This is a genomic window from Campylobacter concisus (assembly GCF_902460675.1).
Classification (GTDB): domain Bacteria; phylum Campylobacterota; class Campylobacteria; order Campylobacterales; family Campylobacteraceae; genus Campylobacter_A; species Campylobacter_A concisus_AJ.
In genome coordinates, this window is sequence record NZ_CABPUQ010000001.1 from 1207904 (window position 1) to 1265574 (window position 57671).

The window sequence follows — 57671 nt, forward strand, 5'->3', positions numbered from 1 at the left end:
GTCCTGCGTGCTTGATCTTTACAAATTTTCTAGCTATAAAAACATCTATCGTTTTTGCCTTGTATGCTAGCACAAATGGCGTGCCAATGAGCGCTGCTTCAAGCGTAGCCGTGCCAGAGCATACAAAGGCAAAGTCGCTCTCATACAAGGCTTCAGGCGTGTTTGAGACGATATCAAAATCGCTCACATCGCCATAAATTTCACCCACTTTATCAAGCAAAAATGGCGGCACAACAAGCAGCCTCTTAGCATCTATTTTTTTAGCAAGCTCTCTATAAACTGGCATCAGCCTTGAAATCTCTGACCTTCTTGATCCTGGTAGAAAAGCCACTTTGCCACTGCTACTTAGGCTAGTTTTTTTAAGCTTTATCTCATCCATCAAAGGATGACCCACGTAGGTCGATCGGCTATAAAATTTCGCATCAAATGGCAGGATCGAAGCAAGGTTGTCACAATACCTCTCCACAACGCTCACTCTTTTTGGCTTCCACGCCCAAACTTGGGGCAAGATGTAGTATGTCACGGCTGCTTTTACGCCGGCCTCTTTTATCGCCTTTGCAAGCGGTAGGTTAAAGGCTGGACTATCTATTAGCAGCACCGCATCAGCCTCTTTTGCCATCTGGCTCATCACTTTCATCGCCTTTTTTGCTTTAAAAATGAGTGGCAAAACCTCGACAAAGCCCATCGCTGAAAACTCACTGCTTTTCATATATGGCGTGCCAAGCTCTTCGCTAAAAATTCCCATTAGCTCAAATTCGCCCTCAAAATTTTTCAAAATTTCTTTTAAATGCAAATTTGCCGATGGCTCAAGAGCGGAGACTAAAATTTTCATTTACACACTTTCATCAGGTCTTTTTTTGGGGGGCATTATACGCAAAAATTCTTTAAAATTTTAAGAAAGCTGTGATAAAATCCAACCCTTTAAAGGATAAAATTTGAAAGAAATTTTGATAACAAATGACGATGGATTTGAGGCGACTGGCCTGCTTGCCTTAAAAGAAGCTTTAAGCGAGCTAGATGGCGTAAATGTCACGATCGTAGCTCCAAGCTCTGAAAAATCAGCCTGCGCTCACTCTTTGACGCTCACAAGACCACTTAGGTTTATAAAACTTGATGATGGATTTTTTAAACTTGACGACGCAACGCCCAGCGACTGCGTCTATCTCGCACTTCACGCACTTTATAACAAAAAACCAGACCTAGTGATAAGCGGCATAAATCACGGGGCAAATTTAGGCGAGGACATCACCTACTCTGGCACGTGTGGAGCAGCGATGGAGGGCGTTTTACAAGGCATTAAAAGCATCGCTTTTTCGCAGTTTTATGAAAACAACTCACTAAACGAACTTGGCTTTGAGCTGGCAAAAGAGATCGTTAAATTTATCGTACCAAAGGTGCTAAATGATGAAATTTCGCTAAATCAAAGAGAATTTCTAAATGTAAATATCCCAGCCGTAACAAGCAAAAATTTCAAAGGTTATGCCGTCGTGCCAGCTGGCAGACGCACCTACGCCACGCATGCCACGCTTAATCGCAACCCAAGAGGCATCGAGTACTACTGGCTTGGAAACGCCGCACTTGAATACGAAAAAGGCGAGCCAAGCGACATCAGCAAGGTAAATGAAGGCTTTGCAACGATAACGCCCATAAAACTAAATATGACATCATACGAGAGTTTGGAGAGCTTAAAAGGGAAATTTGATGCAAAATGATAGATTTACAAGGATAAGGTGGCTCTTTGGTGAGGATGGTTTTAGCAAGCTTCAAAGCGCAAAAGTGCTAGTTTGCGGAGCTGGTGGTGTGGGCGGAATGTGCGTGGATGCGCTTGCTAGAAGCGGGGTCGGAAGCATCACGCTGATCGATAAAGACATCTTTGACGTGACAAATCAAAACCGCCAAATTTACAGCGAAAATGTAGGCGGCGTAAAGGTGGAGGAGTTTGCCAAAATTTATCCTTGCATCACGCCTATGCAAACGCTGATCACGCCTGAGTTTGTCGCTGGATTTGACTTTAGTAAATTTGACGTGGTGATCGATGCTATCGATGATATCGCTGCCAAGATCGCCCTTGCAAACGCAGTAGATCCTAGCAAATTTATAGCCTCGATGGGTGGTGCAAAAAGGGTCGATCCAACCAAGATAAAGGTGGCTTGCGTTTGGAAAACATCAGTCGATCCACTAGCTAGAAAATATAGATATGAGCTCAAAAAATCAGGCTTTAGCGGTAAATTTGATGTTGTCTTTTCGGTTGAAGAGCCACTTTGCAAACCGCTTGGAAGCTTTATGGGTGTGACTGCCTGCTTTGGGCTAAATTTAGCCTCGCTAGCTGTTAAAAAGATAGTAGGGCAGTAGGTCCAAATTTATAACAAATTTTGAAATTAGAACTAGCTATCGCGGTTTTAAATTTAGTGGTCTGCCTACGGAGCAAAAGAGCTAATCCCAACTCAGACGACATTAAAGTGGCACTAAAACACTGCATGCAATTAAAAACTCCTGTCAAATTTTAAAATTAGAGCTAGCATATCACGGCTCTAAATTTAGTGGCGAATGACTATGAGCCCTAAATTTAGTAAGTTGCTAAGGCGAGTGAGTAAAGTTTTAAAATTTGCAAAATAACTTTATCGGTCCAAATAAGTGTCAAGTAAATTTTAAAATTTCATGAACGAGTAATTTCGGCTCTAAAATTTGAGCTAAGCTGCAAGCGAAGCCAAATTTTAGTAGTCAACTCTTGCGAGTGAATGAATTTTTTAAATTTGTAAAAAAGCTTGGTTGAATTTGCAAATTTCTTTTTATTTAAAAGGGAGACAAGGGGACTTGAGCTTTGCTTCAAAGGGTCGCAACTGCACAACATGTTTATAAATTCTATTGTCAAGGGGGAAGAGGCTTGAATTACGAAGTCGCTCCCTTCCCCCTTAACAATCCCCCAACCCCGACAACGTTAGAGGTGCATGCGATAGCGCTTCGCACTGCATGCGTTCTATTCTAAAAAGTCTCCCTCAAATTTTAAAATTTATGGGCGAGCATATCACACTTCCAAATTCAGTGGCAAGTGATAACGAGACCTGAATTTAGTAAGTTGCTAAGGCGAGTGAGTAAGATTTTTAAATTTGCAAAAATAGCTTGATTAAATTTTAAAATTGGTAAAGATTTAGAAATTAAAAAGCCAATAAATTTAGACCTTTATTCAAAGAGAGTTAAATTTAAAGTAGCCAGCTGCAAATTTAGCAGCCAGCTAAAATTTTAGTTTTTATGGATGCGAAGGTAGCTATTTAGTGCGCCGACATAGGCCTTAGCGCTTGCCATCATCGTATCGATATCAAGTCCGTGACCCATTACGGCTGTTTTGCCCTCAAACTCGACTTTTACATCGACCTTTGCAAGAGCATCTTTGCCTTGAGAAACAGCTGTGACCTTGTAATCTTTGAGCGTGCCATTAATGCCACTAATGCGATCAACTACCTTAAATATCGCATCAGCAGTGCCATTGCCAAGGGCTGAGTCGCTAATGATCTCGTCGTTGTGCCTGATGCTCATAGAAGCACTTGCTAAGCTGCCACCGCTACTTTGAAGCAAGTCTGTGATCTCGTAAGCCTGCGGTATTTTCGTGATCTCCTCTGCCACAAGCGCCCTGATATCATCGTCAAATATCTCTTTTTTCTTATCTGCCAAGTCTTTAAATTTCTCAAATGCCTTATTGAGTGCCTCACTATCAAGGTCAAATCCAAGGCTAGCAAGCTTATCTTTAAACGCATGGCGGCCGCTGTGTTTGCCAAGGACGAGCGAGTTTTTCTCCAAGCCGATGCTCTCAGCGCTGATGATCTCGTAGGTCTCTTTGTGTTTTAGCACGCCATCTTGGTGGATGCCACTCTCGTGCGCGAAGGCGTTTTTGCCAACGATTGCTTTGTTTGGCTGTGGCTCGATGCCTGTGATGCTAGCGATCAGCCTTGAAGTTGGATAAATTTCTTTTGAGATGATGCCTGTGTAAAGTGGTGCAAAGACGTCCTGGCGAGTTTTTATAGCCATCACGATCTCTTCAAGCGCAGCATTTCCAGCGCGCTCACCTATGCCATTTATCGTGCCTTCAACCTGCCTTGCACCAGCTTTTATAGCAGCTAGCGAATTTGCCGTAGCCATGCCTAGATCGTTGTGGTTATGCACCGAAACTACCGCTCTATCGCCTATAAATTTTACTATTTCACTAATGCGAGCTGTGATCTCCTCTGGATACAAGTAGCCAACCGTATCAGGGATGTTTATGGTTTTTGCCCCTGCATTTATCGCTGCGTCGCAAATTTCTTTTAAAAAGCTCATCTCGCTTCTGCATGCATCCTCGCAGCTAAATTCAACGTCATCGCAAAATGTTTTTGAGTATTGTACCGCCTCAACCGCATGCCTAATCACCTCGTCTGGTCTCATTTTTAGCTTGTACTGCATGTGGATCGGGCTTGTTGCTATGAAGGTGTGAATTCTTTTGTTTTTTGCTGGAGCTAGTGCCTCGCCAGCTGCCTTAATATCACGCTCAACTGCACGTGCAAGCGAGCAGACAGTGATGTTTGAAGCTTGCTTTGCGATCTGATTTACCGCGTCAAAATCCCCTGGGCTAGCCGCTGCAAATCCAGCCTCCATCACATCAACACCAAGCCTTTCAAGCTGAAGTGCGATCTGAAGCTTTTCAGCTGTGTTCATAGAAGCTCCTGGGCTTTGTTCGCCATCTCTTAAAGTCGTATCAAAGATTATAATTTTATTTTTATCCATTTTTTGTCCTTTTAATATTTTTATATTTAAATTTAATGAGTTAAGTAAAGAAGAATTTGCTACCTAAGTAGCAGCAGTAGAGAGTTTTTGATTTCGATTTTTGGTAAAAATTTACGCGATTTTATTATGCCGTTTTCGCTCATTCGCTCTCCTTTTTTTTGTGATTTTTGCTAAACATTATAGCCGCTCTAATAATACCATAAAGCATATAAACACTCATCAAAAATGTCGCACTCTCGTAAGGATATAGATAAAGCATAGAAAATACAACCACGAGCGCTACTAAAATTCTTATAACATGAGTTTGCTTTAAATTCATCTTTTTAAAGCTTGGATAGCGGATGTTACTAACCATCAAGATAGCTAAAACCGCTTCAAGTAGCATCAAACACCACTCAAAGCCATATAAAAAATCATGCTTTAGATAAATACCAACCCAAAGCACTCCGATGATAGCTGCTGATGGTATAGGAAGTCCGATGAAAACATTTGGTTCGTATGTGCCGGTGGTGACGTTAAAACGAGCAAGTCTAATAGCTCCAAAGACTACAAACATGGCTGCTATTAACGCACCAAATCTGCCAAATTTTGCACCAACTGTTAGATAAAACAAGATCGCTGGAGCAACGCCAAATGCTACAAGGTCTGCAAGACTATCAAACTCCACACCAAATTTACTTGTAGTCTTTGTAAGTCTTGCCACACGTCCATCAAGTCCGTCTAAAATCAGTGAAAGAATGATGTAAATAATAGCTTTAAAATAGTTTCCCTGAATAGATGAAATAATGCTTATAACGCCCAAAAAAGCGCTTGCTGCGGTAAATAAATTTGGCAAGATATACATTAACTGCATTTTTTGTATGCTATTCATTTTATTTTTCCTCTTCAAAGTATCCAAGAAGTGAAGCAGCTTTAACGGTCTCGCCAACACTTACACAAATTTTAGTATCTCTTGGCAAGTATAAAATCACTTCGCCGCTTCCTAAAAAGCCAAATTTTCTAGAGGCTTTTAGACTGGTAATGTTATAAATTTCTAAACTTCTACTAAAAACTCCAGCTATGATCTTTATAGCAAATTTGATATTTCCTTTTTCAAAACGAATTATCGCTCTTTCATTTAGCATCTCTGAAATTTTCATAGCCTGACACAAAAATAGTCCATGCCTTCTTTTGATATCAACGACATTAGCGTCACTAACTGCCCTTAGCGTGCCAACGCCAAAAAAGGGCTTTGAGATAACTATCTTAGCCACCTCTTTATCATCAAAATTTGAAACGCTGATCTCTTTTATCTTGCCATCTATAGGCGAAAGCAAGGCTAGTTTGTCATCAGTAAAAGGCTCTCTTTCAGGATCTCTAAAAAAATAAAGAGTTAAAAGAAGCAACGCTATAAAAAGTAGCGGCGCAATACCAAATAAAACAGATATAACAAATAAAATCAAAAAGAATAATATAAATTTATACCCTACTTTAGCGATGTAGCCACTCATTTTATTCCTCTTTTTTGCCTTTTTCCTCTTCTTCAAGCTCTACAAGCCTGCTTTCAAGACCATTTTCTTCTTCGTAGTTTTTGATGATCTCTCTAACTCTTTTTCCCTCGATAGTCTCTTCTTCATAAAGCGCTGAGACCATGTTTTCAATGGCACCTTTATAAATTTCAAGAAGACCAAGCACAGCTGTATATCTCTCATGAAGAAGTGCTTTTACGAACTCATCAACCTTTTCAGCCATCTTGTCGCTATAGTCTTTTATGCTCTGTCCGCCATTTAAAAATGTCGCGCGTTGCTTCTCAAGCACCATAAGACCGGCAACATCACTCATACCATACATACTAACCATAGCTTTTATGATATCAGTTGCACGCTCTAGGTCATTACTAGCTCCAGTTGATATCTCTTTTATAAAGACCTCTTCAGCAGCCCTACCAGCCAAAAGCACATCCACTTCTGCAAGTAACTCATGCTTTTGCATCATAAATTTATTCTCTTCAGGTGTATTTAGCGTATAGCCAAGCGCTGCAAGACCGCGTGGCACGACTGAGACTTTTGTCACTCTTTTTGCACCTTTTGTTAGCTCAGCTACCAAGGCATGGCCGCTTTCATGGTAAGTGACTATCTTCTTCTCTTTTGGATTTACGCGGCGTGATTTTTTCTCTAAACCAGCTATCGATCTCTCGACAGCCTCCACTAGATCAGCCTGCTCAACAAAAGTCTTTGACTTACGTCCTGCAAGAAGAGCTGCCTCATTTATGATATTTTCAAGATCAGCCCCTGCTAAACCTGTAGTAAGTCTTGCTATATCTTCGATATTAACGTCTTTGCCGATCTTTACATCTTTCATATGAACTTTTAAAATATCGCAACGTCCCTTAAAATCAGGCTTATCAACAAGCACTTGCCTATCAAATCTACCTGGTCTTAAAAGCGCAGCATCCAAAACCTCAGGTCTGTTTGTAGCTGCTATAACGATGACCGGTGACTTATCCGCATCAAAGCCGTCCATCTCAGAAAGAAGCTGATTTAGCGTCTGCTCTCTCTCATCATTTCCCCCCATTGGACCAGAATTTCTGCTCTTACCGATCGCATCGATCTCATCTATAAAAACAATCGCTGGAGCCTCTTTTTTTGCATTTTCAAAAAGATCTCTAACTCTACTTGCACCAACGCCAACAAACATCTCAATGAAGCTTGATGCCGACATAGAGAAAAATGGCACACTAGCCTCGCCCGCAACTGCTCTTGCAAGAAGCGTTTTACCAGTGCCTGGAGGGCCAACTAGTAAAATACCTTTTGGAATTTTAGCTCCAAGTCTTAGGTATTTATCTGGGCTTTTTAGATAATCAACTATCTCTTGAACCTCTTCTTTTGCCTCTTCAACGCCTGCGACGTCATCAAATTTAACTTTTGGCTTTTCAGAATTTATAAGCTTTTTCGCACTTCCTATGCCAAGTATGCCACCGCCGATATTCTTTTGCATACGACTAGCGATAAACATCCAAATAGCAAAAAATATAAACACCGGTATGATCCATGAAAATATAAGATCTCCAAACCAGTTATTTTCGCTATAAACGCTGTAAGTTATACCGTTTTGCTCAAGTATGCCAATGAGCGTTGGATCGTTTATGCGCTTTGCGAGGTAGATGGTTTTGTCATTACCAACACCTTTTATCGTAGTTTCAGATATCGCAACCTCATTTAGCTGCTTATTTTTTAGCATATCCTTAAATTCAGAATAAGCTATCATCTTGCTTTGAGCGTTGCTGCCAAGTCCAAAAGTACCGCCTAGTCCGTCGCCACTAAAGCTTCTAAAAGCTAGAACTATAACTATCGCAAAAATAGCAAAGATAAAGATGGGATTTTTGTTGAAAAATCCGTTATTATCGCCATTATTTTGGTTATTATTTTGATTATTCATCCATTTCCTTATAAACAAAGCTAACCCAATCATTAGCCTGTTTTATCTCAACTAGCTCCAAATCCTTAAACGTATCTTTAATCCTATCTTCGTATTTGTTCAAAATTCCTGACAATACTAAATAGCCACCTTTTTTAAGCGATTTTTTCAAGTCATTTGAGAGCATAAAAATGACATCAGCAATGATATTTGCTACGACGATATCATATTTTTGCTCTAAATTTGCAATAGAACCTGTCCAAATTTTATTAAATTTAACCTCATTTAGCTGGGCATTGCTAAGCGAGCTTTGCGTGGCTTGCTCGTCTGTATCGCAGGCATCGACCTTGCAGCCAAGCTTTGCTAAAGCTATGCTTAATATCCCACTTCCGCATCCCACATCTAAAGCAGTATCACCACTTTTTGCATATTTTTGTAAAAGTTGCAAGCAAGAATTTGTGCTTTCATGGTGCCCTGAGCCAAAGGCTAGAGCTGGGTCGATTATGATATTTGTTACGCCTCTAAGTGGCTCTTCCCAGCTAGGTCTAATATAAATTTTATCAACCAAAATAGGCTTAACTGCCCTTTTATATTCGCCTAGCCAGTCCTTATTTTCTTTTAAATTAAGAGAAATTTTTAAATCATTTGAAATTTTACGAACGCTAGAGAGCCCTTTTGCATACTCTTCGACACCCCAAGCTATATCTTTTAGATCATACTCTTCCCTGATGATGATCTCATGATCTAGCTCTTCTACACAGGTGACCCCAAAAGAAAAAACTAACTCTAAAATTTCATCATAAAAATTTGATGTTTTGATGCTTAATTCGTAAAATTTATCTTTCATTAACCAAGAACGTCTTCAAGCTTCTCTTTTAAAACTTGTGGCGTAAAAGGTTTAACGATGTAGTTATTAACACCTGCTTTTAAAGCTGTTATAACCTCGGCTTTTCCGCCCTCAGTTGTTACCATTATGATAGGCATATCAACATATTTTTGCTCAGCTCTTACTTTTTTAACAAGCTCAAGACCGTTCATCTCAGGCATGTTCCAGTCAGTAATAAGAACCTCAATACCCTCGTTTTGTGTCAAGATATTCCAAGCTTCAAGCCCGTGCTCAGCCTCGAGAATTTCTTGATGTCCTAACCTTTGCAAAGTATTTTTTATGATCCTTCTCATTGTTGAGCTGTCATCTACAACCAAAATCTTCACATAATATCCTTTTAGTAAAAATTGCCCTATTCTAGCTAATTAAAATTTATAAAAGCTTTAACGCTAGCCAACTTGTTTGAAAGCATCTTTTAAATCAAGTCGTCCCTCATAGTAAGCTTTACCAACGATCACACCAGAGATCTCATTTGTCTCTTTAAGTGCTAAAATGTCGTTCATATCGCTCACACCGCCACTTGCTATGGTTTCAAGCTTGCTATTTCTAGCTATTTGCAAGCTAAAATCAACATTAACTCCGCCAAGCATTCCATCTTTGTTAATATCGGTGCAAATCACAGCTTCTACACCCACATCTGCAAATTTTTTTGCAAGATCGACCGCTTTTATACTTGAAACCTCGCCCCAGCCTTGCACCGCCACATAGCCATCTTTGGCATCAATGCCAACTACGACCCTGTAAATTCCAGCCATTTTTGCTGTAAATTCTGGGTCTTTTAGAGCAACTGAGCCAAGGATCACCCTGCTAACTCCAAGGTCCAAATAGCGCTTTATACGCTCTTCATCCCTTATGCCACCGCCAACTTGCACCTTTAAATTTGTAGCTTTTACTATCTTTTCGATCGTGTTAAAATTTATAGTTTCTCCTGCAAATGCTCCGTCAAGATCGACCACATGTAGCCATTTTGCGCCGTAGCCTTCAAACCTCTTAGCAAGCTCACTTGGCTCGTTGCTGTAAATTTTAGCACTTTGCATGAGCCCTTTACTAAGCCTAACAGCCTGCCCCTCTTTTAGATCTATCGCTGGGAAAATTTCCATCACAACCTCGCAAAATTTTCTAAAATTTTAAGCCCGACCTCATGGCTTTTTTCTGGATGAGGCTGAAAGCCAAAGAGATTTTCATGCTGCACCGCGCTTGTAAATTCATATCCATAAGTGGTCTTTGCAAGCGCAAATTTATCATCGCAAACCACGTGGTAGCTATGCACAAAGTATAAATACTCAAGCTCTTTAAGCCCTAAATTTAAATGACCATTTTGTTTAAAGCTAAGCGTGTTCCAGCCAACGTGTGGGATCTTTAGCGGCTTATCAAATTTAGCTTCATCAAATTTAACGACCTCTCCTGGCAAAAGAGAAAGCCCCTCGTGCTCGCCAAATTCATAGCTTTTTTCAAACAAAAGCTGCATACCAAGGCAAATTCCTATAAAGGCTTTTCCACTTTTTACAGCCTCTTTTATCGCCTCGTCCATGCCATTAATCTTAAGCTTTTTTATCGCCTCGCCAAATGCTCCAACGCCTGGTAAAACGATGTGAGAGTGCTCTTTTAAACTCTCGGGCTCACTTAGCAAAACGCACTCATGCCCAAGAAATTTAAAAGCATTTATCACGCTTTTGATGTTGCCAGCACCGTAGTCAATAATAGCGATCATCTGTTCTCTTGTCTTTTTACGCTAAAAAGATAAAAGCTAAGTGCTGCCATCAGCATCGCCACACCGCCTATTAGATAGATAGCATTTATGATATTTTCAGGTGCGGTGATAGCAAATTTAAATACAAGCATAAGCGCCTCGATCGCAAGTGCGATGATGATAGAGCCGATAAATCTAACCATCGTCTTATAAATAACGCTATTTTCTTCGTGATTTTTGCCTAACACCTCTTCTTCAAATATCGTCTTAACAAGGTCAAAAATGGCAAGAGCTAGCGTTAAAATAATGGTTGATTCAAAAATTTCTTCGACATTTATATGCTCGATACTCTTTGAGATAAAGCTCTTTACGCCATGCCAAAACAAAAACGCACAGATCATAAAAAGCGATGCACAAAAGAGCGCATATACTGTCTTTAAAAATCTACCAAAATGCTCCTCGACAAAGCCACTATCAACCATATTTAGGATATTTTCTAGGCTTATGTCGATGCAAGCGATAAATTTAAGCTCATTTTTTTCATTATAGATAGGCACGCTTGCTGTGACGCATAAACCTCCATTTAGACTTGATGGATATGGATCGCTTAAAACGCACCTTTTCTCGCGCACAGCGGTGTAGTAGTAGGCTTTGTTTGCGCGGTTTTCGCCTTTTGGAATTTTATACTTTTCATTTAGGCTGATCGAGTCTTCGATCTGTATGCCATTTTCATCTAAGATGTATAGTGCATCAAAATTTTCTATCTCGTGGCTGATCTTATCAAAGCCAGCTTTTATGTTTTCTAAGCACACTCCAGGCAGTCTGTTTGGTAAATTTCTACTAAATAAATAGCAGATATACGCCCTTGCCTTGTATCTCGTGTCACTAAATCTCTTAATATCTTTTATAACCAAAATTAGCCTTTTAAATTTAATGCATGGTTAAACTCTGGCACGATCACCTTAAGAGCAGGTGCTACCTCGTCATCTTCAAGCTGCAAAAGCCCATTTATCTGTGAATTTAAAAGGGTCAGATCATAAGGCTGCGAATGTGTCACAAAGATCGACTCATACTTAGTTTGAACGTCATCTTTGTTGATAAGTAGCTCCTCATAAAGCTTCTCGCCAGGTCTAAGCCCTACAAATTCGATACCCAAATGCTCTTTATTTGAAAGCAGAAGCATCTTTTTAGCAAGATCTACGATCTTAACTGGCTCGCCCATATCAAGCACGAAAAGCTCTCCACCTTTTGCGATAGAGGCTGCTTGAAGGACTAGCTGGCACGCTTCAGATGTAAGCATAAAGTATCTTGTAATCTCTGGATGAGTGACGCTTAAAGGCTTATTTGCAGCGATCTGCGCCTTAAATTTAGGTATGACTGAGCCACTTGAGCCAAGGACGTTACCAAAGCGCACGCAAACTATCTCGCACACACCTGCTTCGTTTGAATTTAGTGCGTAAAGCTCGCAAACACGCTTAGTTGTACCCATTATGTTTGTTGGGCGCACAGCCTTGTCTGATGAGATCATGACAAATTTCTTAGCACCATATTTTTTAGAAAGATCGACTGCATTTTTTGTGCCAAGGATGTTGTTTTCAACTGCTGAGCGAGGATTTAGCTCGCAAAGTGGCACGTGTTTGTAGGCTGCAGCGTGGATGACGATCTCTGGTCTAAATTCTTCAAAAACCTCTTCAAAGTCTTTTAAATTTGTGATATTTACAAGCTTGCTAACAGTTCTTTTATCTCTTGTATCTTCGCCTATTTTATAAAGGTTAAACTCACTGTGCTCGACCATTATAAGCTCACTGACGCCGTATTTCAAGCACTGCTTACAAATTTCGCTTCCTATACTACCGCCAGCTCCAGTGACAAGCACTTTTTTATCTTTTAAGAAATTTGAAATGGCTTCTGGATTAAGGTCTTTTGGCTTTCTAGCGAGCAAATCTTCGATCGAGATATCTTTGATCGGCTCATTTTCGATAAGCGAAAAGAGCTTCATATCTCTTATACCATATCCAGTTAGCTCATCAACTAAAGCTTGAAGCTCGTCTTGATCGAGCGCAAGTGCGATGATAGCAGTCTTTGCGTCATAGTCTTTTATAAGGCTTGGTATATCTTTTTTATCTTGAACTAAAAATCCATCACAATATGTGCCAACAAGATCGCTTCTACCATCTACCACGCCAACTGCATAGTAGTCAAGATAGCCCTGTTTTAAGCCACGTAAGACGTGAAGCGCCTTTGAGGTAGCGCCGATAACCACGCATGGCTCGCCTTTGTGAGGTCTGTTTGAAAAGTCAAGCACCATTCGTTTTGAAATTCTCAAAAGCCCGATAAGTAGGCATGAGATGAGAAGATCGATAAAGATGACACTTCTTGGGTAAGGATTTAAAAAATCTTGTATGATGAAAAATACGATCGTAAACAAGATCGCCGCGCAAACGTGAGCTAGGAAAATTTTACGAGCCTCATTTAAGCCAAAAAATCTCCATGGCACCTTGTAAATTTTAAACATCCACATAAAAAAGAGCTTAAATACGATCAAAAATCCAGCCGTTACAAAAAGTCCTTGCACGTAGATATCTGGGATGTCGGCGTTAAATCTTAAAAGATATGCTACATATATCGAAAAAATAAATATAAAAACATCACCAAGAAGGAAAAATACGAGCCTTTTTAACTTCGTTGCATGAAACATTTACGCATTTTCCTTGACTATTTTTATCACTCTTTCTTGTGTCTGCTCGCTCATATCGCTGCCACTTGGCAAGCAAATTCCTCTTGAAAATAGATCTTCGCTATATCCATCAACAAAGCTTAACGCACCTTTAAAGACAGGCTGTAAGTGCATAGGCTTCCAAAGTGGGCGGCTCTCGATGTTTGCATCAGCTAGTGCTTTTATAACTTTTAAATGTGTATCTTTTTTAGCAAAAACGCCAGTTGTGAGCCATCTGTTGCCACGAGAATTTGGTAGCTCTGGCATAAATTCTAAAATGTTGCCAAGCTCTTTTTCATAAATTTCAAAAACTTTTCTCTTTTGTTCAACTCTTTTTTCTAAAACCTCCATCTGAGCCACGCCAATAGCGCCTAGGACGTTGCTTAAGCGGTAGTTGTAGCCGTAGTCTTTATGCTCATAGTGAAGCAAAGGCTCTCTTGCTTGCGTGCTGTAAAATCTAGCTTTTTCTACAAATTCGCTATCTCCAACTAGCATGCCGCCGCCTGAAGTAGTGATGATCTTGTTGCCATTAAAGCTATATCCGCCCATCACGCCAAATGTGCCAAGTGCCTTGCCGCCGTAAAATCCACCAAGCGCTTCAGCTGCGTCCTCGACCAAAGCGATGCCCTCGTTTTGGCAAATTTCACAAATTTCTTTCATCTTTGAAGCTTGTCCGTAAAGATGAGTGACGACTAGCGCTTTTGGCTTTTTAGGTAAATTTGAGATCGCTTTTTTAAGTAGCTCTGGGCTTAAATTCCAGCTCTCGTCGCTATCTATAAAGACTGGAGTTGCCTTTTCATAAAGTATCGGCGAGACTGAAGCCATAAAAGTAAAGCTAGAAGCTAGCACAAAATCGCCCTCTTTTACGCCAAGGACGCGAAGTGCTAGGTGAAGTGCCGCAGTTCCAGCGCATAGTGCAAGCGCATCTTTGGCGCCAGTATAAGCCTTTATGCTATCTTCAAATTTATTGACATATTCGCCAAGTGGCGCTATGTAGTTGCTTTCAAAAACTTTTTTTATATATTCCTGCTCTTTTCCACTCATATTTGGTGGAGATAAAAAAACCCTATCCATTTTCATACCTTTCGTGATTTTTTGGCGATTTTAGCACTTATTTTTAAATTTATATCTTAGCGCGTTCGCATGCAGGCACGCCATACGCCTTTATGCCGTCATTTATATCTCTAACAACCACGCTTCCAGCGCCTATGATGCAGTTTTTGCCGATGCTTATGCCTTGAATGACGCTTGAGCCAATGCCAACGTGCGTAAATTCACCCACGCTCACATTACCAGCAAGGGCTGCATTTGGGCTGATGTGAGCAAATTTGCCTATCACGCACTCATGCTCTATCACCGCACCAGAGTTTATGATAGCGCCCTCTTTTATGCAAGCTTTTGCGTTTATCACAGTATTTGGCATGACCACTGCGCCTTTTTCTATCACAGCACTCTCGCTCACAACCGCACTTTTATGGATCAAATTTACTATCTCAAAGCCAGCGGCCTCTACTTTTTGGCTGATCTTTTGCCTTGTTTTATTATCACCTATGGCTATTATGATGTCGGCTTTTTCAAGCTCTGGGCTAAATTTACGCTCACTAGCATCATCTAAAAAAACTATCTCATCATAGCCATTATCTCTAGCGATATCAGCGATCACAAGCCCATGCCCACTCGCTCCGTAGATGTAAATTTTCTTAGTTTTTGCCATTAAATTTCTCCGTCGTAGCCTGCCCTTCTTTGCTGACGCCACTTCTTTTTAGCACCTTTTCGATGGTCATTAAAGCGATCTTTACATCAAGCATAAAACTTAAATTTTTAGCGTAATATACGTCGTATTCAAATTTTTTCTCCCAGCTTATGGCGTTTCTGCCATTTACCTGCGCTAGGCCTGTGATACCAGGGCGCACGTCGTGGCGGTGCTTTTGCGTTTCGTTATAGATGGGTAGATACTCAACTAAAAGCGGCCTTGGTCCGATAAAACTCATATCGCCCTTTAGCACGTTAAAAAGCTGTGGCAGCTCATCGAGGCTAAGTGAGCGGATAAGTTTGCCAAATTTACCAAGACGCTGATCATCTGGCAAAAGCTCGCCATTTGCGTCACGCTCATCGCTCATCGTCTTAAATTTATAAATTTTAAAAATTTTCTCATTTAGACCTGGTCTTGCCTGCGTAAAAATGACGTCACGGCTTACCTTAAAACAGATAAAGATCGCCGTTGCTATGATGATAGGTGATGTTAAAATAAGCAAAAACAAAGCTCCCAAAATATCAATCACCCTCTTTAAAAAATTTCTATACATCTATAAATTTCCTATAAATTTCTATATATCTTTTTGCGATTTGTTTCTCGTCAAACTCACTAACTGCCCAGTCCCTGCCATTTGCTCCAAGCTTAGCGCAAAGCGCTTCGTCATCAAGCAAAATTTTTATCTTACCAGCAAGATCGCTTGCGTCTTTTACCTTGCATAAAAGTCCGTTGTAGCCCTCTCTTACAGCTTCATTGCAGCCTGTCACGTCGCTTGCAACGACTGCTTTAGCCATGCTCATCGCCTCTAAAACCGTTCTTGGAAAACCCTCTTTGTAGCTTGGCAAAGCCAGCAAGTAAGAAGCTTTTAAAAGCTGTGGTATATCGTTTCTAGCGCCAAGATATCGCACCTTGCCACCTTTTAAAAAGCTCTCGTTGGCGGTTGATTTATTACCAGCAAAGCCCTCGCCCACAAAGACAAATTCGCAGTTTTTATAACCATTTAAAATTTCTGCTGCCTCATAAAATTCACGAACGCCCTTGTGCCACATGGCTCTGGCGATCATGAGAATCACCTTTTTTTCACCCAAGTCCGCTGCCTGCGTGATAGCTGGGTCAAATTTAGCAGTATCGACGCCGACACTTTTTATGCGGTACACTTTGCTTTTATCTATCAAATTTCTAGAGATCAGATAGTCTGGATCCGCGTCATTTACGAAGATGCAAGCATCAGCTTTTGCAAAAGATAGCTTATAAAGGCTTTCCATGACGAAACGCACGGCCTTTGTCTTAATATCATCATCGATATAAAAGCTACCAAGGCCTTCAACCAAATTTATCACGTGCTTTATGCCAGCGTTTTTAGCAGCAAACGTGCCAAAGACATTTGACTTGTGAGCGCCAGTTTGCAGCAGGTCTAAATTTAGCTCGCCCAAAATTTGAGATAGTTTTTTTGAGTTATTTATCACGGTTAGTGGATTTAGGCTCGCCTTATCAAGCTCGTAGGTGACGGTGTGAAAGCTTTTAGCAAGATCATTAGTAAAATTTCCTTTTGGAGCGATAGCAAAAACTTCATGCCCCATATCTTTTAAAGCCTGCATTATAGGGCGTCTAAAAAAGTGTATGCTCATATCAGCATGGCTTAAAAATCCTATCCTTGCCATCTCTACCTCTTTAGCCTATAAACTTTTGCCGCCCCATCAAGTATGACTGGCTCAAAGACCTTAGGATCGTATCTTTCAAGCACGAAAAGCTGGATGTAGGCGCTATTTAAAATGCTCTCATCAAGGATGATAAATCTACCATAATCCCTCATAAAAATGACAGAAATGTTTGAGCTTTCATTATTTTTATACTCTTTTACATTTAGCTTGCCAGCCTCGTTGTAGTCGGTCTCTATGAAAGATCTTAGTGGTAAGACATTGCCATCATAGATCAAATTTGTGACATCACTTGTTAGAGTAAATCCACCACTTAGCCTGATGCCTTTTTCGCTTTGCGAGATCGCTCTTGTGGTCATAAAAAGTCCGTTGTTTAAATTTTTACCGCTTTTTAGATCGATCTTGCTAAACTGCAAAATGGTCGGGAAAATGCTAAGCATCCTATCTGGCAAATAATAATATATCTCTCTGCTCTTTGCTGGCAGGCTAAAATTTGCCTCTTTTATCTCGCTAAAAAACTGATCAACGCTTAAATTTCTATCTTTTAAAATTTGAGCCAAGTTACCATTAAAGTGCTCTTTGAAATTTCGCTCAGTGTATTCGACATCTAGCCTTGCCATATTTGCCGAGCTCATCTCGTCGCTTCCAAGCGCAAAGCTCACAGCAAAATTTTCACGCCCAAGGTGCTTTCCGCCGTCAATTAGCGTCTTAACATCGCTGTAATATCTAATCGGATATCCATAGTCCCACCACGCAACCACGTAATCCTCGCGTCCTGCGATGCTTTTTAGCTTATTTAAAATTTCAACCTCTTTATTTACAAAGACTGGCTCAGCCTTGTAACCATAGATGTGAATGAGCGCTGGAGCAAGCACCAGAGCTGCTATGAAGGCTCTTATGAGATTTAGCACGGCTCCTTTTAGCTTTAAATTTGCAAGCACAAACTCTACTAAGTAGCCAAAGCCAAGCGCCATGATAGGCACAGCATAAATGGTAAATCTAAGGCCACTTTTAAAGGCTAAAAAGCCAAGTGCAAGCATGCCAAGTGATACGGCAAATGAGCGGTGTTTGTAGCAAAATAGCGCAACACCTGCAAGCGAGATCAAAAATGTGATGACATTTGCGCTGATCCTCTCGCAAAATAGCGTAAAATCAACGACGCTTGATTCTTGGATAGTTTGATTGACATTAAAAAAGTGAAAGCTCATGCCGCCAACTTCAGGCGCATCTCTAAAGACGTAAAATTTAAGCTGAAAGATTATCGGATTTAGCCCGCCACGGATGACAAAAATGACAAAGATAACCGCCAAAATGCCAAGAGCAATTTTTAAATTTATCACCTCTTTTTTAAATAGGCAAAGTGCATAAATAACAATGACAGCGATAAATTTAAGAGTTAGATCAAGGTTTGAGATAGCGAGTAAAAGCAGCGAAATTTCAAGGTAAAAAAGTGGATTTTTCCTATCAAAAATGAGCGTGTAAAGTAAAAATAGCCCAGTTAAAATGCTAATAAGCGAAAACGCACTCATATACCACCACATATAGATAAGCACACTTAAAGGTGCGATTATTAGGCTCTTTGCGTCCTTTTTTTCAAGCACTCTAACAAGCCCCCAAACGACAAAGACGCTAAGCGGGATGATAAGCATGTCGGTGTCGTAGTAACCCGCCATTGTGCGGTTGTAGTAGCTATTTGCGATCACTGCAAGAAGTGCAGCGATAAAGCCAGCCATTTTTGCTTTGTATTCATTTGCGATCAAGATAACAGGCACAGCCACAAGTGACGAGAAAAATACACTCATATAAATCATCGCTGTCTCAAGCTTGACGCCTAGAAATTTCACGATCCAGTAAGTAAGTGTCGAGAGTGGATAGCCGTAGTAGCTAAGGTCGTTTTCTTGGTGAAAGCTAGCCAGCATATCCCTTGCTCCCTCGGCAAATGCGTAGCCATCGTTTGTGCTGATCATCAGCTCGTTGTTCCAGAAAAAGACTGGATACTCACTCGCCCAAAAGACCCAGTAAAGCCTGCAAACCATGCCAAAAAGGATCGCGACAAATATCATAAGGTATAAAGAGTAATTTTTAAAAAATAAATTTCTATTCATTAAGATTTTCCAAAAAATTTATAAGCTTGCTCGCTATATTTTCACTATCAAAAAATTTAGCCCGATTATACGCAACATTTTCAAAATTTTGCCTTATTTCACGCTCATTAAGCACTTTTATCATCGCCTCTTTCATCGCATTTTCGTCATCAACAGGCACTAAGATGCCAAACTCGCTATCGCCCAAAAGCTCCTTTGCGCCGCTCTTGTGCTCGGTTGAGATGATGGTTTTCTCGCACGCTAGTGCCTCCAAAAGCACATTTGAAAAGCCCTCAAAACGTGAAGCACAAAGCAAACAAGAGGCGTTTTTTATATGCCTAAAAGGATTTTTATCAGTGCCAAGAAGCTTTACTCGATCACCCACACCAAATTTGTCTATCAAATTTTGTAGCTCATCTTTTAAAGGTCCTTTGCCAAGGATGCCAAGCGTGGCACGAGGGTCGCTAATGGAGGCAATTATTTTTATTAACATGGCTTGATTTTTACCGCTATCAAGGCGGCCTATGTTTATGAAAAATGGCTTAAAGCCATCCTCAAGTGGCTCATCTTTTAGCAAATTTATAGTTTTTAGATCAAGGGCGTTATAAAGCACCTTTGTCTTTGCCTCACTCATGCCAAAATTTCGCACCAGATCCTCTTTATTGCCAGCTGCATTTGCAAGTATTAGATCAGCCTTTTTATAAAGATGAGTGAGTAAAAATTTATTAACTCGCCCGCTTAGATCGTTTTTATATAAGATCGACGGACAGCTTCGCTCGCTGATAACTAGCCTAGCCTTTAGCCCTAAAATCCTAGCAACCCCAGCGATATAGCAAGGGCGGTTCATCAGCACAAACTGCGTGTCGATGCCTAAATTTTGACAGAGCTTTTTATACTTAAAGGCAAGCATTGGCATCGCTAAAAAGAGCCTTGCAAGCTTCTTTAGCCCACTCTCGTAAGGATCGCTATTTTCTATAAAGTGGATCTGCACCTCGCTTGGGATCTCGTAAGCGATAACATTACTCATCAAGATGAGATGAACTTCATAACGTTTGACCAAAAATGGCAGTAAATTTGCCACATTTCGCTCAGCCCCGCCAGGTCCCATCGAGTATAAAAAAACGGCTAATTTTTTCACTTGCTAACAACCTTTTTTATAAATTCTCGCCACTGTTTGATGATATTTTCTTTGCTAAATAAATTTGCACTTTCGCTGGCGTTTTTTGCTAGTTTTTGCCTTAAAATTTCATCTTTTAAAAGCATCTCAAGCTTCTCTTTTAGATCATTTGCGTCGCCATTTTTAAAGATAAGCCCATCTATGCCGTCATTTATAAGCTCTCTTGCGCCCACAGTGTCGCTACTTAGCCTAGCGCAGCCAAATGCACCTGACTCGATTAACACGTTTGAAAGCCCCTCGCTTCTTGAACAAAGAGTGAAAATTTTTGCCTCGCTGTAAAGTTTTGTAACATCACTCATGTGACCTAAGAATTTGACGCTAAGCCCTAAATTTGAGGCCATCTCTTTTAGCTGCACTTCCTGTCTGCCACTGCCTGCGATCTTTATCTCCCAGCCATCAAGCAAGCTCTTATCTACCTTGCTAAGCGCCTCAAAATAGACATCATAGCCCTTTACCGCCTCCAGCCTTGCCACGCTTAAGATGACATTTTGCTTCTCGCAAATTTCAGGCACGTCGATAAAAAGTGGATTATGTATGACCTCGCGATTTTTGGCAAATTTATAGTAGTCGTAGTCGCTTTTACTTAGCACGCTTAAACCATCTACAAAGCGGTAGCTAATATCACGCATAGCGCTTGCTACTTTACTTTTTAAGTAGCTATGCTCGTGGTGCTCGGTTGCTATTAGTTTGCTCTTTAGCCCAGCATTTGCGATCACGCAAGCGACGTTTGTCCAGTCGATAAAGCTAATTATAAGATCAGCCCTTTGCTCTTTAAAAAGCGCTCTAAGGGCTAAAATTTTCTTAAATTTTAAAGCGAGCCCAGAGCCACTCACGTTAAGATTTATGATATTTATTTTTTCGCTAAATTTATAAAGCCCAAGATCCTCTTCAAGCAGGGCGATAGTGATCTCATTGTCTTTGCAAAGCTCATTTGCAAGCACGTTTAGCACACGTTCAGCTCCGCCGTTTCTAAGTGCGGCGATGACAAAAAGAATTTTCATTTCACACCTCCAAGCTTTAAAAGCTCCAGCCATTTTTTATAAATTTGCTCCACGCTAAACTCATCAAGTCTAGCCCTTGCGTTTTTAGCAAATTCGCCCATTTTTGCCTCATCTTGCAGCATTTTTGCAAGCTTTTCGCTCATCTGCCCAGCATCATTTATCTCACAAAGCAAGCCATCAAAATCATCTCTTATAAGCTCTTTTGCCCCGCTAGTCCTTGTCGCAACCCGCACACAGTCATAGTTTATCGCCTCTATCAATGTGTTTCCAAGACCCTCGAAATTTGAGCAAGAGAGTAGCACCTTTGCCCTTTTATAAAGCGAGGCAATGTCGCTAACGTTGCCTAAAAACTCTACATCAGCGCCCAAATTTTTAGCTAAATTTTCTAAATTTACCCTCTCGCCGCCATCTCCAGCGACAACAAATTTATAGCCGCTTTGCTTTAAGCTTGCAGCCACTCTTACAAACATTTCGCAGTTTTTTATCTTATTTAGCCTGCCAACAAAGATGGCTAAATTTTCTTTATCAAAGCTCTCACTGCGTATCTCTTCAAAAAGAGGGTTATAAATTTTCATCACATTTTTGCAAAATTTCGAGTAGTAGCCAAGATCCTCGTCGCTTAAAACGCTAAGTGCGTTTGCAAATGGATAGCTAAGGCGTCTTAGCACCTTAAAAATGGCTCTTTTTGGCGCAAGGTAGTTTGTGTGCTCGCTTATGATAATAGGCGTTTTTAGCCCAGCTGAGCTAAAGAGTACCAAGGTATTTACGGCGTCTAAAAAAGATATCACAGCGTCAAATTTGCCCTCTTTGATGAGCGCTCTTAAAGCAAGCACCTTTGAAACTCTCTTTTTTAAATTTCCAACCAAGCCAAGCTCATCAGCCCCAACGCCCAAATTTATGAGCTTCACGCCACTTGCCAGCTCGTAAAATGGCTCGTCCTTGTCAAATTTAACAAGGCTTACCTCGTGATCCATGCTAAATCTTGATGCGATCACCGCGCAAACTCGCTCCGCACCGCCACTTCTAAGCGTTGATGTGACAAATAATATCTTCATACGCCAAACCTTTGTTTTATCTTCACTCTAAGCTTTGAAAGTGCCGGTAAAATGCCACTTGGTAGCGGGCTAAGTAGCAAAAATATAAGCGCCTCTTTGCTAAATTTAATACTAAGACTTTTTAAGATACACCTTAGCATTAGCCCATATTCACCTGCTATTTTGGCGTAGTAAGCGGCGTTTTTATACTGCAAAGCTAGAAATTTTGGCTCATGCTTGATAGCTATTTCGTAGTGCATTTTTGCCGTTTTGATGTAGGCGTTTGCGACGCTTAAAGCATGCTTGCCTGCATTTAGCGTCGCACTATCGCTTCTTGCGATGCGGTAGATGTAAAGTGGCTTTTTAAGATAGAAGACATTTTTTTCAAAAAAGCGGATGTAAAGCTCATTTTCGCCGCCAAAACTGCTCTCATCAAATCTAAAGCCGTCTATAAATTCACGCGAAAAAAGCTTAAAATACTCCCCATTTATCCGCCCGCAGTGATAATCAACCTTACTCATCGCCCCGCTTTGCTTATACGGGCTTCTACCAGCTATCATCTCGGTCATCACGCCATCTTTTTCGCAGATCGCGTCAGCAAAGACGCACGAATACTCGCCACTTTTTAAAATTTCATAACACTGGGCAATCGCCTCAGGCAAAAGCTCATCGTCATCGTCAAGCAAGCAGACAAACTCGCCCGTTGCGTTATCAAAGCCGTTATTTTTGTTGCCATTTGGGCTCTTTTTGTGGGCTGTGTTTTTTACAAATTTGATCCTTGCGTCGTTAAAACTCTTGCAAATTTCTCTCGCACTCTCGTCATCGCCGTCGTCAGTGACTATAATCTCTAGGTTTTTATAGCTTTGAGCTAGAGCGCTTTTTATGGCCTTTTGCAAAAGCTCTGGACGCTTATAAGTCGCGGTTACTATACTGATTAACGGCCCCATTATCTAGCCCCTTTTAAAAATTCTCTCATAGCCTTGAAGCTTTTCAAGCCGTGAGAAAAGTATAAATTTAAATGTTTTTATGTAGGCCTTTAAATTTGCATTGTATCCTCTCTCGAGGCGCTCGCCCTCGATATTTGAGCCACTTAGATCAGTTGGATGCGCAAAAAGGTCGCAAAAATACATCTGCATATCATTAACTCCAAGCAAATAGTCCCAAACATCGGTCGTACAAAGCGCATTTTTATGAATTTCAAGCAAATTTTTGGCACTTTTTTTAGTTAGCACGTAAGCCCCTGCTCTATAAATACTTGAAAATGAGTGCTTTGAGACCTGCCAAAGTGGCTTACTTAGGCTAGCATCCACCTTTTTGCCAAAGGCGCTAAACCTGCCCTCTAGCCCATCTTGCATGCCACATATCAGCACGCTGTTTTCAGGCATCTTGCTAGCTGCTAAAAACGCCTCTTTTATCGCCTCATCATCTCCGATCACGTCATCCTCAAAGATGAGGGCAAATTTGGCTTCACTTGCCAAAAATGCCTCGTAAGCTTTTACGTGCGAGAGCGAGCAGCCAACCTCAGCAGGGCTTAAAATCTTGCCGTAAGCTTTAAATGATGGCGAAATGATCTTGTAGTACTCCCTTGCGTTTAGCTCCCTGCCGTCTATTGCGTCTATTAGATTAAAGCTATTATAAGAGCTAAATTTTTGCTGCAAAAGCTCACGCCTTTTGGTGTCTTTTGCCAAAGAGATCAGGTAAATTTCATTCATTTAAGACCTTTTAAATTTTTTTAAAATTTTACGCCAGACTACGCCTCGCTCGAAGGCATTAAAAAACAAAAAATATCCCAAAATATAAGCTGCGCCGGCGTAGATCGCAGCAAAGATAGCAAATTTTAGCCAGTTATCTAGGCTCACAAAGTCCTTGCAGGCAAACATCGCAAGTACACAGAGCGTAAAAACGGCTAAATTTTTAAAATAAACCCCGTAAAACGTGGTGAGCTTCACCTCTAAATTTAAGGCGGCATTTATAAGGTCAAAGCCGAGAATTCTTATGCTATAAAAAATGGCTGCGACGATGACGATGCCATAAACGCCGTAGCCACTAAATTTAAGCAGTGTGATCTGCGCTATGATCGTGCTAACGCCAAGGATAGTGTTGGCAATGGCTGGGCGGCGAAGCTTGTTTGTCGCGCTATCAAGGTTAAAAAGTGAAAAAACAAAGCTTATAAATACAATCGGCACTAGCGTGATCATCGAGACGTTGTAAATAAATTTGACCTCATCTGCACTTTTAAAAGGCAGCCAAAGCGTGTAAAAATCCAGCCCAAAAACGATGAAAAATGCGGCTGGAGCGCTCATCACAAAGGCGATCACCTTCATCGAAAATTTAGCCTCGTTTATGAGGTCTGTGATCAAATTTTTAGAGTAAAGCTCGACAAATTTTGGCGCAAAGATACCGCTAAGCTGTGCTACAAAGCTCTCAAGTATGATAGGAGCAGCCTTGGCGACTGAAAGAAGGCCAGTGGCGTTTGCACTTACGAAAATATTGCAGATAAATAGGTCCATACCTGTTAAAAGTATGCGATTTAGGGCGTTAAAGCTGTTCCAAACGCCAGAGTTTAAAAGCTCTTTGATCTTAGAAAAGTCAAATTTATTAAAGCTAAATTTTAGCTCCGGCATGATGCGAGCCGACATAAAAATGGTGCTAAAAAAGACAAAAAGGCTCGCAACTAGCGCTGAAATGGCGATATAAGAAATAAATGGCTTAAAAAAGAAAAAGAGTACAACGATAAGGGCTGCCAGGATCGCGCTTGAGATGGCGTTTCTGATGGAGAGCAGATAGAGCTTGTTTGTCACGAAGGCGCAGACCGTCAAAACGCCGTTAAATAGCCCAACGCAGAAATTTATAAAGTAAAAAACAAGGGTCATTCTCACGTCAAAGAGTAAATTTTCAGGGACGTTTAAAAAGCTTTGCAAATTTAGTATAAAAACAGAGCTAAGCACCACGACAACGGCGCAAAAGAAGATATTTACAACAAGCACTGATGAATAATAGGTGTTTGTAAGGCTTAGATCTTTTTTGTGCCACGCATGAGCGACAAAGCGCCCACTGACCGAGTTTATGGCTACACTTACGACTGCTGCGTAGCTAACGATGGCGTTGCTAAGGCCTACAAAGCCAAATGCCTCGTTGCCAAGGCTTTTTAAGATAAATGGCGTAAGAAAGAAATTTATGCCCATTGATACGACAAAAACGACGATCGAGCTTATTAGATTGATTAGCATTAGACTTTTAACCTGTAAATTTTTACGCCACTTGAGATGACAAATGGCTCAAAGTATCGCTCATCGGCTCGCTCAAATATAAAAAGCTGCACAAGGGCTGAATTTAAGGCATTTTCATCAACTAAAACCACGCGCGCATAGTCCTCCAAAAACAAAACAGAGATTTTTGCCTTTTCGTCGACAGTTTTCTCGTCTATTTGTAGCTCTTTGCCAGAGCCTTTTATCTTATAAAAGGACTTTACCGCCACTTTTTCGCCGTTTTGAGTGATAAATTTTGGCTCTTTTAGTGGCAAGATATAGCCATTTCCAAGATCTATGCCCGCTTCACTAACGCTATTTATAGGGCTAATGTAGTAAAAAAACTCCTCTTTTGGCCGCTCGCCACTCATAACATCGATGTAGCTATATCTAAATATGTTTGGGGCGATATCTATCATATCTGGCACAAGATAGTAAAAAACCTCTTTTTTTGCAGCTGGCAGAGTAAAATTTGCGCTTTCAAGCTGTCTTAAAAATAGGTTTAGGTCGCTTGTGTTGTGATCTTTTAAAATCTCTTCAGCAAGTCTAGTATTTTTATCAAGCGAGATGTCGTTGTACTCACTCACTACTCTAGCTAGCTTAGCTGAGGTTGCCTCATCTTTTCTTAAAGCAAGGCTAACAAAGTAGTTATTCTCGCCACCTTGCCTGCCAGGATCATTTAGCGTCTTAACATCAGCAAAGTATCTTACCGCATATCCATAATCCCACCACGAAAGCACGTAGTCATCGCGCTTAGCAGCTTTTTTTAACTGATCAAGTGCCATTGCCTCATCGTGCGTGATCAAAGTATGAGGTCTATAAGAGTAGGCGATCTCTAAATTTGGATCAAGCGCAGCAGCTGCAAAGATAAAAAAGGATAAATTCTTAAGAGAATTTCTAAGGTCAAATAAATTTAAAAAAAAGTGTAAAAAATACCCAAAACCAAGTGCAACAAGTGGCGTTATATACATAGCAAATCTAACTCCGCCAAAGAGCGATAAAGCACCAAGTCCAAGCAGTGGCAAGCTAAGTAAAAATGGGCGAAATTTAAAGCAAAGCGCCAGATATCCAACCGCTGCAGCTAGCAAAATAAGGATGTTTCCAGCCATGAAATAGACAAAATATAAAAGGCTAGCGCTTTTTACCTCGTCAATTAGCGTGTATTCGCTTATAAAGTGAAATTTACTTGCGACCTCTATGCTGCTTTTTAAAACGTAACTGCCAATCTTTGAGATGATAAGATCAAAACCACCAAAATAGACAAAAATAGCTAGCATAATAGCTAGAAAAATGCTTAAAATTTTGGGTGAAAGTAGTTTTTTATATTTGCAAAACATGGCGTAAAATAAAGCAATGACCGCTAAATTTAAAATCAAAATTTTATTTGCGATGAGTGGATCTTTTGAAAAAATATTGAAGCTAACGATGCTTATAAACATAAAAAATATCGCTTGGTAGTTTTCTATCCTGCTTCGCATAAAAGCAAGCGTGTAGATAAAAAAGATAAAAATGATGCTTAAAATAAGAGCATAAGAGCTTTGATACCACCAAAGATAAAGCGATACAAAAAGGCTGGGCAAAACGATAAATTTTTGTTCATTTGCATTTAAAAGCCTGATCAAAAGATAGATGATGAAAAGCGCAAACGTAACATTTAGCATATCGCTATCAAAGTAACCAAGCGACGTTCTTACAAGATAGCCTGGCAAGATAACGCTCATAAATGCCGCCACAGCTCCAGCTTTTAGAGCTTTAAACTCATTTGAAATCAAGACAACTGGTAACGCGATAAGGGGTGCTAAAAGCGCGCTCATATAAAACATCACGCTTTCGATCTTGAAAGGTAAAATTTTGCAAATATAAAAAACTATTGTTGAGATTGGGTGATTAAGGGGGCTAAAGTCATTTTGCTGATGAAAGCCAGCCAGCATATCTCTAGCGCCCTCTGCGTAATAGTATGCGTCATTTGTCGTAAGCATAAATTCGCCATTAAAGTAAAACTCTGGCATATCCTTTGCCCACAATACCCAAAGCATCCTAGCTGCAAATCCAAACAGATAAGCAGCCAGAAAGATAAGTAAAATTTTACAATTTACGCTTACTTTGTGCACTAAATTCCTTACAGTCTAGCGTCAGCCTCTGGGTAGATATTTTTTATATCATAAACCAAGTGGCCTTTTAGGTTGAGCTTTTTAAATTCATTGTGAGCTACGGCGATCACGATGCAGTCGTAGTCGTCCAGGTTATACTCTTTTACTAGATCAAAGCCGTACTCGTGTTTTACCTCAGCGCTATCAGCCCAAGGATCAGTCACATCGACCTTGCAGCCAAAGTCTTTTAGCTCATCAACCACGTCTATAACGCGAGAATTTCTTATATCTGGGCAGTTCTCTTTAAATGTCATACCAAGAACAAGCACGCGCGCTTTGTTGATAAGCACACCTTTTCTTATCATTAGTTTAATCACTTGATCGGCTGCGTATCTGCCCATATCATCGTTGATGCGGCGACCTGCTAGGATCATTTCAGGGTTGTAGCCTACCTCTTGAGCTTTGTGAGTTAGATAGTATGGATCTACGCCGATGCAGTGACCACCGACTAGACCTGGGCGGAAATTTAAGAAATTCCACTTCGTACCTGCAGCCTCAAGCACGTCTATGGTGTTGATGTGAAGCTTTTCAAACAGCATCGCAAGCTCGTTTATAAAGGCGATGTTGATGTCGCGCTGAGTGTTTTCGATGACCTTTGCGGCCTCTGCCACTTTGATGCTTGAAGCTTTGTGAGTGCCAGCTGTGATGATAGAACGATAAATTTCATCGACCTTGTCAGCAATCTCTGGGGTTGAGCCACTTGTGATCTTTTTGATCTTTGTAACAGTGTGCTCTTTATCGCCTGGGTTTATGCGCTCTGGAGAGTAGCCGCAGAAGAAGTCTTTGTTAAATTTAAGCCCACTCTTTTCAAGAAGTGGCACGCAAATTTCTTCTGTAACGCCTGGATAAACGGTGCTTTCATAGACAACGATGTCGCCTTTTTTAAGCACTTTTGCCACGCTCTCAGTCGCTTTTACCACTGGAGTTAGATCAGGGCGTTTGTTCTTATCTATCGGAGTTGGAACGGTTACGATGAAGAAGTTGCAACTTCTGATGTCATCTAAATTTAGGCTAAATTTCATGCCATTATCGATCGCTTTTTTCATCTGCTCGTTGCTAAGCTCAAGCGTTCTATCATAGCCACTTTTAAGCTCTTCTATACGTTTTGCATTTACATCAAAGCCGACTACTTCGTACTTTTCACTAAAAGCTGCTGCTAGTGGAAGTCCCACATATCCAAGTCCTACTACTGCTATTTTCATTTCTCTTTCCTTTTTAAAATTTTTGGTTTTATTATTTCTACACGTTCATAAATTCTTATCTCTGCGCCCACGCTTTGTGGGGTTACGATCTTAATGGGGCTAATGCCAGGCAAAATTTGAGTAAATTCATAATAAATTTGCCTCTTTTTATTTTTGCCATTGCAAGGCTTAAGCGGCACATCTTCTGCGCTAAATTCATAATAAACCCCGCTTTTATCCTCTTTTTTATCTAAATGTCCGCCCTCTAGCATAGCAAATTCACAATCCGTTTGCACCTCTTTAAAAAATGCAACTTCATATTTAAAATAATCATGTGGCATCTTTGAGATGGGCAGCTCAAAAACCTGCTCTTGCGTCTTTGCTTCGCTTTTACCTGAAGCCTCGCTAGCAAAAAGCACAAAAGGCAATAAACAAGCTATGAGAGATAAAATTTGCTTCACGCTTTGACGCCTATCTGAAAATACTTAAATCCATGCTCAGCTAAAGCTTTAGCGTTATACTGGTTGCGTCCGTCAAATATGACAGCGTTTTTTAGCCTCTCTTTGATCTCCATAAAATCAGGCGATCTAAACTCGCTCCACTCTGTCACAAGCACCATTGCATCGGCGTTATCAAGAGCGTCATATTTATTTTTAGCATATTTCACATCTAAATTTGGCATATATTTTTTAGCTTCTTCGCTCGCTTTTGGATCGTAAGCGACCACTTTTGCGCCAGCCTCGTCTAAAAGCTTTATCAAAGTTAGCGAGCTAGCCTCTCTCATATCATCGGTATTTGGCTTAAACGCAAGTCCCCAAAGTGCGATCGTCTTGCCCTTTAGATCGCCGCCAAAGAAGTTATAAATTTTATCAAATAGCACTCTTTTTTGAGCCTTATTTCTTGACTCGACCGCGTTTAAAAGCTCTGGTTCAAAGCCATTTTGCCTAGCTGTGTAGATGAGCGCCTCGACGTCTTTTGGAAAGCAGCTACCGCCGTATCCGCAGCCTGGATAGATGAAGCTATATCCGATCCTTGAGTCGCTGCCGATGCCTTTTCTTACTAAATTTACATCAGCGCCCACGCGTTCGCAGATATTTGCTATCTCGTTTATAAAGCTTATTTTGGTTGCTAGCATCGAATTTGCAGCGTATTTTGTCATCTCGGCTGATTTTACGTCCATACAAATGAGCCTATCGTGATTTTTCATAAATGGCTCATAAAGCTCTCTCATCACGCTAAAGCCCCACTCACTGCTAGCTCCGATAACAACGCGATCTGGCTTTAAAAAGTCCTCAACTGCCGCGCCCTCTTTTAAAAACTCTGGATTTGAGACGACTTCAAATTTAACATCTACATTTCTCTTTTTAAGCTCAGCCTCGATCACCTCGTGCACCTTGGCTCCAGTGCCCACTGGAACGGTTGATTTATCGACAACTATTAGCGGTTTGCTTAAATTTTCTCCGATAGATTTCGCAACTGAAAGCACATATTTTAAATCCGCCTGTCCGTCAGCGCCCATAGGCGTGCCAACTGCGATAAATAGCACATCTGCATGCTCTAGCGCCTCAGTTATCTGCGTGCTAAATTTAAGCGAGCCATTTTTATAGCACTCGCTCACGATATCAGCAAGCCCTGGCTCATATATAGGCACGACGCCGTTTTTTAGCGCTTCGATCTTTTTGTTATCGACATCGACACAGATCACGCTGTTGCCCATCTTAGCAAAGCATGCACCACTTACTAATCCAACGTATCCAGTTCCGATTACTGCTATTTTCATGCTTATCCTTAAATTCTCTTTTCCCACTCAAGGGCAGTTTTTATGATGAGCGCCAGATCGTCTCTTTTTGGCTTCCAGCTTGTTAGCGAGCGTAGTTTGCTTGCATTTGAGATGAGGATAGCTGGATCGCCGTCCCTTCTTGGCGCATTTAACACCTTAAAATTTACCCCACTTACTTTTTTTGCGGTCTCGATGACCTCTTTTACGCTAAATCCCCTACCATATCCCACGTTAAAAGTTTCGCTGCCATTTTGACTGATATACTCCAGTGCGCTTATATGAGCGTCCGCTAGGTCGCTAACGTGGATGTAGTCTCTTACGCATGTGCCATCTTTTGTCGCGTAGTCATCGCCAAAGATGCCCATGCTCTCGCGCTTGCCAAGGGCAGTTTGCACGGCCACCTTGATAAGGTGCGTGGCGTTTGGATAGTTTTGACCGATAAGCCCCTCTTCGTCTGCGCCTGCTACGTTAAAGTAGCGCAAAATCGCAAATTTGAAATTTTCATTTGAAGCGGCGTAATCTTTGATGATCTGCTCGCTCATGAGCTTGCTTCTGCCGTATGGATTTATCGGGTTTGTAGGCGTTGTTTCGCTAACTTCTGCCACGTCTGGCTCGCCATAAACTGCGGCAGTTGAGCTAAATATAAATTTATTTACGTTGTAAGTTTTTGCGTATTTTAGCACCCTTGCGACGTTTGCGGTGTTGTTTAGATAGTATTTTAGCGGTTCGCTCATACTCTCAAAGACCTCGATAAACGCTGCAAAATGGATGATCGCATCAAATTTGCCATTTGCAAAAATTTCGCTTAGATCATCCTCTAAATTTGCGTTTATAAATTTGAAATTTCCTATCTTTTGAAGTGCCTCAAGTGCTTTTTGTGAGCCCTTGCAGAGATTGTCGATGATAGTTATCTCATCTTTACCTTGCTTTAAAAGTGCTTTTACTACGTGGCTGCCGATGTATCCAGCTCCACCTGTTACTAAAATTTTCATCATCTATCCTTATTTTCTAAATAATCCTTTATATCTTCTATGTCTTTTATAGCATTAGAAAAATCATTCTGAAATTGTGGAGAAATTGTAGCATGAGAAGATTCATTACCAACAATGTCTTTATACCATATCAAATTACGCAGTAGTTTATTGATTCCTTGTAAATTTTTCTCTTGTTGGCATATTATATCATTAATCTTGCTTTCATTGGGATTATTTACATTCAATTCATTTTTAATATCTAATATCAATTTATGTGGTTTAAGAAAAATACTTTTATATTGCAATTCTAAAAAATTATTCATCATATTATGTAGTTTCCCATCGCGTCCAATACAAAAATCAATCTGCATTTTACAAACCATACTCTCTAGCTCTTTACGCAAGTTATTGCCACATTCATCCAGTTTGCCCTCATTTAACTGTTTTTTTGCTTCCATTAAAAAGCTATTATCTGAATAATTAAACAATACGTTATTATCATTATTCACAGCATACATAAAAATCAAATTCCAATCAGTTTGACATATCTGGTCTTTTTTGCAATGATGTTTGATACGCTTTTGTAAGTGATTTAGAAAGAATATGTCGTGAGTAAATATAAAAACCTGATAATCACTAAAATTATCTAATATATAATCAATAATCTTTGTTCTATTTGACATATCCATACTAAGCAAAATATCATCTAATACTATTAGTTTTAGTATATTTGGATTGTCCTGAGGTAACTTCTCTTCTTTAATTGACACAAAAAACATCATTATAGAAATTAGCTTTAATCTAGCCTCATTTATTCTAAATTTAAAGTCCTTAAATTCATTTATTTCAATATTAATCTTGGGCTCATTTAATATTGCTCTTCCATCAGCAAGTAACTCTGCGAGAAACCCCTCTTCTATCTTAAACGATATTTTTAAATCGCCTTGAATTTTATTTAGACCATCATTGATTAAATTTTCGAATTTATTTAAGTTATCCCTCAACTTATCATTAATATCTTTTGTACTTGTTTTTGATTTTTCATTTTCTTTTTCATTTTTATTAACTTCTATATATTCATTAACTTCCATATTAAGTTCACTAAATAAATCAAATTTTTCTACAAAGTATTTCTTTAAAATATCATAAAAATTACCCTCTAATATTTTTAGCAATTTATTATGATTGATAAAATGCATAAATTTAGCAGATGTTACATCTATTATGCTCAAATTATCTATGCCATCCTTTGAAATTTCTATAGAACCGCCATTATCAAAAGTTAAATTTAATACAGCATCTTTTTCATTGTGGTTACATAAATTTTCATTTGGATGATTATGGTCAAGTTTTTTACAAAAATCGCAATCATTGCCCTGAATAAGAATTTTATGTATAGTATGTAAAGCATAATACAACGAGCTTTTTCCGCTTCCATTTTCTCCAAAAAGAATTATATTTTTACTATTCGCATTAAAACAACTTTTTTTATGAAATTTAAAATTATTAATCTCTAATTCTTTTATTTTCACTCTTTATTCCTTAAAAAATTATCTATGGTTGCTTTTATCTCTTTTTCCCTATTTATCATTAAACTTTCATCCCAATTCTCTATCTCATCTGCTATATATTCTTTTAATTCTATAATTGAGGATTTTCTAAAAACTTGTTGCCTAGAATGAATGCTTTTTTTTCTACTAAGATATGATAAACGATCAACAACTAAGTAATTGCCGATATTTCTTGGATCATCACCAATACTATCAATAAAATATTCAGAAATCAATCCCTGCCCCCATCTTTCATATAAATATATAAGTAAAAATCCCTTTTTTAACTTACCATAAAATTCCAATTCTTTATTTGGCATTTCATATTCATGCGAATAACCATCCATAGTATCTTTTATTACTTTATATATCTCAAATTTTACGGTAGTTGTTGCGCCCATTTTATATACATATCTAATTAAATTTTTAATATATAATATAAAATCATCTATGTTTTTATTAGGCAAGTTATCTTCTTGTATATTTTTAAACAGATATATAAAGATTGCTATTTTTGGGATATTATTTGAATATACATTAATAATTTCAAGCCACTTAGAAATTTCTTTGTCCGTATCACTACTTGGCTTTTTCAATAAAATACAATAATACTCTACACATAAAACTATTTTCTCTAAATCGCTCATAATTTCACTATAATTTTGCTTTTTCAATGCCTTTGTATATTCACCATCAGTTGTAAAAAAGACCCTTAAACTCTTTTCAACCTTTATATCCGCATTTTTTCCACGAATTATATGCATATAAACACGAAATACATCATCTATTTTATAATTTATAGCATCACATCTTTTTGCCATCTCATTCCATCGCTCTATAAAATCATCTTGCTTGGATATGTTAATAGCGGCACTATAAATTTGTGCTTTAAATATATCGGCATCAGATAGATCAAGTCCCCTATTGTTAATGGTTTCAAATATCGTTAATGCGCTATTTCTAGCTTTATCTTGAGTGCTTTCCTTTGTCTCTATTGGCAAAAGAAATACTTTATCTAGTAAAAAATCTATAAACTGTTGCAAATCAAATTTATCACGTTGTTTTTTAAGCTCAGATAGAAAATATGTAATATTTGCATGAAATTTTGATTTTTTATTATCAAAATTTATATCTTCTATTTCTAAACATTCTTTAAGATTATCATTATCAGACTCCTCAAAAACAGCCGTCTTTACTCGTTGTTTCTTATCACTTTCGTCTCTTCTATTTTTAGCCCATAAAATATTCTCTAATGCTGTATTTTTATCATCATATAAGGATAATGCCTTCGCTAACAACACAATAGTAATAAGACGCTGTTGCCCATCTATAACCTCACAATATCCTTTGTTGTCATTGCCTCTGGCTAAAACTATATTTCCTAAAAAGTATCCATCATCCTTTTCGTTACCCATAGAACTATCTTCAAAAACATTAAACAAATCATCCCATAAAATTTGACAATTTTGCTCATCCCAAGAATATGGACGTTGATAGTTAGGAATTAAATATTCCACATTAGCAAAAATATTTAAAATAGATTTCTGCTCTGCATTTAGATTAAGTGCCATTTTGTCTCCTTTAAGTTTGTCTAGTCCTCCCTGACCCGCAAAAATACGGGAAATCTCGGAAGTCCTTTTGCCGTTAAATTTTGATATTTATATGTTATGACCGAGCCGATCTTTGGTGGGTTTGCGCGCTCTTTGTCACTAAAACCAGAGCCTATTTTAAAGCGTTTTTTATCGCTTAAATTTTCGCAAACGACCGAGCCAAGAAGCCCGCTAAATTTGCCCTGCCCTACCTTATGTGCGACCACCACGCACTCGGCGTCGTTAAATTTTTTATATTTTAGCACGTTTTGACTGCGACCTCGCTCATACGCAGCGTTTGGTTCGCGCACGACCGCGCCCTCTCCGCTTTTTGCGATGACAGCCTCCGCAAACGCCTCAAATTCGGCGTTATCTTTTACTTTTACCTGCTTGATTATCTTTAAATTTTGCCCTGCCTGCGGATTTTGCAAGATAAATTTTTCAAGCTCGCTAAGCCGCTCTAAAAGCCCACCGCTCGCCTCTGGCACGTCAAAAACGTGAAATTTAAGCCTGCTCCACGCCTTTTCATCTGGCAGCTTATCCATCACGCTTGCTTGGATCTCTTCAAATTTAAGCTCTTTTGCGTAGAGCTCTCCATCAAGTGCAAATTTAGGGAAATTTTTAGTAAAACTTAGCGGTGCATTTAGCTTTTTGCCCTGCCTTGAGAGTAAAATTTCTCCATCCCAGTAGGCACGCACGCCATCAAGCTTCTCGCTAGCTAGCCAGCCACTGACGTTTTGGTCTTTGTACTCGCTAAGGCGTAATAGTTCAAGAGAAAATGCAAAATTTAAAAGCACCAAAAGTGCAAAAACTATCCTAATCAAGCCTTGCACTTGCAAAAACAATAGTTCATATGATCATCCACCACGCCCACGCTTTGCAAAAAGGCATAGGTGCTAACAGAGCCTAGAAACTTAAACCCTCGCTTTTTTAGCTCCTTTGCCACAAAATGAGACATAGGCGTAGTTGCCGGCACCTGCTTGATATTTTGGTAGTGATTGATGATCTGTTTGCCGTCAAATTTGGGGTCAAATTTCTTTAGCAAATGCCCCCACAAATAGTCATAAAAGCTGCCAAATTCTTGCGTTACTGATAAAAATGCAAGGGCATTTGTGGCAAGCGATTTTAGTTTTAATTTGTTGCGTATGAGCCCTTCGTTTTGCATAAATTTAGCTATCTCAGCCTCGCCATAAAGCTTGATCTTTTCAGGGTCAAAGCCGTCAAACGCCGCTCTCATGGCCTCTCTTTTTTGAAGCACTCCGTGCCACGAAAGTCCCGCTTGAAAGCCCTCCAAAACTATCATCTCAAAAAATTTTCTATCATCTTTTATGACTTTGCCCCACTCATTATCGTGGTAGGCTATGTCAAGCTCGCCCTTGGCCCACTCGCATCGCTTCATTTAGATTTTGATCCCGTAAAACTCGCTATACCACTCGACAAATTTAGCCACGCCGTCGTTTACTTTTGTATTTGGCTTGTAGTCAAAGTCAGTCACAAGGTCGCTCACATCAGCAAATGTCGCTGGCACGTCGCCTGCTTGAAGTGGGAGGAAATTTTTCTTGATCTCACGGCCGATCTTTATCTCAACTGCCTTGATGTAGTCCATGAGCTCGACTGGGCTGTTGTTGCCGATGTTATAGACCTTAAACGGCGCTTTTGAAGTGGCAGGGTCTGGGTGCTTTGCGTCCCAAGCTGGGTTTGGCTTGGCTGGGTTGTCGATGCACTTGATGATGCCCTTTACGATGTCGTCCACGTAGGTAAAGTCGCGCCTCATCTTGCCGTAGTTAAACACATCGATGCTCTTATCTTTAAGCGCAGCATCAACGAACAAAAATAGCGCCATATCAGGGCGTCCCCATGGTCCATAAACCGTAAAAAAGCGAAGTCCAGTCGTTGGCACGTTAAATAGATGGCTATAAGTGTGCGCCATCATCTCGTTGCTCTTTTTGGTCGCTGCGTAGAGGCTTATAGGGTGATTGACCCCCTCGTGCGTAGAAAATGGCATGTTTTCATTTAGTCCATAAACCGAGCTAGAGCTAGCATAGACTAAATTTTTGATCTCATTGTGGCGGCAGCACTCGAGGATGTTCATAAAGCCTGTGATGTTGCTGTCGATGTAGGCTTTTGGATTTATGAGCGAGTAGCGAACGCCAGCTTGTGCGGCTAAATTTACCACTACGTCAAATTTCTCTTTTGCAAAAAGCTCTTTCATCGTCTTTTCATCAGCGAGGTCTGCTTTTATAAATTTTAAATTTGGATGCGTTTTTGATGTGATGAGCTTGCCGTAATCTATCTCGCTCACGTCAAAGCCAGCCGTTTTTAGGCGTGCAAGCTTTAAATTTACGTCGTAATAGTCATTTATCACGTCATATCCAACGACCTCGTCCCCACGTGCCACAAGGGCATTTGCAAGGTGAAATCCTATAAATCCAGCTGTTCCAGTTACTAAAATTTTCATATTTTTCCTTTCAAATTTGACGCTATTTTAGCACACTTTTATTTGTCGTCTTAGAAAAATATAAATAAATTTATCGCACCATTATGAGCAACGCGATAGCTTAAGCACACAAGCAAACCACCATCCAAGTAAAAATGTGGCATAAAATGCAGCGCCTGCTATATACACCATAGGAAAAGCTACGACAGTAGCAACTGTGCCAGCAGCCATTGTTGTACCTACAAGAAAACTTCCTACATCAAGATCACTGCCACTATTATTTTTTGTACAATCATCACTTGCAAAGACTTTTATAGGGTTTTGAAATTTGCCTGATTTTAAAATTTCTTTTCGCTTCTCATTATCTAACCTCACAAGGTTTCCATTCAAATAATTAAAGCTAGTCACATAACCGGCCTTTAAAAGGCTTTTTATAAACTCAGAGCCATCTTTGTTTATAAGAGGGTTGAACATATTAAAAGATTTTTTTAGTTCAATGTATTTTTCATCTGAGATTTTTTCTTTTTCTATTGCAATAACGTAAGATCCTGCGATTTTTTGTTCTTTTTCATATATACAAACGGTTGCAAAATCCTCTTTCACATCTTTTGCAAATTCGCTGGCAAAAAATCGTCTAATCTCATCTATATCGGCAGTTTCTTTTATACTAAAACTATACTTATCACCAATAACGTAATACTCATTGTTGTACTTATAAAGACCCCTTAAGTCATCTATCTTCTTTGAAGTAGCAGTTTTGCTTGCGCATCCAGAAAATATTAAAGAAAAAGCAATCGCGAAAATTATAAATTTCTTAAACATACATACTCCTCAAAAATTAGTTAGAACACTTGCTAAAGACACAAAATGCAGGTACCCATACAGGCATAGTAAGCACGGTAGCGGCAGCTGCACCAACTTCGATTGGAAATAATATAATCTGAGCTGTTAAAAGCATCACTGCCTCTGATGATGCCTTTCTTGAATAAGCATAATTTATATCGACACTTATAGGATTTTTAAATTTTCCTAGGCTTAAAATCCTATTTTTTTCGTCATTTGATATTTTTATAACATCACCACTTAGATGAAACCCTCCGATCAAGAACTTTTTAAACTTTGAATCAGCCCCTAAATTCAAAGTTTCTTTTTTTTTAAAGGATTTAAAAGTACTATAAAGTCTATTTCGTTCATTATCTGTAAATGATTCAAAACCAAGTGAGACAAAATAGTCACCAACCATTTTACCGCTCGCTTCATCTATATCTACTTTTGCAAAATCCTTAATTATATTTTTTGAAAAATCACTTTGATAAAACTCCTTTATCTCATCAATTTTTGAAGTTTCATTTAACTTATAGCTAAATTTATCTCCTAATATATAATATCCCCCATTATGCATATAAATGCCTTGCAATTTGTCTGTTTTACTTACAGTTTCCTTATAAGAACATCCACTTATCATAAATGCAATTAAAATAAAAAATAGAATTTTTCTAAGCAAAAGTTTCCTTTTTTTAAATTTTGATGTATTTTAACAAAAAAACTTATATTTAAACAAGAAATTAATGAATTTAAAATTTTGACTTATTCGTCGTCTAAATTTATCTCAGGCACTTTCTCTTCAAAAAGTGTCTTGCTCTTTGGCTCTTTTGGCTTTAGATCGCTTGCTTTTTTAAGCAGACCACCCAGCATATCGCGGTTTAGCTCCTCTTTGCTAATGGGCCTTACATCATCAAATTCACTAAATTCCAAAGCCTCTTTATCTACCTTTATCTCATAGTCTAGCTGTCCGCTAAGCCTTGCTAGCTCGTCGCTTATCGCTGAGCAAAAGACCTCACTATATCCTCTGTGAGCGCAGTTTTTGGCTAGAAATTCGCTCATCACATTTAGGTGATTTATGTAGTCATCTTGCAAGATATTTGCCTGTAAAAGCTCAAATTTCAAAAATAGCCAGTAGGTGTTAAGCACGTCGCTTTCGCAGTATTCGTTTATCTTATCAAGCTCGCCTGCGTAGTATAGCTCAAGTACCTGATCGCCGTGCACGTCGTATTTGCCAGGCAAATTTAAGCTAGCGCAAAGCGTATCGAGCTTTAGCCCTCTCACACTTCCAAAATCGCTTATAAAATCAAGCAGATCAAGGTGAAATTTAGGCGAATATCTTGCCCTATAATTTTCCCATTTGTTTTTGTTTAGCTCTTTATTTTCGCTCTCGTAATAAGCCGCCGCGTTTAGGTTGTAGCGCATCGCACGCACCATAAGCATTGGCAGGTCAAAGCCACGGCCGTTAAAGCTAACAAGCCTTGGGTTATAGTCATTTATAAATTTTAAAAACTTAGCGATGATCTCGCGCTCATCCTTGCCCTCCATCGTGCTAACTTTTAAAAATTTGCCGTACTCATCGGCCATCACCGCAGAGATCGCCACAACTCTATGAAACATCACAGGCAAAAAGTCGCTGCCGCTGGTCTCTTTTTGCAAGGCCATCGCCTGCACGCTCACATCTTCGTCGCTCCCGTCAATGCCGTAAATTTTTCTTATCAAATTTGCATCAGGTATCGTCTCGCAGTCAAAGACGCAGATGTAACTTTTCGCCATTTTAGCCCTTTTTTAAGCATTTTTTTTTAAAATCATACCAAAAATTTATATTTAAAGTAGCCAATGCAAGATAAAAATCAACTAAAAATAGCTATAGTAAAGCTTTCGGCACTTGGGGACATCGTCCATGCAGCCATCGTGCTTCAGTTTATCAAAAAGCACTGCCCAAATGCTCATATCACGTGGCTAGTTGATGCCCGTTTTGCAAGCCTTTTAAAAGATCATCCCCTAATCGACGAACTAGTCATTTTGCCACTTAAAGAGAGCTTTAAAAAGAGCTACAAGATCATAAAAACGCTTGGTAAATTTGACAAGATCATCGACCTGCAAGGACTTTTCAAATCAGCCGTCGTCGCAAAACTACTTGGCAAAGAAATTTATGGCTTTAGCAGAGAGAGCGTCAAAGAAAAGATCGCAGCCAGGCTTTATAGGCATAAATTTAAGATCGACTACAACGAAAATATCATAGTTAGAAACCTAAGCCTTGTTGGATACGCTCTAAATTTTGGCTTTGATAGAGGTGAAATTTTAAAAAAATCGCCCTGCTTTGAAATTTGCAAAAAATTTAAAAATGAAAGCGGCAAAAAGCGTGTTTTAATCACTGCCTTTGCAAGCGAAGAGAGCAAAATTTATGACAAATTTAAAGATGTGATCAGACTGCTTGAAGGTTGCGAAATTTACCTTTGCTACGGGAGTGAGAGCGAAAAAACAAGAGCTGAGGCGATCATTTCAGGCACTTCTGCAAAACTGCTTGAAAAACTAAGCATAAAAGATATGATAGATTACATCGCGAGCTGCGATCTGGTAATTGGCAACGATAGCGGTCTAACGCACCTTGCATGGGCTGTAAATAGGCCTTCTATCACGCTTTTTGGTAACCGCCCAAGCCACCGCAATGCCTACGTAACGGACAAAAATCTTGTTGTTGATATGGGCAAGGAGATAGATGCTAGAAGTATCGATAAAAATGACTTTTGCATAAGAGAAATTTACCCTGAAACGGTTGCAAATTTTGCAAAAAGGCTGCTAAATGGATAGGCTCTATCTAGCTGGCTTTTACACGTTAAAATTTCTTATATTTATATTGCCTAGCTCCCTTCAAAATATGCTTGCTAAATTTTTGGCATTTGCCTTTATGAAGCTTAAAAAAAAGAGATTTCACATCGTGATGACAAATTTAGACCTTGCATTTGGCGAGACAAAAACTAAAGAAGAGAAGCTAGAGATCGCTAAAAAATGCTACTACAACTTTGCAAAATACCTTGGCATAAATTTCATCCTCAATCAAAACACGACAAAGCAAAAGATACTTAAGCAAGTTGTTTTTAAAAATGAGCACTTTTTGCTTGATGCGATAAAATCTGGCAGGCCTATCATCGTTACAACGGCACATTTTGGGCAGTGGGAGATATTTGGTCTGGCTGTCGCGGCTCGCTTTGGGCCATCTTCGGTGCTTGGCAGAAAGCTTGATAGCAGCGTTATGGATAAAATTTTAAGAGCAAACAGAGCGCAGTTTGACGTGGAGCTCATCGACAAAGATGGCGGCGCAAAGGATATCTTAAAAGCGCTAAAAGCTAGGCGAATAGTAGGAATTTTAGTCGATCAAAATACTGCGCCAAAAGATGGCATAAAGGTGAAATTTTTTGGCAAAGATGTGCTTCATACGCCGGCTGCAAGCGTGCTAGCGCAAAAGACAAATGCCCTTATCATAAACGCATTTATCTACCAAAAAGGTGAAAATTTAAATGAAATTTGCTTTGAAGAGCCAATAGATATAAGCACGTTTGACAAAGAAGATGCTATGCAAAAAGCAACGCAAATACAGTGCAGTGCGTGCGAAGAGATGGTTAGAGCAAGACCTGAGGAGTACTTTTGGTTTCACCAAAGATTTAAGAGATTTTACGAAAATGAGTATAAATGCTAAGCGTTGTCATTTTGACTTTTAATAGCGAAAAGTACCTAAAAGAGGTGTTAGAGAGCGCTAAATTTGCTGATGAGATCATCGTGGTTGATAGCGGTTCACGAGACAGCACAAGGCAAATTTGTGATGGCTTTAGTAACGTGAAATTTCACGAGCAAGCTTGGCTTGGATTTGGCGCGCAAAAGCAAAAGGGCGTGGATCTAGCCAAAAACGAGTGGGTATTTGTGCTTGATAGCGACGAGGTGATTACAGACGAGCTTAAAAATGAGATCATTAGCACGCTAAAAGAGCCTAAATTTATGGCTTACAACGTTGCTAGGCTAAATTTTTTCTTTGGCAAAGCGATAAAAAATATGGGGCTATATCCGGACTACACGGTGAGGCTTTTTAATAAAAATTTTGCCAAATTTGATGGCAGGGCTGTGCATGAAAAGGTTGTTTTAAACGACGGCTCACAAAGGCTTGGAGCGCTTAAAAATCACTTCTTGCACTACGCGTATGAGAGCATCGAGCAGTTTATCGCTAAGCAAAATCGCTACTCAAGCATGGGCGCAAAAAGAAATTTATTTAAGGCGCTTACGAGCCCAGCTTGGACATTTTTTAAGCTTTTTGTGTTAAAAGGTGGCTTTAAAGAGGGCTTTGCTGGCTACATTATCGCTAGACTTTACGCCCAGTACACATTTTGGAAATATATAAAATGAAAATACTTGTGATTAAATTTAGAAACATCGGCGACGTGCTTTTGACAACGCCGCTCATTGAAAATTTGCACCACTACTATCCAGATGCGACCATCGACTTTGCCCTAAACAAAAGCACAGAAGCGATGATAGAAGGCAATCCCTACATAAATAAAATCCACATTTACGATAGGCAAAGTGCAAATTCTGGCTTTTTTAAAAAGCTAATGACCGAGCTAAAATTTATAAGAGCGATCAAAAAAGAGAAGTACGATATGGCGGTGCAAACGACCACTGGAGACCGCGGCGTCATCATCTCAAAATACGCCAAGATCAAAAAGATAGTTGGCTTTTTAGGCAAGCACAAGGCGATAAACAAGCTTTTAAGCGTAAAGGCAAAATACTACGAAAATTTCTCCCACACGGTTGATCTAAATTTAAACGCGCTAAGGGCTTTAGGTTTTGAGCCAGTGAGTAAAAAGGTGAGCGTTTTTTCAGATGAGAGCGTGGAGCATCTAAATTTACCAAAACGCTTTGTGCACGTGCATCTAACAAGCCGCTGGATGTTTAAATGCGCAAACGACGAGAGTATGGCAGAGCTCATAGACTACTGCGAAAACGAGCTAAATGTAAAGGTCGTGCTAACAAGCGACAACAAAGAAAATGAGCTAAATAAGCTTGCAAATGTGCTAAAAATTTGCAAAAGCGAGCCTATAAATTTAGGTGGCAAGCTAAGCCTAAAACAAACGATCGCCCTCTCAAAACGCTCAAGTCTCTTTATCGGCGTCGATACTGCGATCATGCACATAGCTGCTGCAAATGATGTGCCAGTGATCGCCTTTTTTGGCCCAAGTAATGCTTTTGAATGGGGACCATGGGATAATAGCTTGATGCAAAATGGCTACATAGCGCAAAATGGCATCCAAAGTATGGGCAAGCATATCGTATATCAAAAAGATTGGGACTTTGTGCCTTGCGATAAAGAGGGTATAAAAGAGCACGGCATCGAGAAGACTTTAATGGACTTTAGCGATGAGATGGGACAGATAAAGGCGAAAATAAGATCAAATTTGGAGCTAGCGCAATGAATATCCTCCACACGCAGACGCTTTTTAACTGGGGTGGCGAGCAAAACAAGACACTAAATGAGATGCGTTTCATGCGTGAAATGGGTCATGAAGTGATGCTCTTTTGCAACCCAAATTCGCAGATCGAAAGCATCGCAAAAGAAGATGGATTTAAGGTCATAACGCACGAGATGAATAAGAAAAATTTTCATAAAAGCGTGCCAGCGTTTTGCGAAGCGATAAGCTCAAATAATATAGATGTCGTGATCACACATGGCTCAACTGATAGCTGGGTCGGCGCCATAGCTGGGCTTTTTTACCGCAAAAGAGGCGTTAAATTTTATAAAGAAAGACACAATCTTTTCCCTATAAATGGGTTTGTTTCTAAATTTATGCATAAAAAGCTTTTTGACAAAATTTTATACATCTCAGGTAGCGTCAAAGAGTATCTGCTAAGCATCGGCGTTAGCGAAGATAGGCTCTTTTTTATGCCAAGCACGGTTGATGTCGAAAAGATTGATAGCACAAAAAGCACTTTTAGAGATGAGTTTCATATCGCCAAAGATGAGCTAGTCATCGGTACTTTCACCTCACTTTACCGCAAAAAAGGGGTCTTTGACTTTGCAAGTGCTGCAAAAGAAATTTTAAAGACAAAGGATGCGACTATTGTATTTTCTGGCAACATTAGTGACGGCACAAAAGAGCAGATCGCCTCTATGTTTGACGAAAAAGATAAGATCATCTTCACTGGTTTTAGAAATGACGCGGCAAATGTTATAAAAAGCTTTGATATCTACGTATTTGCCTCGCACTCTGAGGGGCTTGGCACAGTACTACTTGAGGCAATGAGCTCAAAGGTGCCAGTAGTAGTCTATGATAATGCCCCGATGAATGTGCTAGTTAAAGATAAAGAGCGTGGGCTTTGTGCTAGAAATTTAGATGAAATTTCACTAAAAGAGTGCATTTTAGAGCTGATAAATGAGCCTGAAAAAGCCAAAATTTACTCTCAAAACGCCTTTAAATTTGTGGATGAAAACTTTAGCCACAAGGCGCTAAAAGAGGCTATAAGAAATTTACTGGAGAAAAAATGAACTACCCAGTTTGCGTGCTAACGATGCACCACTGCAATAACAATGAAAACGACTTTGCCATTAAGCCAGAGCTATTTAAAAAAGCGATTCTCATGGCACTTGACGAGGGCTATAAATTTATAAATTATGCCCAATTTAAAGATATCGTGGCTGGCAGAGCAAAGGCTCATAAAAAGAGCATTTTGCTAACTTTTGATGATGGATATTTTGATAATTACAAATTTGCTTTTCCTATCTTAAAAGAGCTAAACATCCCAGCCGTTTGCTTTTTGATAACAGATAAGATCAAGGATTTTAAAAGGCAGGATTACGATTTTTCATTTAAAAAACACAAAGAGATCGACTACGACAAAGACGCAGAGTATTTTTTAAATTTAGATGAGATCAGGCAGATGCAAGAGAGCGGTATTTTTGAGTTTGATAGCCACACAGCGAGCCACTTTTCTTGCAGAAGTGACGATGAGGCAAAGCTAAGAGAGGAGTTTTCTAGCTCGCTTGCCAAGATAAAAGAGCTATTTCCAGAAAAAAAAGAATTTGGCTTTTGCTTTCCAAAAGGGCATTTTAACGAACTTTCGCAAAGGATAGTTAGAGAGTATTATGGCTTTGCTTTTAGCGTGATAGATGGCGGATTTTGCGTGAGAGATGATAAATTTAAGATAAGGCGTATCGATATCTCAAACAACGCAAAGAGTGAGAGCGACTACATTTTTAGGATCAAAAAGAAGCTTTTTATCTATTCGACCCCTTTTATTGGCAAAATCTACTCAAACTTTAGAAATAGAAGCTTTAAATAGCGCTTAGTTCTAACTCCTAAGAAAAGCATAAATAGATCCTAGAAAGTCATTTTGATAGATAAACATAGTCTTTTTAAGCCACTTTTCATCGCGCTTTGTCACTATGCGTTTTATCTCCTCTAAGTTGCCATCGGCCTTGTTTATGCCGCGCTTTGTCGTGAAAAACGCCTTGTAGCCATGCTTTTTAGCAGCACTTAGATACTCGTCGTTATATTTGCCTCTTGGCCAGCAAAGTGCCTCATCTTCAAAGCCAAAATTTTTCTTCATAAACTCACGGCAAAGACCAAATTCCTCGTCCAAGCTAAGCTGTCCAAAATATCCATCAAAATGCCCGTGCGTATGCGAATGAAAATAAAAGCAATCCTTCATCTTCTCAATCTGCTCTAAATTTAAAATCACATCTTGCGGCCTACTTGGAGCAAGCCTCTTACACTCGTTGTGATCAACGTTTAAAAAGCTAGCAGGCCTCAACTCATGGGCCTTTTGCGCTGCCTCTATCCAGCCAGTTATTATAAATATATTTGCTTTTAGCCCAAATTCTTTCACGATAGGATAGGCATAGATGTAGTTGTCCATCCAGCCATCATCAAATGTTATACAAACGCTCTTTTTAGGCACTTCAAGCTCGCCTTTTTTATATGCGATAAATTCATTTATACTTAGTGTTTTATAGTCATTTTCGGCTAGAAATTTCATATGCGATCTAAACTCATCCACACTACTAGCGATAAAACCGCTCTTTTCAAGCACGTGGTGATACATCAAAACTGGTACGCTCATTTTACAAGCTCCATATATAAATTTTGTGTGTTTTCTATCATTTTTTCGATGCTAAATGTCTCTTTGACGTACTCTCTGCCAAATTCACCCATCTGCTTTCTTAAATTTTCATCCAAAATGAGCCTTTCAAGCACCTTTTTTAGCTCCTCTTTTTTGCCATTTTCAAATAAAAATCCGCTTTTGCCATTACTCACTGCCTCGCCAAGGCCGCCCACATCGCTTCCGATGGTAGCTAGCTTGCACGAAGATGCCTCAAGTAGAGCCCCGCCGATTGCCTCCATGTCTGAAGGTAGCACGCAGATATCAAGCGAGCCTAAAAAGTCGCTCACGTCGGTTCTGTTGCCAAGCATGAAGATATTTTTCTTATCTTTTATATACTCGTGTAAATTTTTATTTTGAGGACCGTCGCCTACGATAAAAAGGGCTGATTTTTCTAAATTTAGCTCGCTAAATGCATCGATTAAGAGCTTGTGATTTTTAGCAGCTCTTAACACTGCAACAATGCAAACGCCCACCACATCGTCACTTAGGCCAAATTCTTTTTTCATATTTATTTTAAATTCTGGCGTGTATTTTTGCGTATCAATGCCAGTGTAAATTTTTAGTACCTTCTCTTTTTTCACACCTCTTTTGATAAGATCAGCGCAAACTGAGTCACAAACGCCGACCACTTTTGTGCTTAGGTTGTAAGGTATGGGAGAGCTTATAGGCAGCTGCAAATGCCTAGTGCGAACCACACTAACGCCACAAATTTTGCCTACGATAGCGCCTATGGTGCCATCTTTGCCCGAGTGAGTTGAGATGATTTTTATATTATTTTGCTTTACAAATTTGCAAATTTTTAAAATTTCAAAGATGTTAAAAGACTTTTTGAGGTTAAACTCAACAAATTCACACTCTATTTGTTTTTCAAAGCTTTTTGAGCTAGGATTTAGTCCATAAAAAACCTTAAATTTGCTCTTATCTAGCCCATTTATCACACGCTGCGTGCGGTGCTCTTGCCCGCCAAATCCAAGAGAGCTTTCAAGCTCTAGTATGTTTATCATTATTTTTCCTAGCTTCAATATCGCTTAAATTAGCGATTTTTAGGGCATTATAGCTAAAAATTTTTTAATTTTATTTTTAAGTATTTTACTATTTGTTTTTGATAAAATAAATCCCTTAAAATAAAAATCAAATGCCTTATTAATAATTATTAATGCTACTTATCTGGGCAGTGGTTTTAGGAGTTATAGATGAAAAAAATAGTATTTTTAAGAACTAATCCAAACGCAGTTGGAGGTGCTGAAAGATACTTAAGAAGGCTTGTTAAGGCCATAAATGAGCTTGGTATCCAAACTGAGATTCGCTCATATCTTGGCGACACTGGCATCTCTTCTTGGAAAAAGGCTCTAAATTTTAACCGCCAAGTAAAACGTCAGAAAAGAGAGGATGAGTTTTACTTTAGCCTAGAGCGAGTAAGCTGCGCTGACATCTACAGGGCTGGAGACGGCGTGCATAAGGTTTATAGGGCGACAAAGAGCTTTTGGTGGCTAAACCCCCTAAATTTCGTCTATCCATACTTAGAGAAAAAGTGCTTTAAAAACTCCCAAAAGATCATCACTAACTCAAATTTCATAAAAGAGCAGATCATCACGACTTACGGCATAGAGCCAGAGAAGATCACGACCATTTATAACGGCGTAAATTTACCCCAAAGGGTGCAAAAAGCCGAGGCAAAGCTCGCACTTTGTGAGGAATTCGGACTTAAATTTGAGCTTGCGACCCTGCTTTTTGTGGGAAATGGCTTTAAAAGAAAGGGGTTAAAAGAGTTTTTACTCCTTACTTCAAAGCTAAAAACGCCCGTAAATACGCTCATTGTCGGCAAAGACAAAAACATCTCAAGCTACAAACGCCTAGCTAAAAAACTTGGGCTAAACGCCTATTTTGTCGGCGAGCAAAAGAGCACGGCGAAATTTTATGAGGCGAGCGATATTTTTATCTTTCCAACGCACTATGAACCATTTTCAAATGTCGTGTTAGAGGCACTTAGCTTTAAAAATGTGGTCTTTACGACGGCTCAAAATGGAGCTAGTGAGATCTTAGAAGATAAATTTGTGCTTCAAAGCCCAAGTGACGAGAGCGCGCTGGAGTTTATAGATGAAATTCTCACAAACCATGAGCTTTTAGCAAGCCTGCAAGAGAAGGCTTATGAACTTTCTTTAAATTTTAGCATCGAAAAAAACGCCGCTCTTACGCTTGATGTTATAAAAGATGCCTTAAAATGAGAGTTTTTATCGAGCTTCCAACATGGCTTGGTGATAGCGTGATGGCAAGCGCTGCGATAGAAAATTTAGTGCAAAATGAGAAGAATTTAAAAATCATTTTTTTTGGCTCATTTGTAGCTTGCGAGCTTTACAAAAGCCATCCAAACTGCGAAAAAGTGGTCGTTGATGAGAGCAAAAAGGCTAAATTTAGATTTTTATCTCTTGCTAAAAGTGCTAAAAGTCTTGGTAAATTTGATCTAGCGCTTAGCTTTAGAAGCTCGTTTACTAGTAAATTTTTGCTATTTTTTATAAACGCTAAGAAAAAAGCCATCTTTAAAAAGAGTAAAACTGTCCTTCATCAGGTGCTAAAATATGCAAATTTTGTAAAAAATGCCCTAGGCCTAAGCGAAATTTCTACTCAGCTAAAGCTACATTTTACACCTCAAATTTCAACCAAAAAAACACTAGCTCTAAATCCAGGTGCGAGCTATGGAAGTGCGAAAAGATGGTATCCAGAGTACTTTGCGCAAGTGGCTTTAAATTTTAAAGATGAGTTTGAGATAGTCATCTTTGGTGGCAAAGGCGAGCAAGAAATTTGTGAAAAAATAGAGCAAATTTTAAAAGAAAATAGCGTAGCTTGCCAAAATTTAGCTGGCAAAACAAGTGTCAAAGAGCTTTGCGAGCGCATAGCTGGGCTTAGTAAAAATGGCATTTTCGTCACAAACGATAGCGGCCCTATGCACGTAGCTGCCGCCTTTCATGTGCCAACGATCGCTCTTTTTGGACCGACAAAATTTAGCGAAACCTCGCCCTGGGGTAATAAATTTGCAAAGATAGTGCATCTAAATTTAGCTTGCATGCCCTGTATGAAGCGAGTTTGCCCGCTGAAAACGCATGCTTGCATGAAAGATCTAAAACCACAAATGGTGATAGATGAGATAAATTTACTAAGAAAAGAGCTAGGCTATTAAGCTAAGTGCCTAATAACCCAGCCAAAATATAAACTTACAACTTCGCAGAAGCGTTTGTTAGCCTATTTAACTCATCAAATGTAAAAATTACCTTGTCTTGAAATTTACATACAATCTCATTAGGTTTTTCATCAAATTTAATGCCACAACTTAGCAAAAGCCCTTTTATAAAAAGCTTGTGATCTAGCTCATAGGCGCTTATGCACTCATTTACTACGCTTATTACTTCGTTTGCTAAAACTGGCTCTTTAAAGATAGTCTCCGCCCTAAATGCCACATATGCAGCGCCTCCATCGTAATCAATCCTATAATAGCTTAGCTCCTCGCCAAGTGCCACGCAAGCAACCAAGCTAATCGTGTGACCATTTATCTCTTCATCTAGCTCAAACTGCGCCGTGCTAAACGCTTCAAGCCCAAATTTCTCGCCAAACTCACGCGCCCTATTTGCAAGGCTAAGCAAGCGCTCATCAAAGCCATTTACATTTTCATAGCCCCAAAGCCAAGTATTTGACGAAAAGCTCTCAGAGCCGATAAACTGCATATCAAACTCCTGCTTGTCAAAGCAAATTTTGCCGCTTTCAAAGTCAGCCTGCCACTTGCTAGCCTCAACCACTTGCTTAAATAACCTCTTTTGAAGCAGCATCGCTCTGCCAAGACAAGCGCTAAAAAGCTCACTCCAGTTACCTTTATCTATGCCAAGCTCGTCTAAAAAATGGCCCTTTTTTCTAAAAATATCAAACATTTCTTGTCCTTAAATTTACGCTGATGCAGCGAGCTTTTCTATCTCTTCGCCTACATCGTCACTTATGATAAAGTCAGTCTTATAGATGAAAATTTCGCCAGTTGCTTCATTTTTTATCTTCAAGATTAGCCGTTTTTGATTATTTGGAGCATTTTTACTAAAAACTAGCGAATAAATTTGCTCCAGCTTTTGCCTGCTAAGCTCGCTCAGCATCAAAAGCACCTCTAGTTCGGCATACTCTCTTGCTTTTTGAGGGGCGCTCGCCTCTTCATTTTTGCTAAATTTAGAGTTTTGCTTTAGCTTTCTAGTCTTAAAGTCTAAATTTTGCGCATCTTCTAGGCTATAAACCTCATTTAAATTTGTCCTAACAAACTGGTCATCTCTGGTGATATTTATCCTAAAAGCATAAGGCAGATCGCGCTTTGCCTCATCTTTTACGATATCTTCGATGTTGCCAAGCTCTCTTTCAAAGACTGCGATCTCGATGTTGCCGTGAAAGTCCAGCACATTTATAGTGCCCATTTTTTTGCCACTTTTTGTGATCCTTGTGCTAAAGTCCTCGATCTTGCCAACTACCAAAATTTCAGCACTTTGTGGCAAGGTCTCAAACTCCGAGCTTAGCGTGTATTTGATCTTATTTATCTCATCTTTATAGTCATCAAGCGGGTGACCTGAGAGGTAGATGCCAACGCTCTCTTGCTCAAATTTCAAGATCTGTTTGATGTCAAATTCATCATCTATAGTGACGAAATTTATCTTCACATCATTCATGCTATCATCTTCGCCAAAGAGGCTCTCAGCCGCATTTTTACGTATCTGGGCTGCATTTTTGCAAGCTTCTACGATATTTTCTACATTTTGCAAAAGCATCTTGCGACTAAAGCCAAACTCATCGAAGCAGCCAGCTTTTATAAGGCTTTCAAAGACCTTTTTATTGACCTTAAATGGATCGATCCTTGAGACAAAGTCGTCCATGCTCTTAAACTCGCCCTTTGCGTCACGCTCAGCGATGATGTTCTCAATTGCTGCTCCACCAACGCCCTTAATCGCTCCAAGACCAAATATAATGCCGTCGTGATCACCATTTTTAACGACGCTAAATTCTTTGGTTGATTTGTTGATAGATGGTGGCAAAGTATCGATGTTTATGCGTTTTATCTCATCGATGTAGCGAACGATCTTATCGACGTTGCTCTCCTCGCTTGTTAGAAGCGCCGCCATAAATTCAGCCGGATAGTAAGCTTTCAGATAAGCCGTCTGAAACGTGACATAAGCGTAGGCTGCGGAGTGAGACTTGTTAAAGCCATATCCTGCAAATTTAACGATCAGCTCGAAAAGATCGTCCGCTTTTTGGCCATTTAGCCCTTTGGCTTCAGCACCTTTTACAAACTCGCCCTTTAACCTATCCATCTCTTCTTTGATCTTTTTACCCATCGCACGACGCACAAGGTCCGCCCCACCAAGACTAAAGCCGCCTATGGCTTGCACGATCTGCATGACTTGCTCTTGATAGACGATGACGCCGTATGTTGGCGCAAGGATCGGCTCAAGCTCCTTAAATGCGTATGTTATCTCCGCCTCGCCATGTTTTCTTTTGACGAAGTCATCAAGCATACCACTCTCCATCGGTCCTGGGCGGTAGAGTGCTAGCATCGCGACGATATCCTCAAAGCAGTCTGGGCGCAGGCTCGTCCCTAGCTTTCTCATACCCTCGCCCTCTATCTGAAAGATGCCGATAGCTTGGCCACTTTGTATCATTTTATAAACGCCAGAGTCGTTTTTATCGACTTGCTCCCAGATGATGTCTCTGCCAGTGCGCTGTTTAACGAGCTTGATCGCATTGTCGATAACCGTTAGCGTCTTAAGGCCAAGAAAGTCAAATTTTATTAAATCAACGTCTTCAAGGTATTTTAGACTATACTGCGTCACAAAGCGATCTTCTGGGCTGTTTGGCTGGCGAAATAGCGGAGTTTTGTTCCAAAGCTCTTCGTTTGAGATGACAACGCCTGCTGCGTGCTGACCGGCGTTTCTGTTTAGCCCCTCAAGATCAAGGGCAAATTTCCAAATTTTTGCCGCCTTTGGATTTTGGCTTATTAGCTCAGCTATCTTTGGCTCTTTCTCGTAGGCGTCTTTTAGCGTGATGTTAAGCTCATCAGGGATAAGTTTTGCCATCGCATCAGCCTCCGCATAAGGCATGTCGCAGACTCTAGCGACATCTCTAATGACACCTTTTGCGAGCAATTTACCAAATGTAATAACACCAGCAACGTTAAATTTGCCGTATTTTTGCGTGACGTAGTCGATGATCTCGCCACGTCTGCTTTGGCAAAAATCCACGTCGATATCTGGCATGCTAACGCGCTCTGGATTTAGAAATCTCTCAAAAAGCAGGTTGTATGGGATAGGATCAAGGTCGGTGATCTTTAGCGAGTAAGCGACCAAGCTACCAGCCGCGGAGCCACGCCCTGGGCCAACTGGCACGCCTCTGCGCTTAGCTTCATTTATAAAGTCCCAAACGATCATCATATATCCTGGGAAATTCATCTTATTGATGATGCCGATCTCTATCTCAAGGCGCTTTCTATACTCTTCGTGTAAATTTTCAGGGACAAATTTCAGCCTCTCTTCAAGGCCCTTTCTACACTCATGCTCGAAAAAAACAGCGTCATTTTTGAAGCTATATCTGTTTTCTGGCTCTGGGAGGGTCAAATTTCTCTCCTTGGCGCACTCAAGCGTAAATTTGAAATTTGGCGGAGTTGGGTTGCCAAGCTTGATCTCAAGATTGCACTTATCCACGATCTCTTGGGTGTTTTCTATCACTTCAGGGATATCTAAAAATAGCTCATTCATCTGCTCTTTGCTTTTGACAAAAAACTCATGGACGCTGTGTCGAAGGCGGTTTGGATCATCTAGAGTTTTGTTCATCGCGATACACATGAAAACCTCGTGCGCAGCGGCTCTTTCTTTAAAAGTGTAGTGGGTGTCGTTTGTGGCGATGACCTTGATGTCAGTCTCTTTTGCGATACGCAAGATGTCATCGTCTATGCGCCTTTGATCGCCGATGCCGTGGCGCATGATCTCAAGGTAAAAGTCATCTCCAAAAATTTCTTTATATTCAAGCGCGACCTCTTTTGCCCGCTCATAGCCTTTAGCGCCAAATTTAACGTTACGCTCGCTTAAATTTAGATGCCAGCTCACCTCGCCCTGCAAGCAAGCAGAGCTGCAAACTAGGCCCTCGCTATGCTCTTTTAAGATTTTTTTATTGATACGAGGATAGTAGTAAAAGCCCTCGATGTAGCTCATGGAGCTAAGATACATCAAATTTTTATAGCCAGTCTCGTTTTTGGCGATTAGGATGAGGTGAAAGCGCTGCTTGGTGCTCTTATCATCGAGCTGCTCGCCGTTATGCACATAAGCCTCGATGCCAATTAGCGGTTTTATACCATTTTTTTTCATCTTTTTGTAGAAATCAATCGCGCCAAACATGTTGCCGTGATCCGTGATCGCTGCTGCCGTGTCGCCTCTGTCATGGAGCGTATGAGCTAGCTCTTCTATCTTGTTTGCTCCGTCTAGTAGGGAGTATTCGGTGTGTAAATGTAGGTGTGTAAAGCCAGAATTTTCACTCATTTTTTATCCTTTTTAATGAGCGGATTTTACAAAATTTTGGCTAATAAGGCGCTTGATGAAAGCTTAACAATAGCTTTAAAATTTAGAGATTTTTCAGTCTGTGGCAAGAACAAAGCGCATGGTTAAGCTGTCACGCTGCACCATTTTGCGTTTGAGAAATTTTAAAATTAGAGCTGGCATATTACATTGTCAAATTTAACCTCAATAAAATTTTAAACCGCATGCGCTACGCTAGCACAATCGCATGCAGTTAAAAAACTCGAGCAAATTTTAAAATTTCATGAATGAGTAATTTCGGATCTAAAATTTGAGCTAAGCTGCAAGCGAAGCCAAATTTTAGTAGTCAATTCTTGCGAGTGAATGGAATTTTAAAATTTACTCTGCGATATAAATTTATCAAAGGGAGACAAGGGGACTTAAATTACGAAGCCGTCCCCTTATCCCCCTTTTTAAATCCCCCAAACCCCTCGCACGTTCAAGGTGCATGCGATAGTGCTAACGCACTGCATGCGTTTTTGTTAAAATCCAGCAAATTTTAAAATTTCATGAACGAGTAATTTCGGCTCTGATTTTAGTGGCAAGCTTTGCGAGACCTAAATCAGTAGTCAATTCTTGCGAGTGAATGAAAATTTTAAAATTTGCAAAATAGTGCAAACAATAGCACTAGCACTACATATCTAAATTTTTATCAAATTTTAGAGTGCATCAACCTCTCGGCTATATTTTTAAGCCTAAATTCATAAAGAAGGTTTGAAATTTTATCTGCTGAGTTTAAATTTAGCCCAAGATCACTTGCTAGCATTTTGTAATAAATTTGAGGATTTTGGCTTAGATCAATTGGCGGTGATTTTGAGCTTTTAGAAAGCTTTTTAGCTCCGTCTAAAAGTAGCTTGTGGTGGATAAATTTAGCGTTTAAAAAACTAAAATTTAGCCTTTTTGCAAGGTATCTTTGAGCTAGCGTGCAAGGCAGCAGGTCCTCACCTCTAACGACCAAATTTACCCCCATATCCTCATCGTCAATGACGCTTGCAAAGTTGTAAGCCGGGGTAAAATCCTTTTTATAAATGACAAAATCGCCCATCTGCGCTGCTACTTGCCTGCCAAGCTCGTCATTTTCATCCACGCTTAGTCTAATAGCGGTTTTATCTTTTATAAATTTTAACTTTTTGTCTTTGCAAATTTTAGTGTAAATGCCGTTTTCATAGGCATCTTTGGTAGCTCTTGTGCACTCACAAATGTAAATTTCATCTAGCTTTTCAAGTGCGTTTTCATATCTTTTGGCTCTTGTTTTGAAGCTAAAATTTTGCTCAAAGTCGCTAACGTTTTTAGCACCTTTGTCGCAATCTAGCCCCAGAAATTCTAAAACGTCAAAGATATTTTGAACAAATTCGCGCCGGTATCTGCCAAGGTCATAATCATCAATCCTTAGGTGCAAAACGCCGCCCAGCGAGCGCGTCAGAAGATACGTCAAGATGAAGTTGTAGGCGTTGCCAGCGTGCAGGTAGCCGCTTGGTGTCGGAGCTATGCGAGAGACTATGCCACCAAATGGTGGCAAATAGTCATTAATCCCTTGGTCTAGCCTCATTTACTCTTAAAGTGCGTCCGCCAAGTTCTTTTTCATTTAGTGCGTCGATCGCCTTTTGGCCCTCATTCGCGTCGTCCATTTCAACAAATCCAAAGCCCTTTGAGCGGTCTGTCTCTCTATCTTTTACGATTTTTGCGCGCCTTACTTCACCAAATTGTGCAAAAGCTTCCTTCAACTCTGCCTCTGTCGTTCTATACGACAAATTTCCTACATAAATGTTCACAGGATTATTCCTTAAAAAAATTATCGATCTGATCGATTAGAGAAATAATAGCTTATTTCCGTCAAAAAGATGTAAAAACCAAGAAAAATATTACAATTTTTTAAAAAATATCCTTAAATGCAACAAATCGCAACAATACGGCATTATAATATCTATCACTAAACAAAATTTATCCTTAAGTTTAAGTAGAATAATTAAATAAAAAATTACAATTTTTTTATAAACTATTTATAAAGTAAATCATTTTTTACTTTATGGTAAGCCTCTTCGCCAAGCAAATTTTTCACTATAAAAAGCGCAAATTCCATAGAAAAAGCTGGTCCCTTGCCAGTGATGATGTTTTGATCTTTTAGCACGTTTTTATCGCTCACGTAGCCTCTTTTGTCGCTTCTTACATTTTCTTCAAAGCCAGGATAGCAGACAAAATGCTCTTTAAGCACACGAGCTCGCTCAAGCACCATAGGAGCGGCACAAATGGCACAAATTAGCTTACCTTTTTTGTCAAATTCTTGCAAAATTTCTCTTAGTTTGGTGTCATTTGCGAGATTTTCTGCACCAGGCAGACCTCCTGGAAGCACGATCGCATCATAGCCTAGCTCCTCCACCTCACGAAGTGTGACATCAGCTTTTACGCTTATGTTGTGAGCACCCCTGATCTGCACGTCCTTCAAGCTAGCGATAGATGCTATAGCTCCAGCTCTACGCAAAACATCGACGGAGGTTAGTGCCTCGATCTCCTCAAAACCATCAGCTAGGATTACGGCTACCTTTTTCATAAAATCGTCCTTTCTCGTGTTATCTGTTTGTTAGGATAAATTTTATATAATCAAAGCTTATTTCACAAGAAAGGACAGAGCATGCAAGTAAAAATTATTTACTGCAACTCTTGAAACTATCGTCCGGTAGCTTCTCGTGTAGAAGATGAAATAAAAGCGAACTTTAGTGATGCAAGAGTCGAGTTGGTTGTAGGAGACGGTGGAAATTTCATCGTCGAGGTTGATGGAAACGTTATCTTTTCTAAAAAAGATCGCATCGGAAACGATGAGTCAAGGTTCCCACACGGCGAAGAGATCACAACTCTTATAAACAAATATCTCAAAGAAAAGTCGGCTTAATGCTAACTAGCGGGGCAGGCAACTGCCTCGTTCTTCCATCAAATTTACTCTTTAAAATTTATCTCATCTTGTTTATATTTTCTAAGTAGCTCGTTTATCTGATTTTGAAATTTCTCCCATCTTGCCTCGCTGCCGTGCTTTGCGTAAAGCATCTTGGCATGTGAGATCAAAATTTCACTTTTATCTTTTATCAAAAGATATTCGTAGAGTTGATTTATCGTTGCAAGACCATTTTGTTCGAGCATTAGCTCTATTAAATTTTCCTCCGAGCTATTTTGCCCCAAAAATTTAAAAACAAAGCCAAGGTCGTTTGCTAAATTTTCATAAATTTCTTCCACGTCACTATCTAGCTCTAGCTCGTAGTGCGCCAAGGCTGTCTTTGAAATTTCATGCGCTCTAGCTCTAAAATGACACTCATACTCTTTTGGCTTGCTAAGTGCTTCTTTACCAAGGGTAGCCTCTATAAATGAGCCATAAATGCCACAATTTATATAAAATCTCGTGTACTCTGAGTCATTCCAGCTACTTTTTTGAAAATTTACAACGCAGGTAAAATTTGGAGTATTTTTGTAGAAATTTAAAGCGCTCTTGCTAAAGCCATTATCCTTAAATAGCGGCTTTAGCAAAGCTACAAGCTCGTCAAATTTCTCTTTCATAAATTTAACGTGCCAAATACGTGGTTATTTATTTGCGCGCTCGATGTACTCACCACGAACTGTATCAACGCGGATGACCTCGCCTTCTAGTACGTGAAATGGTATCTGAACTACCGCGCCACTCTCAAGAGTAGCTGGCTTTTTGCCACCTTGTGTATCGCCCTTGAAATTTGGTGGAGTCTCAACTATCTTTAGCTCGACTACTTGTGGCACTTCAACGCCGATCGCATTGCCGTTGTGAAATAAAATTTCAACCATCATGCCATCGATCATCCACTTTTTAACATCACCCACATCCTCATCGCTGATCGCAACTTGCTCGTAAGTAGTCGTGTCCATAAACTGGCAGAACTCGCCGTCGTCATAGAGATACTGCATCTCTTTCTCTTCAAGATGCGGTTGCTCACACTTGTCACCTGCGTGAAAAGTCTTTTCAAGAACCTTTCCATCGACAAAAGATTTGATCTTTGCACGAACAAAAGCTGCACCCTTGCCCGGTTTAACGTGTTGATATTC

Annotated in this window: 55 protein-coding genes (2 of these 55 running past the window's edge); 11 read left to right on the plus strand and 44 right to left on the minus strand. The window is 39.7% G+C overall.

Annotated features, from left to right (window positions below):
- Positions 1 to 832: the 5' portion of a lipid-A-disaccharide synthase gene (gene lpxB / locus F3G88_RS05885; RefSeq protein WP_149715612.1), read on the minus strand. 203 nt of this gene lie to the left of the window's left edge; 832 of the gene's 1035 nt are visible here — the first part of the coding sequence; its start codon is at positions 830 to 832; its stop codon lies beyond the left edge, outside the window.
- A gap of 103 nt (positions 833 to 935) precedes the next feature.
- Between lpxB and surE the strand changes: the two genes are divergently transcribed.
- Both surE and F3G88_RS05895 read left to right on the plus strand, forming a co-directional pair.
- The gene (gene surE, locus F3G88_RS05890; protein WP_149715613.1) at positions 936 to 1712 is read left to right on the plus strand and encodes a 5'/3'-nucleotidase SurE; all 777 of its coding nucleotides are present in this window, start codon (positions 936 to 938) and stop codon (positions 1710 to 1712) included.
- Positions 1702 to 2352, plus strand: coding sequence for a tRNA threonylcarbamoyladenosine dehydratase (locus F3G88_RS05895; RefSeq protein ID WP_149715614.1), 651 nt, complete (start codon positions 1702 to 1704; stop codon positions 2350 to 2352). Before surE ends, F3G88_RS05895 begins: the two co-directional genes overlap by 11 nt.
- A gap of 888 nt (positions 2353 to 3240) precedes the next feature.
- On the opposite strand, the gene F3G88_RS05900 is transcribed toward F3G88_RS05895, so the two are convergent.
- From F3G88_RS05900 to F3G88_RS06065, 34 genes are all read right to left on the minus strand, one after another.
- Positions 3241 to 4755, minus strand: coding sequence for a 2-isopropylmalate synthase (locus F3G88_RS05900; RefSeq protein ID WP_149715615.1), 1515 nt, complete (start codon positions 4753 to 4755; stop codon positions 3241 to 3243).
- Positions 4756 to 4894: 139 nt separating this feature from the next.
- Positions 4895 to 5626 (minus strand): CDP-diacylglycerol--serine O-phosphatidyltransferase, encoded by a 732-nt coding sequence (gene pssA / locus F3G88_RS05905; RefSeq protein ID WP_149715616.1) that lies wholly within the window; start codon positions 5624 to 5626, stop codon positions 4895 to 4897.
- A 1-nt stretch (position 5627) separates the two neighbouring features.
- The gene (locus F3G88_RS05910) at positions 5628 to 6245 is read right to left on the minus strand and encodes a phosphatidylserine decarboxylase (RefSeq protein WP_149715617.1); all 618 of its coding nucleotides are present in this window, start codon (positions 6243 to 6245) and stop codon (positions 5628 to 5630) included.
- Between the two features lies 1 nt (position 6246).
- A complete protein-coding gene (gene ftsH, locus F3G88_RS05915; RefSeq protein WP_021087314.1) occupies positions 6247 to 8172 on the minus strand; it encodes an ATP-dependent zinc metalloprotease FtsH in 1926 nt (641 codons plus the stop codon).
- Positions 8165 to 8998 (minus strand): 50S ribosomal protein L11 methyltransferase, encoded by an 834-nt coding sequence (locus F3G88_RS05920; protein WP_149709601.1) that lies wholly within the window; start codon positions 8996 to 8998, stop codon positions 8165 to 8167. The genes ftsH and F3G88_RS05920 overlap by 8 nt, the downstream gene beginning before the upstream one ends.
- Complete coding sequence (locus F3G88_RS05925) at positions 8998 to 9363, minus strand: chemotaxis response regulator CheY (protein WP_002939933.1); 366 nt, start codon at positions 9361 to 9363, stop codon at positions 8998 to 9000. Before F3G88_RS05925 ends, F3G88_RS05920 begins: the two co-directional genes overlap by 1 nt.
- Before the next feature lie 63 nt (positions 9364 to 9426).
- Positions 9427 to 10137 carry a 1-(5-phosphoribosyl)-5-[(5-phosphoribosylamino)methylideneamino]imidazole-4-carboxamide isomerase gene (gene hisA, locus F3G88_RS05930; RefSeq protein ID WP_149715618.1) on the minus strand — a complete coding sequence of 237 codons (711 nt, stop codon included), beginning with the start codon at positions 10135 to 10137 and terminating at the stop codon, positions 9427 to 9429.
- Complete coding sequence (gene hisH / locus F3G88_RS05935; protein ID WP_149715619.1) at positions 10137 to 10748, minus strand: imidazole glycerol phosphate synthase subunit HisH; 612 nt, start codon at positions 10746 to 10748, stop codon at positions 10137 to 10139. The genes hisA and hisH overlap by 1 nt, the downstream gene beginning before the upstream one ends.
- Positions 10745 to 11641 (minus strand): PDC sensor domain-containing protein, encoded by an 897-nt coding sequence (locus tag F3G88_RS05940; protein WP_009294679.1) that lies wholly within the window; start codon positions 11639 to 11641, stop codon positions 10745 to 10747. Before F3G88_RS05940 ends, hisH begins: the two co-directional genes overlap by 4 nt.
- Before the next feature lie 2 nt (positions 11642 to 11643).
- Positions 11644 to 13425 carry a UDP-N-acetylglucosamine 4,6-dehydratase (configuration-retaining) gene (pglF, locus tag F3G88_RS05945; protein ID WP_149715620.1) on the minus strand — a complete coding sequence of 594 codons (1782 nt, stop codon included), beginning with the start codon at positions 13423 to 13425 and terminating at the stop codon, positions 11644 to 11646.
- Positions 13426 to 14517 carry a UDP-N-acetylbacillosamine transaminase gene (gene pglE / locus F3G88_RS05950; protein WP_149715621.1) on the minus strand — a complete coding sequence of 364 codons (1092 nt, stop codon included), beginning with the start codon at positions 14515 to 14517 and terminating at the stop codon, positions 13426 to 13428.
- A gap of 49 nt (positions 14518 to 14566) precedes the next feature.
- The gene (gene pglD / locus F3G88_RS05955) at positions 14567 to 15157 is read right to left on the minus strand and encodes a UDP-N-acetylbacillosamine N-acetyltransferase (RefSeq protein WP_149715622.1); all 591 of its coding nucleotides are present in this window, start codon (positions 15155 to 15157) and stop codon (positions 14567 to 14569) included.
- Positions 15144 to 15749: an undecaprenyl phosphate N,N'-diacetylbacillosamine 1-phosphate transferase gene (gene pglC / locus F3G88_RS05960; protein WP_149715623.1), complete on the minus strand. Its 606-nt coding sequence runs from the start codon at positions 15747 to 15749 to the stop codon at positions 15144 to 15146. Before pglC ends, pglD begins: the two co-directional genes overlap by 14 nt.
- Positions 15742 to 16857, minus strand: a complete 1116-nt coding sequence (gene pglA / locus F3G88_RS05965) for a N,N'-diacetylbacillosaminyl-diphospho-undecaprenol alpha-1,3-N-acetylgalactosaminyltransferase (protein ID WP_149715624.1) — start codon at positions 16855 to 16857, stop codon at positions 15742 to 15744. The genes pglC and pglA overlap by 8 nt, the downstream gene beginning before the upstream one ends.
- A 2-nt stretch (positions 16858 to 16859) precedes the next feature.
- Positions 16860 to 18959, minus strand: a complete 2100-nt coding sequence (locus tag F3G88_RS05970; protein ID WP_149715625.1) for an STT3 domain-containing protein — start codon at positions 18957 to 18959, stop codon at positions 16860 to 16862.
- Positions 18952 to 20076 carry an N-acetylgalactosamine-N,N'-diacetylbacillosaminyl-diphospho-undecaprenol 4-alpha-N-acetylgalactosaminyltransferase gene (gene pglJ / locus F3G88_RS05975; RefSeq protein WP_149715626.1) on the minus strand — a complete coding sequence of 375 codons (1125 nt, stop codon included), beginning with the start codon at positions 20074 to 20076 and terminating at the stop codon, positions 18952 to 18954. Before pglJ ends, F3G88_RS05970 begins: the two co-directional genes overlap by 8 nt.
- Positions 20073 to 21116 (minus strand): glycosyltransferase, encoded by a 1044-nt coding sequence (locus tag F3G88_RS05980; RefSeq protein WP_149715627.1) that lies wholly within the window; start codon positions 21114 to 21116, stop codon positions 20073 to 20075. The genes pglJ and F3G88_RS05980 overlap by 4 nt, the downstream gene beginning before the upstream one ends.
- On the minus strand, positions 21113 to 22171 hold the full coding sequence (locus F3G88_RS05985; protein WP_149715628.1) for a glycosyltransferase: 1059 nt from the start codon (positions 22169 to 22171) through the stop codon (positions 21113 to 21115). The genes F3G88_RS05980 and F3G88_RS05985 overlap by 4 nt, the downstream gene beginning before the upstream one ends.
- Positions 22168 to 23097 carry a glycosyltransferase family 2 protein gene (locus F3G88_RS05990; RefSeq protein ID WP_223228740.1) on the minus strand — a complete coding sequence of 310 codons (930 nt, stop codon included), beginning with the start codon at positions 23095 to 23097 and terminating at the stop codon, positions 22168 to 22170. The genes F3G88_RS05985 and F3G88_RS05990 overlap by 4 nt, the downstream gene beginning before the upstream one ends.
- Positions 23098 to 23100: 3 nt before the next feature.
- The gene (locus F3G88_RS05995) at positions 23101 to 23862 is read right to left on the minus strand and encodes a glycosyltransferase family 25 protein (protein ID WP_103598490.1); all 762 of its coding nucleotides are present in this window, start codon (positions 23860 to 23862) and stop codon (positions 23101 to 23103) included.
- On the minus strand, positions 23863 to 25380 hold the full coding sequence (locus F3G88_RS06000; RefSeq protein WP_149715629.1) for an MATE family efflux transporter: 1518 nt from the start codon (positions 25378 to 25380) through the stop codon (positions 23863 to 23865). It lies immediately after the preceding gene.
- A complete protein-coding gene (locus F3G88_RS06005; RefSeq protein WP_149715630.1) occupies positions 25380 to 27509 on the minus strand; it encodes an STT3 domain-containing protein in 2130 nt (709 codons plus the stop codon). Before F3G88_RS06005 ends, F3G88_RS06000 begins: the two co-directional genes overlap by 1 nt.
- 8 nt (positions 27510 to 27517) lie before the next feature.
- The gene (locus tag F3G88_RS06010; RefSeq protein WP_002939912.1) at positions 27518 to 28750 is read right to left on the minus strand and encodes a nucleotide sugar dehydrogenase; all 1233 of its coding nucleotides are present in this window, start codon (positions 28748 to 28750) and stop codon (positions 27518 to 27520) included.
- A complete protein-coding gene (locus F3G88_RS06015; protein WP_149715631.1) occupies positions 28747 to 29190 on the minus strand; it encodes an ecotin in 444 nt (147 codons plus the stop codon). The genes F3G88_RS06010 and F3G88_RS06015 overlap by 4 nt, the downstream gene beginning before the upstream one ends.
- Entirely contained in the window at positions 29187 to 30509 is a 1323-nt protein-coding gene (locus F3G88_RS06020; RefSeq protein WP_149715632.1) for a UDP-glucose dehydrogenase family protein, read from the minus strand. The genes F3G88_RS06015 and F3G88_RS06020 overlap by 4 nt, the downstream gene beginning before the upstream one ends.
- An 8-nt stretch (positions 30510 to 30517) precedes the next feature.
- Positions 30518 to 31501, minus strand: coding sequence for a UDP-glucose 4-epimerase GalE (gene galE, locus F3G88_RS06025; RefSeq protein ID WP_107944491.1), 984 nt, complete (start codon positions 31499 to 31501; stop codon positions 30518 to 30520).
- Complete coding sequence (locus F3G88_RS06030) at positions 31501 to 33015, minus strand: hypothetical protein (protein ID WP_149715633.1); 1515 nt, start codon at positions 33013 to 33015, stop codon at positions 31501 to 31503. Before F3G88_RS06030 ends, galE begins: the two co-directional genes overlap by 1 nt.
- The gene (locus F3G88_RS06035; protein ID WP_149715634.1) at positions 33012 to 34604 is read right to left on the minus strand and encodes a DUF262 domain-containing protein; all 1593 of its coding nucleotides are present in this window, start codon (positions 34602 to 34604) and stop codon (positions 33012 to 33014) included. Before F3G88_RS06035 ends, F3G88_RS06030 begins: the two co-directional genes overlap by 4 nt.
- A gap of 20 nt (positions 34605 to 34624) precedes the next feature.
- Positions 34625 to 35443, minus strand: coding sequence for a DNA ligase (locus F3G88_RS06040; protein WP_103573997.1), 819 nt, complete (start codon positions 35441 to 35443; stop codon positions 34625 to 34627).
- Positions 35443 to 36021, minus strand: coding sequence for a DNA-3-methyladenine glycosylase I (locus F3G88_RS06045; RefSeq protein WP_103573994.1), 579 nt, complete (start codon positions 36019 to 36021; stop codon positions 35443 to 35445). Before F3G88_RS06045 ends, F3G88_RS06040 begins: the two co-directional genes overlap by 1 nt.
- Positions 36022 to 37080, minus strand: a complete 1059-nt coding sequence (locus F3G88_RS06050) for an NAD-dependent epimerase (protein ID WP_149715635.1) — start codon at positions 37078 to 37080, stop codon at positions 36022 to 36024. It abuts the gene before it with no gap.
- 81 nt (positions 37081 to 37161) lie between these two features.
- Complete coding sequence (locus F3G88_RS06055; protein ID WP_149715636.1) at positions 37162 to 37881, minus strand: hypothetical protein; 720 nt, start codon at positions 37879 to 37881, stop codon at positions 37162 to 37164.
- Positions 37882 to 37897: 16 nt separating this feature from the next.
- Positions 37898 to 38563 (minus strand): hypothetical protein, encoded by a 666-nt coding sequence (locus tag F3G88_RS06060; RefSeq protein WP_149715637.1) that lies wholly within the window; start codon positions 38561 to 38563, stop codon positions 37898 to 37900.
- 83 nt (positions 38564 to 38646) lie between these two features.
- Positions 38647 to 39657 carry a 3'-5' exonuclease gene (locus tag F3G88_RS06065; RefSeq protein ID WP_149715638.1) on the minus strand — a complete coding sequence of 337 codons (1011 nt, stop codon included), beginning with the start codon at positions 39655 to 39657 and terminating at the stop codon, positions 38647 to 38649.
- A 63-nt stretch (positions 39658 to 39720) separates the two neighbouring features.
- Here F3G88_RS06065 and waaC point away from each other — a divergent pair, with 63 nt between their 5' ends.
- From waaC to F3G88_RS06095, 6 genes are read left to right on the plus strand one after another with little or no spacing between them, the layout of a single operon-like run.
- The gene (gene waaC, locus F3G88_RS06070) at positions 39721 to 40695 is read left to right on the plus strand and encodes a lipopolysaccharide heptosyltransferase I (RefSeq protein WP_149715639.1); all 975 of its coding nucleotides are present in this window, start codon (positions 39721 to 39723) and stop codon (positions 40693 to 40695) included.
- A complete protein-coding gene (locus F3G88_RS06075) occupies positions 40688 to 41581 on the plus strand; it encodes a lipid A biosynthesis lauroyl acyltransferase (protein WP_087581541.1) in 894 nt (297 codons plus the stop codon). Before waaC ends, F3G88_RS06075 begins: the two co-directional genes overlap by 8 nt.
- Positions 41575 to 42279, plus strand: coding sequence for a glycosyltransferase family 2 protein (locus F3G88_RS06080; protein ID WP_148822646.1), 705 nt, complete (start codon positions 41575 to 41577; stop codon positions 42277 to 42279). The genes F3G88_RS06075 and F3G88_RS06080 overlap by 7 nt, the downstream gene beginning before the upstream one ends.
- Positions 42276 to 43346, plus strand: a complete 1071-nt coding sequence (gene rfaQ, locus F3G88_RS06085; protein WP_148822645.1) for a putative lipopolysaccharide heptosyltransferase III — start codon at positions 42276 to 42278, stop codon at positions 43344 to 43346. The genes F3G88_RS06080 and rfaQ overlap by 4 nt, the downstream gene beginning before the upstream one ends.
- Positions 43343 to 44416 carry a glycosyltransferase family 4 protein gene (locus tag F3G88_RS06090; protein WP_148788445.1) on the plus strand — a complete coding sequence of 358 codons (1074 nt, stop codon included), beginning with the start codon at positions 43343 to 43345 and terminating at the stop codon, positions 44414 to 44416. Before rfaQ ends, F3G88_RS06090 begins: the two co-directional genes overlap by 4 nt.
- Entirely contained in the window at positions 44413 to 45210 is a 798-nt protein-coding gene (locus F3G88_RS06095) for a polysaccharide deacetylase family protein (RefSeq protein ID WP_149715640.1), read from the plus strand. Before F3G88_RS06090 ends, F3G88_RS06095 begins: the two co-directional genes overlap by 4 nt.
- 9 nt (positions 45211 to 45219) lie before the next feature.
- Here F3G88_RS06095 and F3G88_RS06100 read toward each other — a convergent pair whose 3' ends face one another.
- Positions 45220 to 45990: a polysaccharide deacetylase family protein gene (locus tag F3G88_RS06100; protein WP_149715641.1), complete on the minus strand. Its 771-nt coding sequence runs from the start codon at positions 45988 to 45990 to the stop codon at positions 45220 to 45222.
- A complete protein-coding gene (locus F3G88_RS06105; protein WP_149715642.1) occupies positions 45987 to 47036 on the minus strand; it encodes a glycosyltransferase family 4 protein in 1050 nt (349 codons plus the stop codon). The genes F3G88_RS06100 and F3G88_RS06105 overlap by 4 nt, the downstream gene beginning before the upstream one ends.
- A 189-nt stretch (positions 47037 to 47225) precedes the next feature.
- On the opposite strand from F3G88_RS06105, the gene F3G88_RS06110 reads away from it, so the two are divergent.
- Together F3G88_RS06110 and waaF are read left to right on the plus strand one after the other, a co-directional pair.
- A complete protein-coding gene (locus tag F3G88_RS06110) occupies positions 47226 to 48257 on the plus strand; it encodes a glycosyltransferase family 4 protein (protein ID WP_149715643.1) in 1032 nt (343 codons plus the stop codon).
- Positions 48254 to 49207, plus strand: a complete 954-nt coding sequence (waaF, locus tag F3G88_RS06115; protein WP_149715644.1) for a lipopolysaccharide heptosyltransferase II — start codon at positions 48254 to 48256, stop codon at positions 49205 to 49207. Before F3G88_RS06110 ends, waaF begins: the two co-directional genes overlap by 4 nt.
- Positions 49208 to 49241: 34 nt before the next feature.
- Here waaF and F3G88_RS06120 read toward each other — a convergent pair whose 3' ends face one another.
- From F3G88_RS06120 to F3G88_RS06145, 5 genes are all read right to left on the minus strand, one after another.
- Positions 49242 to 49949, minus strand: coding sequence for a DUF6882 domain-containing protein (locus tag F3G88_RS06120; RefSeq protein ID WP_149715645.1), 708 nt, complete (start codon positions 49947 to 49949; stop codon positions 49242 to 49244).
- Between the two features lie 15 nt (positions 49950 to 49964).
- The gene (gene dnaE / locus F3G88_RS06125; protein WP_149715646.1) at positions 49965 to 53576 is read right to left on the minus strand and encodes a DNA polymerase III subunit alpha; all 3612 of its coding nucleotides are present in this window, start codon (positions 53574 to 53576) and stop codon (positions 49965 to 49967) included.
- Positions 53577 to 54264: 688 nt separating this feature from the next.
- Positions 54265 to 55161, minus strand: a complete 897-nt coding sequence (locus F3G88_RS06135; RefSeq protein ID WP_149715648.1) for a glutamate--tRNA ligase family protein — start codon at positions 55159 to 55161, stop codon at positions 54265 to 54267.
- On the minus strand, positions 55139 to 55384 hold the full coding sequence (gene rbp / locus F3G88_RS06140; RefSeq protein WP_009294719.1) for an RNA-binding regulator: 246 nt from the start codon (positions 55382 to 55384) through the stop codon (positions 55139 to 55141). Before rbp ends, F3G88_RS06135 begins: the two co-directional genes overlap by 23 nt.
- A gap of 224 nt (positions 55385 to 55608) precedes the next feature.
- A complete protein-coding gene (locus F3G88_RS06145; protein WP_149715649.1) occupies positions 55609 to 56160 on the minus strand; it encodes a DJ-1 family glyoxalase III in 552 nt (183 codons plus the stop codon).
- A gap of 81 nt (positions 56161 to 56241) precedes the next feature.
- Here F3G88_RS06145 and F3G88_RS06150 point away from each other — a divergent pair, with 81 nt between their 5' ends.
- Positions 56242 to 56499, plus strand: a complete 258-nt coding sequence (locus tag F3G88_RS06150; RefSeq protein WP_257639680.1) for a SelT/SelW/SelH family (seleno)protein — start codon at positions 56242 to 56244, stop codon at positions 56497 to 56499.
- 44 nt (positions 56500 to 56543) lie between these two features.
- On the opposite strand, the gene F3G88_RS06155 is transcribed toward F3G88_RS06150, so the two are convergent.
- Entirely contained in the window at positions 56544 to 57155 is a 612-nt protein-coding gene (locus tag F3G88_RS06155) for a DUF4304 domain-containing protein (RefSeq protein ID WP_149715650.1), read from the minus strand.
- 24 nt (positions 57156 to 57179) lie between these two features.
- On the minus strand, positions 57180 to 57671 hold the 3' portion of the coding sequence (gene efp / locus F3G88_RS06160) for an elongation factor P (RefSeq protein WP_004317246.1). Its footprint extends 75 nt past the window's final position; only the last 492 of its 567 coding nucleotides appear in the window; its start codon lies beyond the right edge, outside the window; its stop codon occupies positions 57180 to 57182.

Bases quoted from the DNA above. Each gene is read 5' to 3' on its own strand.
- pglA (WP_149715624.1), bottom strand. From the start codon at position 16,857: ATGGCAAGGATAGGATTTTTAAGCCATGCTGATATGAGCATACACTTT.
- F3G88_RS06105 (WP_149715642.1), bottom strand. From the start codon at position 47,036: ATGATAAACATACTAGAGCTTGAAAGCTCTCTTGGATTTGGCGGGCAA.
- waaF (WP_149715644.1), top strand. From the start codon at position 48,254: ATGAGAGTTTTTATCGAGCTTCCAACATGGCTTGGTGATAGCGTGATG.
- F3G88_RS05900 (WP_149715615.1), bottom strand. From the start codon at position 4,755: ATGGATAAAAATAAAATTATAATCTTTGATACGACTTTAAGAGATGGC.
- F3G88_RS06035 (WP_149715634.1), bottom strand. From the start codon at position 34,604: ATGGCACTTAATCTAAATGCAGAGCAGAAATCTATTTTAAATATTTTT.
- F3G88_RS06050 (WP_149715635.1), bottom strand. From the start codon at position 37,080: ATGAAAATTTTAGTAACTGGAACAGCTGGATTTATAGGATTTCACCTT.
- F3G88_RS05980 (WP_149715627.1), bottom strand. From the start codon at position 21,116: ATGAAAATTCTTTTTGTCATCGCCGCACTTAGAAACGGCGGAGCTGAA.
- F3G88_RS05990 (WP_223228740.1), bottom strand. From the start codon at position 23,097: ATGGGGCCGTTAATCAGTATAGTAACCGCGACTTATAAGCGTCCAGAG.
- dnaE (WP_149715646.1), bottom strand. From the start codon at position 53,576: ATGAGTGAAAATTCTGGCTTTACACACCTACATTTACACACCGAATAC.
- pglF (WP_149715620.1), bottom strand. From the start codon at position 13,425: ATGTTTCATGCAACGAAGTTAAAAAGGCTCGTATTTTTCCTTCTTGGT.
- F3G88_RS06010 (WP_002939912.1), bottom strand. From the start codon at position 28,750: ATGAAAATAGCAGTAGTAGGACTTGGATATGTGGGACTTCCACTAGCA.
- pglE (WP_149715621.1), bottom strand. From the start codon at position 14,517: ATGGATAGGGTTTTTTTATCTCCACCAAATATGAGTGGAAAAGAGCAG.
- waaC (WP_149715639.1), top strand. From the start codon at position 39,721: ATGCAAGATAAAAATCAACTAAAAATAGCTATAGTAAAGCTTTCGGCA.
- pssA (WP_149715616.1), bottom strand. From the start codon at position 5,626: ATGAATAGCATACAAAAAATGCAGTTAATGTATATCTTGCCAAATTTA.
- F3G88_RS06145 (WP_149715649.1), bottom strand. From the start codon at position 56,160: ATGAAAAAGGTAGCCGTAATCCTAGCTGATGGTTTTGAGGAGATCGAG.
- F3G88_RS06080 (WP_148822646.1), top strand. From the start codon at position 41,575: ATGCTAAGCGTTGTCATTTTGACTTTTAATAGCGAAAAGTACCTAAAA.
- F3G88_RS05895 (WP_149715614.1), top strand. From the start codon at position 1,702: ATGCAAAATGATAGATTTACAAGGATAAGGTGGCTCTTTGGTGAGGAT.
- F3G88_RS05970 (WP_149715625.1), bottom strand. From the start codon at position 18,959: ATGAATAGAAATTTATTTTTTAAAAATTACTCTTTATACCTTATGATA.
- F3G88_RS06135 (WP_149715648.1), bottom strand. From the start codon at position 55,161: ATGAGGCTAGACCAAGGGATTAATGACTATTTGCCACCATTTGGTGGC.
- ftsH (WP_021087314.1), bottom strand. From the start codon at position 8,172: ATGAATAATCAAAATAATAACCAAAATAATGGCGATAATAACGGATTT.
- F3G88_RS06045 (WP_103573994.1), bottom strand. From the start codon at position 36,021: ATGAAGCGATGCGAGTGGGCCAAGGGCGAGCTTGACATAGCCTACCAC.
- F3G88_RS06110 (WP_149715643.1), top strand. From the start codon at position 47,226: ATGAAAAAAATAGTATTTTTAAGAACTAATCCAAACGCAGTTGGAGGT.
- pglD (WP_149715622.1), bottom strand. From the start codon at position 15,157: ATGGCAAAAACTAAGAAAATTTACATCTACGGAGCGAGTGGGCATGGG.
- F3G88_RS05920 (WP_149709601.1), bottom strand. From the start codon at position 8,998: ATGAAAGATAAATTTTACGAATTAAGCATCAAAACATCAAATTTTTAT.
- F3G88_RS06065 (WP_149715638.1), bottom strand. From the start codon at position 39,657: ATGGCGAAAAGTTACATCTGCGTCTTTGACTGCGAGACGATACCTGAT.
- F3G88_RS05910 (WP_149715617.1), bottom strand. From the start codon at position 6,245: ATGAGTGGCTACATCGCTAAAGTAGGGTATAAATTTATATTATTCTTT.
- hisH (WP_149715619.1), bottom strand. From the start codon at position 10,748: ATGATCGCTATTATTGACTACGGTGCTGGCAACATCAAAAGCGTGATA.
- F3G88_RS06120 (WP_149715645.1), bottom strand. From the start codon at position 49,949: ATGTTTGATATTTTTAGAAAAAAGGGCCATTTTTTAGACGAGCTTGGC.
- pglC (WP_149715623.1), bottom strand. From the start codon at position 15,749: ATGTATAGAAATTTTTTAAAGAGGGTGATTGATATTTTGGGAGCTTTG.
- F3G88_RS06000 (WP_149715629.1), bottom strand. From the start codon at position 25,380: ATGCTAATCAATCTAATAAGCTCGATCGTCGTTTTTGTCGTATCAATG.
- F3G88_RS06090 (WP_148788445.1), top strand. From the start codon at position 43,343: ATGAATATCCTCCACACGCAGACGCTTTTTAACTGGGGTGGCGAGCAA.
- F3G88_RS06020 (WP_149715632.1), bottom strand. From the start codon at position 30,509: ATGAAAATAGCAGTAATCGGAACTGGATACGTTGGATTAGTAAGTGGT.
- galE (WP_107944491.1), bottom strand. From the start codon at position 31,501: ATGAAAATTTTAGTAACAGGTGGAGCTGGATACATCGGCAGCCACGTA.
- F3G88_RS05995 (WP_103598490.1), bottom strand. From the start codon at position 23,862: ATGAATGAAATTTACCTGATCTCTTTGGCAAAAGACACCAAAAGGCGT.
- F3G88_RS06100 (WP_149715641.1), bottom strand. From the start codon at position 45,990: ATGAGCGTACCAGTTTTGATGTATCACCACGTGCTTGAAAAGAGCGGT.
- F3G88_RS06055 (WP_149715636.1), bottom strand. From the start codon at position 37,881: ATGTTTAAGAAATTTATAATTTTCGCGATTGCTTTTTCTTTAATATTT.
- hisA (WP_149715618.1), bottom strand. From the start codon at position 10,137: ATGGAAATTTTCCCAGCGATAGATCTAAAAGAGGGGCAGGCTGTTAGG.
- F3G88_RS06075 (WP_087581541.1), top strand. From the start codon at position 40,688: ATGGATAGGCTCTATCTAGCTGGCTTTTACACGTTAAAATTTCTTATA.
- F3G88_RS06095 (WP_149715640.1), top strand. From the start codon at position 44,413: ATGAACTACCCAGTTTGCGTGCTAACGATGCACCACTGCAATAACAAT.
- rfaQ (WP_148822645.1), top strand. From the start codon at position 42,276: ATGAAAATACTTGTGATTAAATTTAGAAACATCGGCGACGTGCTTTTG.
- F3G88_RS05985 (WP_149715628.1), bottom strand. From the start codon at position 22,171: ATGAAGATATTATTTGTCACATCAACGCTTAGAAGTGGCGGTGCGGAG.
- F3G88_RS06155 (WP_149715650.1), bottom strand. From the start codon at position 57,155: ATGAAAGAGAAATTTGACGAGCTTGTAGCTTTGCTAAAGCCGCTATTT.